Source organism: Aliidiomarina sp. (assembly GCF_022565475.1).
Classification (GTDB): domain Bacteria; phylum Pseudomonadota; class Gammaproteobacteria; order Enterobacterales; family Alteromonadaceae; genus Aliidiomarina.
The window spans coordinates 230,686-288,356 of sequence record NZ_JAIUMR010000001.1 but is presented as its reverse complement, the minus strand read 5'-3'; the positions used below and the strand labels follow the sequence as shown (position 1 = coordinate 288,356).

The window sequence follows — 57,671 nt, the reverse complement described above, 5'->3', positions numbered from 1 at the left end:
TTCGGCCTGCGCTGCCTCAACCAGAGCGCGCGCCGCAACCATGGCTTCTCGAGCTTGTTCACGACTGCGCGCATCAAGCGCAGGTGTAGGCAAGGGCTCGATGTGAAATAAAGGCTGGCCAGCGACAACCATATCTCCGGCATTAATGGTGACGCGACGCAGAAAACCATGAATGGGCACTGCGACATTGTATGTGTCGTGTAAATGCGTGCGTCCTTCTTCTCGAATCGTTTCGGCAAAATGTCCAAACGATACGGTGGACATTTGTACCTGCTCCGCTTTCGGTCTAAGCATCCAGCTGAAGAATAGAATGAGCAACACGATAACCGTTACCAAAGCGACGGGACGTTTGTGCTGGTTGTTGTTTTTAGAAGTCATAATCAATCCTCAATGCAACACCTTATTCGGTTTTGAGCGCTTGAATCATATCGAGTCGCCAGATCTTTCGTAGCATCAACAGCATTGAAAAAGCCGCTGCGAGACATACACCCAGTGCACTCAAAGCAAAACTTTGGCTACTCAGGACGAATGGAATGCGAAATAAATCCATACTTAGGGCTTGGGTGAGTAACCAAGCAAAGGAAACACCAATCGCCCAGCCCACAGGAATGGCTAGTGCGATAAGTAGGGCTAATTCACCTAAGAGAATTTTGGCTACTTCAATTTTGTGAAAACCCAGCACGCGTAATGATGCGAGCTCACGTTGTCGTTCTGCGAACATAATCCGAGCATTATTGTAGATCACCGCAAAGGTCATTGACCCCGCTAAAAGAAACATCACGGTCATGATACCGAGCATCGTACTATCAATATAAAAGCGAATATCGGCTTCGGCGCGACTAATTTGGCCAATCGAAGCGACATAAGGAAGCTGGTGGAGCGCATTAAAGACCTGTTCAGCTTGGCTTTTATCGTATAACACCCAAGCACCGGACAAGGTATCCTGCTCCATTAACAGTCGATTAAGGGCGTCTTTATGCATATACAGACCCAACCCCATTGGTTCCTCGACAATTTGTACAATAGGTAAGCTAAATTGCTGCTGCCGTCCAATGAGTAGGGTCAATTCAATCCTGTCACCGGCTTCGAGTTCGAGATCGGCAGCGAGATACTGCGAAATCGCCACGCCATCGGCTGGCAGTTGCGCGGGGGACTGACTGATTCTGCGCAGTTCACTTGATTCGGGTAGCCCAAGTAATAAAAGTCGCCATGATTTGCGGTTATGTTGCAGTGAAACAGGGACCTGCCGAAATCCTTCGACATAGGTGATACCGGGAATTGCCTTCAGGGTCGATACGCTACGCAGTGGACGGGGTTCGGCGAAGGTAAGTTCCAAATCCATCAAGTGATGATGTCGATACTGTTGGATGAGCATGTGATCAATGGCATTGAATTGATAACTACCGAGCAAGAGCAAACCGCCGCTAAGAGCGATACCCAACACCGAAATAATCGAGCGAAATGGATGCCGGCGAAGATTGCGCAGCATAATGCGCGTGGGTTGCTGCCACCAATTTACAATGCGCGGATGATCGAGAAACGTCCGTTGATAACGGGCGGGGCTCGGTGGCCGCATGGCCTCTGCTGGCGCCATTTTCGCAGCGTTCGAGGCAGCACGAAACGTTGCTAAAACGCCAGCGAGGGCGGTGAATAGAATGGCAACGACCAAGGATTCGAGTTGTAACGCAAAACGAAATTCGGGAAAGCGAAAATAAATGGCATAGAGTTGCGCGAGTGGTTCAGCAACCACAACGCCAAGCAATACACCGGCGATTAAGCCGGCGAGCAAAACCATCGCGGTCATTTGTAGGTAGTGGGTAATAATATACCAACGGCCATAGCCAAAGGCTTTCAAGAGCGCGATCGACTGTTTCTGCGTTTGGATAATGCGTGTTAATAAAACGTTCAATAGGAACGCGGCAACACCAATAAAGATAGTCGGTAGTACAATGGCCATAACCCGCAGTTGGGCGAGTTCTTCACTAATGAAACGATGGGATAAGTGGTCATCACGGGTGTAAGCTCCGCGGCTACCATAGCGGCCGAGTCGGTGATCGAGCTCGGCAATAATGTGTTGGTGGTCAGCGTTTACTTGCAGTGAAAGCGAGACGCTATTGAATGCGCCATCCATGTCAAATGCGGCTGCTAACGCTTGTCGACTCATCCAGAATACGCCAAAACGTTCGTAATCCGGCATAATGGAGCCGGGTCCAAGTTGGTAAATGAACTCAGGTGATAACGCCACGCCGCTAATGCTAAGTGGCTGCATGCGCCCATTCAGTATCGCTGTAACGGTATCGCCGACGTTGAGACCATGCGCCTCGGCAAAGGGGGCACTGACCACGATCTCGTGCCCAGCCCCAGGTGTTGGCGGACCTCCCGCAAGAAAATGTAACCGGTTGAGTAGTTCCGGAGCATAGTCGGGTAACGACAAAATTTCGCCTTGTATCGGATCGGGAAAGTGCTCGAGCTGAAAGCGCGCGCCGGCGCGAATACGCGATTCAGTTATATTCACACCGGGTAATGCGGCAATCGACGGTAAGAGATCGTTCGGCGCTCGGGTGACTTCAGCGAAGACATCCGCAAAGTGGTTTTGCTGATAAAACTCGTGTTGTGACAATAAAATCGATTGTCGAGTGCTGACACTAATTACCAGCACCATTACGCCGGCGGCGATGACAAGAGCAATGGCAAGCAGTTGCCCGGCCATTTGTCGGCATTCGCGCCAAAGTTTACGGTGCAGTGCGGAGACTACCACGAGAGCTCCTGTGGTGATTTACGTTGCTGGTTGTGGTGAATGGAAGCGACTTGCCCATCGGACAGGCGAATGACCCGATCCGCCATATCACCGATCACTTCGTTGTGCGTAATAACTGCCGTTGTCGTTCCCAGTTCTTGATTAATTTTTTGAATAACTTCGAGAACACGCACCCCGGTTTTTGAATCGAGTGCACCGGTCGGCTCGTCGCACATGAGCACAGCTGGTCGTTTGGCAATGGCACGAGCAATCGCCACACGCTGTTGTTCACCGCCGGAGAGTTGCGCCGGGAAATGATCCAGACGTGAGCCTAGACCGACGAGTTCAAGCGCCTCTTCCGGCGTCATTGGGTTGTCCGCTATTTCTGTGACGATCGCTACATTTTCACGGGCAGTTAAACTCGGAATGAGGTTATAAAATTGAAAGACGAAGCCCACATGTTGACGCCGAAAACGCGTCAATTCTCGGTCAGAGATACCGGTCAGATGGGTTGACTGATAACGAACGTCACCGCTACTGGCCGTATCAAGCCCACCGAGAATGTTGAGCAGCGTGGACTTACCAGAGCCTGATGCACCGAGTAAAACCACCAGTTCACCCGCATGCAGATCAAGATCAACGCCACGTAGTGCATGAATCTCAACGTCACCCATTTGATAGGTTTTCGTCAGACCGCGCGCACTGAAGACGATTTTGGCTGGAGAATTTTTGTCGTTCATAAAAAATGCCAGGCTAATAGTTGAGTATTAGTCTGGCACAGTATTGAAAACATTTCTTGTTATTGATCAAGCTCTTTCGCGAATTAAACCTTCCTGCATGGTCGATGCGACAAGAACACCATCACGGTTAAAAATTTGCCCGCGAACTAAGCCACGAGCGCCTTGGGCGGTTGGGCTGTCAATGGCGTAAAGCAACCAGTCGTCCATTCGAAACGGGCGATGAAACCACATGGCGTGGTCATTTGTCGCCATTTGAATTTTCGGGTCTGCAAAGGTTTTCCCGTGCGGCTGCATTGACGTCGGCAAAAAGTTAAAGTCGGACGCATAGGCTAACAAATATTGGTGGACGCGTTGGTCATCAGGCAAGGTGCCATTTGATTTTAGCCAAACATAGCGAACGGGCTCGCAGGGTTCTGGCTTAAACGGGTTATATTCGGTGACAAAACGCATCATGATCGGCTTTTCACTGATAAATTTATTGCGAATCGGCGCTGGAATTAATTCCGCATGTTCGCGATAAATATCCAAATCCGAAACTAAACCTTCCGGCCCTGGTACGACGGGCATTGCACATTGATGTTCAGCGCCTTGCTCGGGGGCATGAAATGACGCCGTCATGTGAAAAATAGGCTTACCAAATTGAATGGCTTTGACTCGGCGCGTTGAAAAACTTTTGCCGTCGCGAATATTTTCAACGTCATAGACAATCGGCTTATGGGCGTCACCAGGGCGGAGAAAGTAACTATGGAACGAATGCACGGCACGATCTTCTGGAATGGTTTGTTTCGCTGCAGAGAGGGCCTGTCCCATGACTTGACCGCCAAACACAGCGGCGAATCCCAAATCTTGGCTTTGACCGCGATAGATTCCCTGTTCGATAGGCTCTAAATGTAACAAATTCAATAGATCGTCGAGCACCTGACTCATCGATAACTCCTAAAAAAATTAATCGTTCACAGCGTGTCGTCAGCTCAGTATTCAGGACGACGGCAAACATTAAACACTAAAACGCGATCGTTTTCCTCCCACAAGGGGAATCTTTTGTCGGTATTCTCTGCGTATATAGTGACTATTCCTTGAATTTTAACAAAAACAGCCCAAGCTTAGAGTAATGAATCATGTATTCGTCTTCCGTCTCGTGCGCGCGTGTTCCAAGCCAATGCTGCACTTCGAGCGGAAGTCTTCACGGTAAAAGGAGTCAAGCATGGCAAGCCAGGATAGTTTACAAACACTGAGCTCACTCAAGGTCAATGGGAAGTCGTATTCGTATTACAGTTTGCCAAAAGCAGCGGCGAAACTGGGCGATATCAGCCGCTTACCCGTCTCATTGAAAGTACTGCTCGAAAATCTTTTGCGTCACGAAGACGGCACCACGGTGAAAGCCGATGATTTTAAAGCCATGGTGGCATGGCTTGAGCAACGAAAGTCGGATAAAGAAATCGAATATCGTCCAGCGCGCGTTCTCATGCAAGATTTTACCGGTGTGCCGGCCGTTGTTGATCTTGCAGCCATGCGCGACGCGGTGGCAAAAGCGGGCTTATCCGCAGATAAAATTAACCCCTTGTCCGCCGTTGATCTGGTCATCGATCACTCGGTGATGGTCGACAAGTTTGCGTCTCCGGAAGCATTTGCCGAGAACGTCAAAATTGAAATGGAGCGTAACAAAGAGCGCTATGAATTTTTACGTTGGGGACAAAAAGCGTTCGACAATTTCCGCGTTGTCCCACCGGGAACTGGCATTTGTCATCAGGTGAATCTCGAGTATTTGGCGAAAGTCGTGTGGACGTCAGAAGAAAATGGCGAAACGTTCGCTTATCCGGATACCTTAGTCGGCACCGACTCGCATACCACTATGATTAATGGTCTTGGCGTCTTGGGCTGGGGCGTTGGCGGTATCGAAGCGGAAGCGGCGATGTTAGGTCAACCGGTTTCCATGCTAATTCCTGAAGTCGTTGGTTTCCGTTTAGAGGGGGCATTACCTGAGGGGGTTACGGCGACAGATTTGGTATTAACCGTGACGCAAATGCTGCGTAAAAAAGGTGTTGTCGGTAAATTTGTCGAGTTCTATGGGCCGGGATTGAAACACCTGCCATTGGCTGATCGTGCAACCATTGCCAACATGGCACCAGAGTATGGTGCGACCTGTGGATTCTTCCCCGTTGATGAAGAAACACTGACCTATTTAAAGCTGTCAGGTCGTGACAGTGAAACCATCGATTTAGTCGAAGCGTATGCGAAAGAGCAAGGCATGTGGCGACATGACGACAGTGAACCGGTATTCACTGATACCCTGCAACTGGATATGAGCACGGTTGAACCGTCGCTAGCAGGACCCAAGCGGCCTCAGGATCGTGTGGCGTTGCCGAAACTGAAAGACAGCTTTGAGTTGTTCCTCGATTCGCTTGGCGTCGCTGAAGATCCAGAAATGGGTGGTCAGGAGTCGATTAGTAAGGCTGAAGTCAACGAGGACACGTTAGTGCCATTGGCTGGAACTGACCATCAACTTCGTCACGGTGATGTGGTGATTGCCGCCATCACGTCGTGTACCAACACGTCGAACCCAAGTGTGATGTTGGCGGCTGGACTGGTGGCGAAAAAAGCCATTGAGAAAGGCTTACAGCGCAAACCATGGGTGAAATCATCGCTGGCACCAGGGTCTAAAGTGGTGACAGACTATCTTGCCGCTGCCGGACTCAATGACTATCTTGACCAACTCGGATTCGATTTAGTCGGCTATGGTTGTACGACCTGTATTGGTAACTCTGGACCATTACCGGATGATGTATCGACGGCCATCGACAAAGGTGATTTAGTCGTGTCGTCAGTACTGTCAGGTAACCGTAACTTTGAAGGACGAATTCATCCGCAAGTGAAAGCGAACTGGTTGGCTTCACCACCTTTAGTGGTTGCCTTTGCTTTGGCGGGGACAACGCGGATTAACCTCGCGGAAGAGCCGCTGGGCAACGACCAAGATGGCAATCCGGTCTACTTGAAAGATATTTGGCCGAGCACTGCGGAAATTAAGCACGAAGTAGAAAAAGTGGTCAGCGACATGTTCCGTCAACAATATGCGCAGGTATTTGATGGTGATGAGCATTGGCAGAATCTTGAAATCCCAGATTCGCTGACTTATGAATGGCGTGAAGAGTCGACCTACGTGGCGAATCCGCCGTTTTTTGCCGGTATTGACCAGCCCGCGCCAGAACCGAAAGATATTCAGGGCGCGCGCGTTTTGGCGGTATTTGGCGACACCATTACGACCGACCATATTTCGCCAGCAGGTGCGATCAAGCCCGATTCGCCCGCCGGAAAATACTTGCAAGAGCAGGGTGTGGCGGTGAAAGATTTCAACTCCTATGGTTCGCGACGTGGTAATCACGAAGTTATGATGCGCGGCACCTTTGCCAATATCCGGATTAAGAACTTAATGGTCAAAGGAAGCGAAGGTGGCGTCACCACGCACATTCCAAGCGGTGAGGAACTTTCGATTTACGATGCGGCCATGCGCTATCAAGAGGAAGGTACGCCACTCGTGGTGCTTGCTGGTAAGGAATACGGCACTGGCTCAAGTCGTGACTGGGCGGCTAAAGGAACGCGTTTGCTGGGTGTGAAAGCTGTGATAGCGGAAAGCTATGAACGGATTCATCGTTCCAACCTTGTGGGCATGGGCGTGTTACCGTTGCAGTTTAAGAACGGCGACAGCGCGCAAAGTTTGGGCTTAACCGGGCAGGAGGAAATTAACCTGCGTGGATTAAGTAAAGAGATTAAGCCGGGACAGTTGGTGCAAGCTGAAGCTGTGAAGGATAATGGTGAGCGCATCAAATTCGAACTGACCTGTCGAATTGACACGCTGAATGAAGTTAGATACTTCCTCAGTGGCGGTATTTTACATCATGTATTACGGCAGCTTGTCGCTGCTTAATGTTTGTAAACAAGAACAAGGCCCCAGCTAGTTTGCTTGGGGCCTTTTTGTTTGGTCTAGCGTCGAGCCGATAGGTCGGTGCGTCGAATGGTGATGACCATGCCATAATGCGGATGATCAAAGTAATGCGTTTGGTGTGAAATCACCCGACGTAGCTGTTTCAATGGGTAAGCGCGTAAAAACTCGAGTTGATGCTGGTCGTCACTGAGAAAGTCGTTGACTTGCTCGTCGTAGTGACGAGCTTCCGCTTCCAGTTGAACGATATCACGTAAGTTAAAATCGAGATCAACATGAAGAAAATTGCCAACTAAATACAGGTGCAGCAGTCCATCGAGTTCCCAGACCTCGTCAGGTAGGCCGCTAGGTATCCGGGTAGGCACAAGTGGTGGCAACGTCTCAGCTGCGGATAACGGCTTAAAGCGGAATGATCCTTGGTCCAGTGCGGCTAAGGTTCGGTTTAGGCGACTAAATTGGTCTTCGTCAAACCTGTCCAATGTAACCGGCTCATACATGAAGGATAATGCTTGCTGTCTCGGTGTCGGTGAGATCGGCTGGCCAAAATAGTCGAATTCAGCGCTAAAATTGCGGCCACCGAAAACGCGCATTTTACGGCCGACATTGCGAGTAAATACAGGTTGTCGCCAGCTGGCATGGACGATGGGTTGCGTGTCACCGCGGCGCTCAAGTTGGCGTCGTAGGGCGTGAAACTCAAATTGTTCTTGATTCACTAGAAACGGAATGTCAGCGCGCAATAATTCAGCACGACTGCCCTCACTAAAACCCGAGAAGAGCAAGGGCGCGCGTTGTGGCAATTGCCCACTGAACTCCGCTTGACCAAGATACCAATTCTCCACTAACGGCAAATGCGGTAAACGTCGGCAGCTAATGCGTTCTGCTGAATAGTTTTGCATTTCAGCACGCAGACTTGCTGGTGTCAGCAAGCGTTGACGTAGCCATGGAACATAACCGAGGGTGTCAGAACAGCGTGGTAGGGCGTTAATAAACCCACGAATATCCGCAACTAAACGCGGCGTGAAAATATCTCGGCTGCCTTCAGTGACAATCGGTTGGACTGGCAAAGGAAATTGTTCTTGTTGTTCATCGTCGGCAGTGAGGTATTTAAAAACTAAAACTTCGACTTCAAACCAGCGATAGCCACGGTCTCTAATGTCCTCGTCAGCAGCATGTGCTGGTGCAGGCTGCATGATCACCGCGACACTGACTAAGGTTAAAAACAACCACAGCTGGACGTTGAAAAGGCCTCGTTTGTTCAATAAAAAAGCTAACGATCTCATTCGGCTATATACTCTCATCGGCATTATTCTGAAGACGCAGCAATAAAGACTGTATCAGTTTTATTCGCTCCTGGGTATCGACCACAGCGCGTTTTATCTTCAATCGTTGCGAGCCGTCCATGCCAAAGGTGTCAGGCTCTTGCTGCAATAATTGAATGATCGTGGTTGGCTCGACCGGTGTCCGGTCGGCAAACTCAAGATGGCCACCATTCGGACCCACTTCAATTTTACGAATGCCTAATGGCTCGGCTATCAATCGCAGCTCGCTGAGGCGGAAAAGATTCTTTGCCGCATCGGGGAGTAAGCCGAAGCGGTCAATCAATTCCACTTGAATGGCGTCGAGTTCAGTGGCGTTAGCTGCACCCGCGATCCGCTTATACATCGACAGTCGCACATTGATGTCGCGTATATAGGCTTCCGGTAGCAATGCTGGAATTCGCAGTTCAATTTCAGTCTGCGCTTTCAGTAACTGATCGAGCGAGGGTTCTCGTCCCTCTCGCAATGCAGTCACTGCTTGCTCGAGCATGTCCATGTACAAACTAAAGCCAATACTTTCAATTTGACCACTTTGTTCGTCACCGAGTAACTCACCGGCACCGCGAATTTCTAAGTCATGTGTTGCCAAAACAAACCCAGCACCAAGATCTTCTAACTGGCTGATAGCTTCAAGCCGCTTTACAGCATCTTTAGTCATGCGTTTGGGATGGGGTGTCAGTAAATAGGCATACGCTTGATGATGGGAACGACCAACACGTCCGCGTAATTGGTGTAATTGCGCAAGACCAAGATGATCCGCACGATCGATAATAATGGTGTTTGCGGAGGGGACGTCAATTCCGGTCTCGATGATGGTGGTACAGACTAAGACATTAAAACGTTGGTGGTAAAAATCGGCCATCACGCGTTCAAGCTCGCGTTCGCCCATTTGACCATGCGCGGTTTGCACGCGTGCCTCGGGAATTAATTCAGCAAGTTCACTGGCGACGCGGTCGATACTCTCAACCGCATTATGTAAAAAGTAGACTTGACCGCCGCGCAGTACTTCCCGCAGAACAGCTTCACGAACCGTTGCTTTGTCGTATTCGCGAACAAAGGTTTTGACGGCCAGCCGCCGCGCTGGTGGTGTTGCAATAATCGAAAGGTCGCGAATGTTATTCATCGCCATATTCAATGTTCGCGGTATCGGCGTGGCGGTTAAGGTCAAAATATCGACGTCGGTGCGCAGCTTTTTGATTTGTTCTTTTTGGCGGACACCAAAGCGATGTTCTTCATCGACAATCAATAATCCCAAATCTTTGAACTTGATGTCGGGTTGCAGCAGTTTATGGGTGCCAATCACAATGTCGACTTTGCCGTTGGCTAAATCATTGAGCGTTTGCTGGGTCTGTTTACCACTGCGAAAACGCGACAAGAGTTCGACGCGTACTGGCCAATCGGCAAAGCGATCACGGAAGTTGTCAAAGTGTTGTTGCGCTAACAAGGTTGTCGGTACTAAAACGGCAACTTGTTTATTGTCGTTCACCGCAGTAAACGCAGCGCGCATGGCGACTTCGGTCTTACCAAAGCCAACGTCACCACAGACGAGTCGGTCCATCGCCCGTGGAAGTTGCATGTCAGCCAGCACCGCAGCAATGGCTTCAAGCTGGTCATCGGTCTCAGTGAATGGAAAACCGGCAGCAAAGCGATCGTGGTCTTCAGCGTTAACGGTAAACGCATAGCCAGGCTTTGCTTCACGTTGGGCATAGACTTCGAGCAACTCGGCGGCGACGTCACGCACTTTTTCTGCAGCTTTGCGTCGGGCTTTTTCCCAGTTGTCACTCCCCAGCTTACTCAAATGCACTTTGTCTTGGTCACCGCCGCTGTAACGACTAATTAAGTGCAGTGAGGATACCGGCACAAATAGCTTGGTATTGTTGGCATATTCGAGCGTTAAGAATTCTGTTTCAATGCCGCCGGCGGCGAGGGTATTCAGGCCTTGATAACGACCGATCCCATGTTCGATGTGAACGACCGGTTGACCCATAGATAGTTCGGCCAAATTTTTAATCAGGGCGTCGGCATTTTGCGCTGCACGTTTATCTTGATAACGCCGTTGCGGCGCGCGATTACCGAACAATTCATTTTCACTGAAGAAACAAAGGGATTGCTGGTCACTGATTTGGGCGAAGAACGAGTGATCGAGCGGACTGATAATAATGGTAAATGGATATTGAGCGGATAAGACCTCAGCAAAACTATGAACTTCCGTGGGGTGCAAATTCACTTTACCAAGCAATTCCAACATGCTTTCACGACGACCGGCTGATTCAACGCCAATGACGACCTGCTGCTGTTTTTGCAATGCCTGATGAATCGCAGCTTGCAACATCGCGAGCGGCTGCTTCTGTTTACCATCAATGATGACGTCGGCGAGACTTTTAGTTTTAAAGTCGACCGGGCCGGGTGAGCGTTCGCCGTCGATTGTGCCAATTCGAATTCGCGGATAAGTCTTGAGGGTGCCTAAAAGCTCTTCGCGGGTTAAAAAAAGCTGCTGTGGCGCTAAAATAGGCTTCTGTTTATCCCAGCGGCGTTCTTCGTAACGGAAGTTAATATCGGTCCAGAGCTTGTCGAGCTGCAGTTGTAATGAGCCGTGCGTCAGCAACATCGTGTTCGCCGGCAGATAATCAAAAAGTGTCGCCATTGCCGAGAAAAACAATGGCTGATAGTACTCAATGCCAGCAGGCATAATGCCTTGGGAAACCTGTTGGTAAACAGATTCTTTCGCGGTTAACGCTGAAAATTGCTCACGAAATTGGCGTCGAAAGCGCTCAATACCGTGTTCATCGGTCGGAAATTCCCGAGCTGGCAGCAGCGCAATCTTGGCGATGGGGTCATCAGACCGTTGTGTTTCCACGTCGAATTGACGAATCGAGTCGACTTCGTCGTCAAAATAATCAATCCGATAGGGTGCATCGCTGCCCATCGGGAAAAGATCGAGAATGGAACCACGCACACTATATTCACCGTGTTCCATGACTTGATTGACATGGCGGTAGCCGGACTTTTCCAGTTGACCGCGCAGTTGGTCGAGCGGAACCACTTGGCCTTGACTGAGGTATAAACTGTGACCGGTGACATATTCAGCAGGCGCAACTCGATGCATTAAGGTATTCAGGGTGACAATCAAAATGCCGCGTTGTTGTTGCGGTAACTGCGCGAGAACGCGTAAACGGTCGGAGATAATGTCCTGATGCGGCGAAAAATTGTCGTAGGCTAAGGTTTCCCAATCAGGCAGTAACTGGATGTCGGCAGACTGTTCGGGTAAGAAAAAGCACAGTTCATCATGAAAGCGATAAGCGCTGGGAGCGTCGGCGGTTACCAGCAGAATAGGAAATTGATTGTCACGGTACAGCTGGCTTACGGCAAGCGCGGCACTACTGCCCTCAAGGTGGCGCCAAGTCATTTCTTTGGCGAGTTTACGCGTATCTTCATGGGTTGGGAAAGGAGGCTGTAATAACGAAATCTGACTCATGGATTGCTTGTTCCTATGACCTGCCGCAGATTGAAAGTGTCTAGTATAACCGAATGCGAGCTGAACGACAGGTTGTCTGTTGGCGCTGATGTCTTTATGCTACGCATTATCCGTTAACCGCTGGAATAAAATTCATTTATGCAAAGGCCATTGCCAATATTTCTGGCGTTGCGATACAGTCGCTCACGTTCACGCTCGACATTTACTCGCTTCATTAGCCATTTCGTTGCCGCAGGTATTACGCTTGGGGTGATGGCTTTGATCATTGTCACGTCGGTCATGAATGGTTTTGAGAATGAGCTGAAAGCTCGCATACTTGGCATCGCTCCGCAAGTAACCATTACTCCCCAGCAGATCAGTACCCAGCGGCCGCAAGCCCTAGCTGAATGGCAGCAATTGAAGCAAGAGGTACGCTGGCCGCAGCAGGTGCAACATGTGAGCCCGTATGTTCAGTCTGAGGGAATCGCGCAGGGCCACTCGCAGTTGCAAGCAGTGCTTTTGCAGGGGGTTTATCCGCATTTAGAACCGAGTCAAAATATCCTGCGTGAAAGTATGCTCAGTGGTCAAATTGAGTCGTTACGAGCGGGCGAATATCGCCTTATCATTGGCCGTCCGCTGGCGGAATTGCTTGACGCGCATGTTGGCGACCGCATTCGGATTACTGCCGCCGCAGGTCAGCAACATACGCCGCTGGGCGTAATGCCAGCGCAGCGACAGTTTCGTATTAGCGGTATTTTTGAAGTTGGCGCCGATATTGACCAGCAATTGGTCTTGATGCATGGCGATGATCTTGCTCGCCTCCTGCGCTACCCACCTGAGCAGGTTTCGGGGTTGCGTTTATGGCTCGACGATGCATTTCAATCAGCGTCAGTGACTCAGGTGGTGCAAGCTCAGCTCACTGACCGTGACTTGGTGGTACAAGATTGGCAACAACGCTTCGGTCAATTGTTTGCAGCGGTACGAATGGAAAAGGGCATGATGATGATCATGCTTGGCTTAATTATCATCGTTGCCGCATTTAATGCCGTATCCGCCTTAATCATGCTCATTCAAGACAAGCGCAGTGACATCGCAATTTTGCAAACGCTCGGCATGGCACCGCAACGGATCTACATAACCCTCGTGTTACAAGGCATGTACAGTGGCGTGGTCGGCGTTGTGTTAGGGACTGTATTGGGGCTAGTGATGAGTGCGTCACTTAATCAATTGTTAAGTCTTTTCGGTATTCATGTCTTTAGTGCGGGCATGGCGTTACCGGTCTTAATTAATTATGTCCAGGTGCTGCAAACCGTTGCTGCAGCCTTGCTGTTGACCCTGTTAGCAACTTTATATCCCGCGTGGCGTGCCGCGCAAATTCAACCGGCTGAGATTTTACGTTATGAATAATGTGCAACCACTGGTTACGGTCAAGAACTTAACCAAAAGCTACCAAGATGGCGAGCGCGAAGTGACCGTGCTAGAAGGTATTAACCTAACGCTTGATGCCGGTGAAATGCTCGCAATTATCGGCGCATCTGGCTCAGGTAAAAGTACCTTATTACATATTCTTGGTGGTTTAGACAGCGCGAATCTTGGCGAGGTGATGATCGCCAACGAGCAACCGTTGCGTCTCAGTCAGAAACGTTTGGCGCAATGGCGCAATGAGCAGATTGGTTTTATCTATCAATTCCATCATTTGTTGAGTGAGTTTTCTGCCTTAGAAAATGTTGCGATGCCGCTGCTTATTGCTGGAAAGTCGATGAAGGAAGCCGAAGCCAAAGCCAAAGCAATTTTAGAACGGGTGGGTTTAGGTCATCGATTAGAGCATCCTCCCGCCAAGTTGTCGGGTGGCGAGCGACAACGCGTTGCTATCGCTCGGGCACTGGTGAATGAGCCGGTGCTGGTCTTAGCTGATGAACCGACAGGGAATCTTGACGAGGACACAGCGCAAGTGATTTACGACTTGATTGTTGAGTTAAATCGCGAGTTCGGGACCGCGTTTGTGGTGGTCACCCATGACACGCAACTCGCAGCAAAATTGCCTCGGCAACTGCAGCTCGATCATGGTCGTCTGGTTGAGGAAAACCAATGAATCTTGCTTTTCTGCTGGCGCAGCGCTTCCGCCGGAGTCGCGAAAAAAGCCGATATTTGAGTTTTATTTCAGCGTCGTCGACCATTGGGATCGGTCTTGGCTGTGCCATTTTAATCATCTTGTTGTCGATCATGAATGGTTTTCAGAAAGCCTTAGAACAAGACTTTTTAGCCTTTGTGCCGCATGTCGAATATACCGCTGTGCGTGGAAGCCTGGACAATTGGCAAGAGCTCGCAGAAGTTGCACGGCAACACCCGCAAGTTGAAGCCGCAGCACCTGCCATTGTCATTAATGTAATGGTGCAACAACCCGGGCGTTTCCGTGGCTTGCAAGTTCGTGCGATTCATCCAGAGCTCGAGACGCAGGTTTCTGATTTGCAAAGGTTTGTCAGTGCGGCTGACTGGCAGCGATTTTTACAACAAGAGCAGGGGATTATTCTCGGTCAGGGGCTGGCTGCGGAATTAAATGCAGCAGTTGGCGATGAACTTGTCATTATGATTCCACAGATTGATAGTGGCCAAAACCTTCGTTCACCTCGGCGCGTTCGCGTTCGGGTCAGTGGCATCTTCTCGATGTCGGGGGAGCGTGACTATCAACAAGCGTTTATTCATCTTGCCATGGGGCAGCAAGCGACAAATTTGGCCGGTGAGGCAAGTTCGGTACGCTTGAAAATCAGCAATGTTTATGCCGCACCTCAGGTTGCCCGCGAAGTGGCACAGCGTGTTCGTGAAAATGCCTACATTCATGATTGGACACGCACTGAGGGGCATCTTTACCGCGACATTCAGTTAGTGCGTACGGTCATGTACTTGGTGCTTATTCTGGTGCTTGCAGTGGCGTCGTTTAATATAGTTTCAACCTTGGTTATGGTTGTACAAGAAAAACGTGCGAGTATCGCAATTCTAAAAACCATGGGGGCGGATCGGCGGCTGCTACTGAAGACGTTTGTCTGGCAAGGCAGTTTGAACGGCGTTCTCGGTGCAGCGGTTGGAACCGCGCTCGGTGCACTCATCAGTGTTACCTTGCCGGCAGCGTTACAGTGGTTGGAGCAATCGTTTGACTTCACCGTGTTACCGGCCGAGTTATACTTTATCAGCAGTATCCCAGCAGATTTGCATCTTCGTGATGTTGTCTTAGTGGCAAGTGTGGCCGTGTTGACCAGTGTTTTGGCCACCTTATACCCAGCTTGGCAAGCCGCGGCTGTCGAACCTGCAGAAGCTTTGCGGGGCAAATAGTTGCTCGCCTAATCGCGTTCCTCAAACATTTTCTGTCGACGCTGCTGGAATTCCTCTTTTAACTGTTGCAGACGTTCTTTGCGTCTGCGCACACGTTCGTCCCATGCATTTTGTACTGCTTGTCGCCATAACTTGCGAACCAGCAAATAAGCCAAACCACTGGCGATTCCGCCAACGACTACAGAACCGAGCAATAATGCCGGAACAATCGTTGTTATACTGGCGTTGAACCAAGCTAAGGAAAGCTCAAATAAAAAGGGTTCGCTCGGTTGTCGCAGAATAAAACTACCCACGCGATAGGAACCATAGAGCATGGGTGGCATAGTGAGTGGATTGCTAATCCAGACTAAGGCGACCGACAGTGGCAGGTTAACGCGGAAGTAAATTGCTGTGGCCGCAGCCGCGATCATTTGAAATGGCATCGGCATAAAGGCAAAGAAAATACCGATAGCAAAGCCACCCGCAGCGGTTTTGCGGTTGAGGTGCCATAAGTTGGTGTTGTGCGCAACAGATCCAAACGGTTTCAGCACACCATACTCATTGAGCTTATGCACATCGGGCATGAAACGTTTCAAAAACTTTCTAGGCATAACGTTTGTTCGATTCCGTCAACGTCGGCAAGTTCCACAACAAGTCGAAGGATCGGCGAGTAGGCAATGACACGAGCAACACCATCTGGCCGAATTGTCAGCTTAAGAGCAGGGATGCACAATCTATGAAGCTTCACATCGATGCAATTGCTTGCGCCGTGATCGCTGCCGTACTGAGCATGGCGTGGATGGAGCCCGACTCGTGGGTCACGCGCCTAGCACCGCTGGCCTTCTTGTCCGTTAGTGTACTGCTTTTTAAACTAAAAATCTGCACAGTAAGTCTATTTTTCTCTGTTTTTGCATTCGCTTGGTGGGGGGCATATGCCTTTATGCTAGCGCAATTGAATTTGCAGCCGGATGCGGATCAGTCTCGCCAACCGCAGTACATTCAAGTACAGGTAACAAGCATTGCCACGCAGCGCGGTGATACGATTCGCTTTACCGGTCGCTGGCAAGTGTTGGGACAGGAGTCTCAGCAACGTATTCTCGTTACTTGGTTTCGCAGTTCAGGAAGCACGCTGCCTGTACCGCAAGTGGGTGAAACCTGGTGGTTGCAAGCGCGCATGCGGCCCATATCTGCGCGCGCAAATCAGGGCGGGTTTGATTATCAGAGCTACCTTGTGCGCAATAAGATCTGGCTGACCGCGTCGGTGAGTCGAGGAGAGCGTCTGCACGTTGCGCAGCGGGTTAGCTATCGTCAGTATTTGTACAACCGCCTGCAGCCGTTACGTGCTAGTGCGGATTCGCCAGCTGGACTGCACTACTTAGATATTGTCCTTGGCTTGACGTTAGGTGAACGACATTGGTTAAGTGCCGAGCGACGGCAGTTATTAGTTACGACCGGTGTTGCCCATGTCATGGCGATTTCCGGGCTGCACGTGAGTCTCGTGTTCGCAGTGAGCTGGTGGTTGGCGAAGGTTGTCTTAGTCTTGCTATGGCGCGGTGACAGCTGGCTATTACGGTTGCGCTGGCGACAGGTCAGTCGGCAACCGGACCTACGTGTTGGCGCTATCATGGTTGCGCTGGTGTGTGCGGGATTATACGCCGCCATGTCGGGATTTGCGGTGTCCACGGTTCGGGCGTTAGTGCTGCTCACTTTGGTAGCCCTGGTGCGCCTTTTTGGACGTCGATTGAGCATGGCGCAAATACTTTTGCGCTGTATCGCAGTCGTTTTAGTTGTTGACCCACTCGCTTGGCTTGACGCTGGCTTTTGGTTGTCGGTATGCGCTGTGGCTGCGATATTTTTTAGCCAATGGTGGCAACCAACGCAGCAAGAAAATCGGCGGCCAACGAGTGTGCTTGCGCGGACGACGCAACTGTGGCGTTTGGAAATCGTACTTACCGTATTAATCGCACCGCTCATGATTCTTTACTTTCACGGGATCTCACTGATTGCACCACTGACGAATCTGCTCGTGATACCAGTTTTTGCTGTGCTTATTCTACCCATGAGTTTCATTGCCTTAGGCTTGCTGGCGCTCCCTCATGCAGTTTTTAACCACGTGGCCGTTTGGCTGTTGACGCAACTTGACCCGGTGTTACATACGGTATTTACCTTTCTAGCGAGCGCTTCAAACTGGCCGCAGGCGTGGTTCAGCACAACGGATGTTCGTTGGGCTTTGCTTGGGATTATGCTGTGGATGGTCGGAAACTGGCAGCAAAGTCGCCAAACTCAATGGTTGATGGTGAGTTTATTGGTGGCGGGGCTGCCATTTATTACTCTACCACAACAAGAGCAGTTTACCGTCCATGTGCTCGATGTCGGTCAGGGCAGTGCAATTGTAATTCAGCGCGGTAACAAAGCATTACTGTACGATGCCGGGCCGGGATTTATCCATGGTAGTCATCTCGCGGACGATGTCATTTTACCGTTTTTACGGTTTCGACGCTTACAGCCTGAGTGGCTGGTGATCTCGCACGAACATTTAGACCATACGGGTGCAGCGGCAGCACTGCAACAGCGATTTCCCGCGCTAAAGACGCTGCGTTCACGTTTTGCTTTCGATGCGACAAGTGATTGGGGTTGGCAGCCAGAAGCTTTCCCCGAACACATTACCCGTCACTCGCAGCCTTGTAGTTGGGGGCAAAACTGGCTCTGGCAGGGGGTGCAAATCCGCGCGTTAGCACCCTTGCCGGGTCCTTCGTTTGGTCCGAATAATGATAGCTGTGTTTTACAACTGTCGTATGCAGGTCAAGTTGTGCTATTGACTGGGGACATCCAGCGCCACACCGAGCTGCGTATGGTCGGGCGATACGCGCACAAACTGCGGGCTAATGTCATGGTGATTCCGCATCATGGCTCGCAAACTTCCAGTCAAATTGACTTTATCGCTGCGGTACAGCCGGATATCGCTGTCGTTAGCCGGGGCTTCATGAATCAATTTCGGATGCCGCATGAGGATGTGTTAGAGCGTTATCAATCGCGTCAAATACCGCTGTATGACACCGGACGCGATGGGCAAGTGTCACTCAGCTGGGAGGAGGCGCGTTGGTGGCGCGGTGAAAAGGAAGGTCGCTGGCGTGTCCGCAGCTACTATCAGTTTTGGCGCAATCGTTGGTATGCTAGGCGCTTGCCCGAATGGCAACGCTAGTAAAGGCGCACAACTTCCGGTTACAATGGCTCGGTCTTTTCAACATGATGGTTGCCAATGGATTCTCAGTTAAAACGAAAACAACATTTTCGCCGCTTGCTTAGCTATATCAAGCCTTATCGCTTTGCTTTTGCCTTTGCTGTCTTCGGCATGATTGGTTATGCCGGCATCGACACCTTCTTTTTTGCCAATATTGAAACACTGATTGATGACGGCCTCGGTGCCGGTAACCCACAAATTTTGGTGTATGCAGCGATCTTTGTTCCGGCCATCTTTGTCTTGCGCGGGCTGTTTAATTTTATCTCTACGTATTTTTTAAGTTATGTGGGGTTCAATATCGTTACCAAAATGCGTCAAGAGTTATTCGAACACTTGATGCGTTTACCAGTGCCTTATCATGACAAAGTGTCTACGGGCGACCTAATTTCGAAAATTACCTATGACACCCAGCAGCTTGCCGAGGCCACCAGCCGTGCAGTGCTCACCCTCATTAAGGAGGGCGCCTTTGTCATTGGCCTATTGGGGTTAATGTTCTATCACAGTTGGCAATTGTCGTTGGTATTCCTCGTTATCGGCCCAGTGATCGGTAAAGTGGTTTCCATTGTTTCGCGGAAATTCCGTGAAGTCAGTAGTAAAATTCAGACGGCGATGGGCAATGTCACCACGACCGCAGAACAAATGATCAATGGCCATCAAGTGGTGGTTATGTTTGAGGGGCAGGAACACGAAGCCGAGCGCTTTGGCCAGGTGAATAAAACCACCCGTCAACAGAACATGAAACTGGTGAACATTCGCACCGTCAGCACCTCGGTCATTCAGTTTATCGCGTCATTAAGTCTGGCCGCAGTGCTATTGATTGCGAGCTTCCCCAGTATGATCGAACAGCTTACGCCGGGTGCATTTACAACCATGCTGACAGCGATGATTATGTTGTTGCGCCCCTTAAAACAGCTCACCAACGTAAACGCTGATTTCCAACGTGGTCTTGCCGCAGCAGCAAGTATTTTTGCCGTGCTCGATGAAGAACAAGAAAAAGACACGGGACATCATCAAGCGACTCGCGTGAAAGGTGAAGTTACGGTCAAAAACTTAACCTTCCGTTATGCGCGCAAAGATAACCCAGCGTTAGACAATGTCAGTTTTACTGTCCCCGCAGGCAAAACATTGGCACTCGTTGGCCGTTCAGGGAGTGGGAAGTCGACCATTTCGAACTTACTGACGCGCTTTTATGATTTTGAGACCGGCGCAATTGAACTAGACGGCGTCGATATTCGCGAATATGAGTTGAAGTCGCTACGTCGACAATTTGCTGTCGTTTCGCAAAATGTCACCTTGTTTAATGACACCATAGCGAACAACATTGCTTATGGGTCGCAAGAGAAAGTCTCGCGCGAAGCCATTGAGCGTGCGATTAAACTCGCTTACGCCGATGAGTTCATTGATGAATTGCCGCTTGGCTTAGAAACCATCGTTGGCGAAAACGGTGTGATGCTCAGCGGTGGTCAGCGTCAACGAATTGCAATTGCTCGTGCATTGCTGCGAGACGCTCCCTTACTGATTCTGGACGAAGCAACCTCGGCATTAGATACCGAATCCGAGCGACACATTCAACTGGCGCTGGAAAACCTACAACAGAATCGAACTTCGATTGTGATAGCGCATCGTTTATCGACGATCGAAAAGGCCGATGAAATTCTGGTTCTTGATCACGGTCGAATTATCGAACGTGGTGCGCATCAGCAGTTGCTTGATCAAGGTGGTGCATACGCACAGCTCCATAACCTTCAGGTTGGTGGTGAGAATGGCGCAGCGAAGTAACGACCATCCGTCGAGCTTGCGTCCGATGTTAGGAAACAATTGTGAACCCGAATAAAAATAACAGTCGCCGCGCCAGTCTCGGTCGCAGTCAAGAAAGTATCAAATCATCGCCACCCAAGTTGGTGCAGTGGTGGTATCAACGGCGGTTGGTTTTGCCTTTGTGGCCGTTGTTACCCTTGACCTTCCTGTTTACACTCGTTGCCAGTTTGCGCCGCTTGGCGTTCCGTATGGGTCTGATGAAAACCCATCGTTATGCCGTGCCGGTGATTATTGTTGGCAACGTAACGGTTGGCGGTACCGGTAAAACACCACTGGTTCTGGCGTTAGTTGAACACCTTCACGAGCAAGGTTGGCGCCCTGGGATCGTCAGTCGTGGCTATGGTGGTGAAGGCCCATTTCCGCAGTTTGTTGACCGTCAGAGCCAGCCGCAACAAGTCGGCGACGAACCGCTGATGCTTGCTCAGTTAGCAGAAGTACCGGTTGCTGTCGCACCCAAGCGTCACCAAGCGGTGGATTTATTATTAGCCGAACATAATGTCGATATCATTATTAGTGACGATGGCCTGCAGCATTATGCCCTCGGACGCACTGTTGAAATCGCCGTGATCGATGGCGAGCGCGGGCTCGGCAATGGTTGGCGCTTGCCGGTTGGGCCACTGCGCGAAAGTCGCCGACGTTTGCGTAGTGTCGACTGGGTTGTGATTAACGGTGCGATAGAGAGTGAACTCGGCGATTATCGTCAGCGTTTGGGCTTAGCTGCACATTCGGATAAATTGCTCGCCATGCAGCTTGAACCTACTGGTTGGCTGCGTGTTACGGATGGTAAGTCGATCGATGTACCGGATGGTGAAAGTGCCCTTGCGATAGCCGGGATCGGTAACCCCGAGCGATTTTTTAACCTGCTCAAAGCGCAACACATCGACTTACAAGAAACCCGAGTCTATCCTGATCACTATCAATATAAAGCGCAAGACTTCTATCATGTCAGCAATGAAGTACCTGTTCTAATGACGGAAAAGGACGCGGTTAAATGTCGCTCGTTCGCTCGCCCGCATTGGTACTTTTTGCAAGTTAAAGCTCAGTTTAGTGGTGACTTTTTGCGTCAATTGACGGCGCAGATACAACCATCAAACGAACAGGAGTAAGAAAATGACGTTAGGTGCAAATATGTTAGCTATTCTGGCTTGCCCATCGTGCAAAGGTAAGTTGATTTGGAACCAAGACAAGACCGAGTTGGTCTGTTGCGGTGAACAATTAGCCTATCCGGTTGAGAATGGTATTCCTGCATTGCTCGCTAGCTCAGCACGTGAAGTTTCAGTGGATGAATTGGAGCAGATTAAGTCATGAGTTTCACGGTCGTTATTCCAGCGCGCTATGCGTCGACTCGTCTACCGGGAAAACCGCTTGCTGATATCGGCGGTAAATCCATGATTCAGCACGTCTATGAGCGCGCAATTCGCAGCGGTGCGGCGGAAGTTATTGTGGCAACCGATGATGATCGTATTTTAGCCGCCGTAAAGGCGTTCGGTGGCCGCGCGATGCGCACGTCTGCAGAGCATCAGTCGGGCACCGAGCGTTTGGCTGAGGTGGTCGATCGTTTAGCCTTGGCGGACGATCAAGTGGTGGTCAATGTGCAAGGCGACGAGCCGTTTATCCCACCGGAAATCATTTGCCAAGTTGCAGAAAACCTGGCCAGTCAAAGGCTCGCGCCAATGGCGACCTTGGCTGTCACGCTGAAAAATTCAGACGACCTATTTAACCCGAATGTGGTCAAGGTTGTCTCTGATGCACAAAATTACGCGTTGTATTTTAGCCGCGCAGCCATTCCATGGGATCGGGAGCGATTCAATCAAGCGCGTGACAAAGCTGAATTAGAAAGCGGCATGTATCGACGCCACATCGGTTTGTATGCGTATCGCGCAGGATTTATTGAGCGTTACGCGGAATGGAAGCCGAGCCCGCTGGAGAAATTAGAGTCACTCGAACAATTGCGTGTGCTTTGGTACGGTGAGCGAATTCATGTTGCCGAAGCGCTGATTGAACCTTTAGGTGGCATCGACACACCGGACGACCTAGCTTATGCGCGTGAGCGTGTCACCAAGAAGTGATTGCCGCTAATTTGAGCATCCCAGCAGGATCGACCTGCTGGGATTTTTTACCGTTTAAATTTGGCTAAACACAGGTTGCGCGGCGCCATTCACAGTAAATCGAGTTGTTGCTGATCGGCTTCAGCCTCTTGCTCTTGTTGTTGCCGCAAGAATGCTTCACGCCGTTTTTGCCGCTGCCCGAGCAATTTTAAAATACGCGCCTGTTCCGCCGCGGGCTTCAAGTGCCATTGGAAGCGTTCATCGCGGGAGCGTAAGCAGCCGCGGCAATAGCCGCGCGGACCCGACTCACAAACGCCAATGCAGGGGTTGGGTAGCTCAAACATTTCCAGCTGATCGGCCGCAACCTTAGGATTGAGCGTGTCGTTTAAATCAAGCTGACTCATCACGCATCCTCCGCATAGTGTTGTCGATATAGTTGTGGCGCTAAGCCGGTTATTTTCTTAAATAAACGAGAAAAATAGTAGGGGTCTTCAAAACCAAACGCAAGGGCGACTTGGCGAACGCTCGCATTACTTTCCGTCAGCATGGTTTCGGCGCTGCGGATTTTCATTTCATTAAAATATCGCAATGGTGGAACACCCGTCAGTTCACGAAATTTTTTACTGAAGTAATAGCGCGACAATCCAGTAAATGCAGCTAAATCATCAAGCTCCAAGGTTCGGTGACTGTTATCGCGCATAAAGCGGTCCAATGCATTGAGGTTAAAGCCGCCTTCATGGCGTATGCTATCTTTGCTTAACAGCGGCAAGTCCGTGATTAGTTTGCGTAGTAACGAGGTTGCTAAAACGGCGCGTTCAAAGGTTAAACGTTGATGCTGAAGGTTGAGCAGCGCATTAACGTCTGGCAAGAGTGATTGCCAGCGTTGCAAGGACAAGACCGGTGGTCGTTCCGTGGTTGTCGAAATCCCAATATAATCCATGAATTGGTTGGCGTGTTTGCCCGAAAAATGCGCCCAGTAGATACTCCAAGGATGCTCACGATCACTATGATAACTATGAGCAACGCCTTGTTTTAGAAACAGAACTTGGCCCGCGGAAATCTGACCCTGGTGGTTTTCCGTGCGAAAAAAGCCGCGGCCGGCATGGCAAAATATGAGCAAATGATCGGTATGCACGGTTCGCCGAACTCGATGGTCAAGTGCTTCTAAGTAATGGCCATAAGCAACGGGATACAAATCCGCGGTGAGCGGATGTTGCGCGAGTTGTTCGATTAAACTCGGCGGTAGCAGTAAACGCGAACTACCAGCGAGTAGGGGCCAGTCAGAGGGTTGACTCATAAAGTGAGCATCTCATCGAAAATGACAATATTGTCCATCATACAGGCAATTTTATCGATTCTAAAGTCCGGGTGCATTTGCTCTAATGCACAACACGCAAAACTACAATTTATTTACATCCGTAATGTATGTAGCAAGAGGTCAATATGGCGAGCAACAGCAAGAAAGTGAAGTTATTTATCGATGGTGAGTTTGTAGATTCACAAGCCACTCAATATATTCCGGTGACCAACCCTGCAACACAGGAAGTCATTGCCGAAGTGCCTTGCGCTACGCAAGCAGAAGTAGAGCAAGCCATTGCCAGCGCTAAAGCTGCATTTAAAACATGGCGTGAAGTGCCTGTGTCAGAGCGTGCGCGGGTGATGATGCGTTATCAAGCGCTACTGAAAGAGCACCATGATGAAATCGCCGAAATCTTAGCGTTAGAAACAGGTAAAACCTTTGACGACGCAAAGGGCGACGTTTGGCGTGGTATTGAAGTGGTTGAACAAGCCGCCAACATCCCAGCGCTGATGATGGGCGAAACCGCTGAAAACGTTGCACGCGGTATTGACACCTATAGCTATATTCAGCCACTTGGCGTTTGCGCGGGTATTACGCCATTTAACTTCCCGGCAATGATTCCGTTGTGGATGTTCCCAATGGCAATCGCATGCGGTAACACCTTTATTTTGAAGCCGTCTGAGCAAGATCCCCTAACGCCAACGCGTTTGGTTGAATTGTTCGAGCAAGCCGGTGCGCCGAAGGGTGTACTGCAAGTCGTGCACGGCGGTAAAGAGCAAGTTGATATCTTGCTCAAAGACAAAGAAGTGAAAGCCTTGTCATTTGTTGGCTCGGTGCCGGTTGCTGAGTATATCTACCGAACCGGTACTGAACACTTGAAACGCGTTCAGGCATTTGCTGGTGCGAAGAACCACAGTGTGATTATGCCAGACGCGAACAAGCAAACCGTGATTAACAACTTGGTAGGTGCCTCTGTTGGTGCTGCTGGCCAACGTTGTATGGCGATTTCAGTTGCCGTGTTTGTTGGTAAGTCGAAAGAGTGGATTCCAGAGCTTGCTGAGCAGTTAGCCAAAGTTCAGCCGGGCGCATGGGACAACAAAGACGCAGCCTATGGCCCATTGATTAGCCCGCAAGCCAAGCAACGGGTGATTTCCTTGATTGAGCAAGGTAAAAAAGAAGGTGCTGAGTGCTTAGTTGATGGCACCAACTGTGTCGTTGAAGGTTATCCTGATGGTAACTGGGTTGGCCCAACCTTCTTTAGTAAAGTGACGCCAGAAATGACCATTTACCAACAAGAAATTTTTGGTCCAGTTCTTTGTGCCGTCGAAGTTGATACACTGGAAGAAGCCATTGCACTCGTAAACGCTAATCCATTTGGTAACGGCACGTCGATTTTCACCGCAAACGGTGCGTCGGCGCGTAAATACCAGCACGAGATTGAAGTCGGTCAAGTGGGTATTAATATTCCAATTCCGGTGCCTTTACCCTTCTTCTCATTTACCGGTTGGAAGAATTCGTTCTTTGGTGACCTGCATGCGTACGGTAAACAAGCGATTCGTTTCTACACCGAAACCAAGACCATTACTGCACGTTGGCCAGAAAGCGAAATCGATAATGGCCCGAACATGACGATTAAATTGCAATAAATCGGGAGTCACGTTGTGAATTTTAATTTAACCGAAGATCAACAAGCCTATGTTGATACCGCGCGCGCCTTTGCTGAGAAGGAAATGGCGCCGTATGCTGGCCAATGGGATGCTGAGCATCATTTCCCGATTGAAGTGTTTCGCAAAGCCGGCGAAATGGGCTTTATGGGCATGTATACGCCAGAAAGTGCTGGCGGTTTTGGGATGTCGCGGCTGGACGCAGCGTTAATTTTCGAACAACTCGCTATGGGTTGCACGGCAACGACTGCGATGATGACTATTCATAACATGGTGAGCTGGATGATTGGCTCATTTGCCAAGCCAGAAGTTGCAGAGCACTGGTGTAGTCAGTTAGTCACCGGCGAAAAGCTTGGTTCGTACTGCTTGACTGAGCCAGGCGCAGGTTCTGACGCTGCTAGCTTGCGCACAACCGCCAAGAAAGACGGCGACAGCTATGTGATTAACGGCTCGAAAATGTTTATTTCCGGTGCGGGCTCTACCGATGTCTTAGTGGTGATGGCGCGCACCGGCGGTGAAGGCGCTAAAGGCGTTTCCGCCTTTGTTGTTCCAGCGGACGCAGCCGGCATTCACTATGGCAAAGCCGAAGAGAAAATGGGCTGGAACGCGCAACCAACTCGCTTGGTGACGTTTGAAGACGTGCGTATTCCTGCTGAGAATTTACTTGGTGAAGAAGGCGAAGGTTTTAAATTTGCCATGATGGGGCTCGATGGCGGTCGCATTAACATTGCGGTCTGTTCGGTCGGTACCGCACAAGCGGCGCTGAACACTGCGCGTGACTACATGAACGAGCGCAGCCAGTTTGGTAAGCCAATTGCTGCCTTCCAAGCCTTGCAGTTTAAGCTCGCAGACATGGCGACTGAGCTGGTTGCGGCGCGGCAAATGGTGCGCTTAGCCGCGTTTAAAGTCGACAGCAACGATGCGGATAAAACTGCTTATTGTGCGATGGCGAAACGGTTTGCTACCGACATTGGCTTCCAAGTTTGTAACGAAGCGCTGCAAATTCACGGCGGTTATGGCTACATTAAAGAATACCCGTTGGAGCGTCATGTCCGCGATGTTCGTGTGCATCAGATTTTGGAAGGTACCAATGAGATCATGCGTCTGATTATCGCTCGACGGTTATTGGCGGATGGCGCAGCAGAGCTACTTTAAGTAGCTCTTTTGCTTTCTGCGACTCAATCCCGCAAGGAGATAAGTGAGCATGTTAGAGAACTACACGATTGAAAACCCAGAAGCAGTCGTTTTTGAAGAAATAGCGACGGTTTCTGGTAAAAAAATTGGTTTAGCCCGACTCAACGTCGAGAAGTCATTGAATGCCTTAAGTCTCGATATGATTCTCTTGTTAATGCCGAAGTTACAGGCATGGCAAGACGATGCAGATATTGCCTGCGTTTGGCTTGAAGGTGCCGGTGAAAAAGCATTTTGTGCCGGTGGTGATATTGTTGCCATGTATCATGCGATGGCGGAAATGCCAGATGAGCCAGTCGACGAAGTGGTGGATTTCTTTCACGCCGAATATCGTCTGGATTACTTGATTCAAACCTACAAAAAGCCGCTTTTAGTCTGGGCGGATGGTTTTGTCATGGGCGGAGGCATGGGCCTCATGAATGGTGCCAGCCATCGCGTTGTGACCGAACGATCGCGACTGGCGATGCCAGAAATTAGTATCGGCTTGTACCCTGATGTCGGTGCGACGTATTTTCTCAGTAAGTTGCCCGATAACATGGGCTTGTTCTTAGGTTTAACTGCCGCACAAGTCAATGCCGCTGATGCTTTATATATCGGGCTAGCGGATTTCGCGATTGCCAGCGATATGCGTGACAACACCCTGCAGGCGCTGACGAATGCAAGTTGGAGTGACGATATTGAGCTTAATCTGGCGACACTCAGTGATACGCTCTTGCAACGTAAGCTTGCGGACGAGCAGATGCCCACCGCTGAGTTGTACGAACGCCGTGACGTCATTCGTTCGCTGATGACGGGTGATGATATTCAACAGGTTAGTGCGCAGTTTTTGGCTTATGAGACTGACGATAAGCTGTTATCGCGGGCGCAAGCGACACTAAAAGCGGGCTGTCCGCTGACTGCCCACATTGTTTGGCAGCAGCTGCAGTTCGGCGGGGAATTAAGTTTAGCCGACGCGTTTCGATTGGAACTCACCTTGTCGGTGAACTGTGCCGCGCGAGGCGACTTCCGCGAAGGCGTGCGGGCATTATTAATCGACAAAGATCGGCAGCCGAAGTGGAGTCACAATGACATTAGTGACGTTTACGCGGATGACCTTGACGCGATGTTCAGTGCGCCATGGGGCGAAAGTGAGCATCCTCTTCACGATTTAGCATAAGGGGCAGATCATGGCTCAAGTTGGTTTTATTGGTTTAGGTAATATGGGTGGCCCGATGGCCACCAATCTCGTCAAAGCTGGCGTTAGCGTCAGTGTCTTTGACCTCTCAGCAGAGGCGTTAGCACGATTACAAGACGCTGGTGCGAGTGTCGCCGCTACCGCCGCAGATGCGGTGCGTAACGCTGACGTTGTCGTGTCTATGCTACCCGCAGATAAACATGTGATGGGTTTGTATTTTGGCGAGCACGGTATTTTAGACGCGATTCCAGCGGGTGCGTTAGTGATTGACTCCAGCACCATTTCAGCGGAATCGGCGCGGGAGCTGGCTGCAGGAATTACCGCAGCCGGTCGGCGCTTTATTGATGCGCCGGTATCGGGCGGCGTCGGTGGCGCCAAGGCGGGCACGTTAACCTTTATTTGTGGTGGCGACTCCGCGGACATCGATGAAGCCCGGCCGATTTTAGAAAAAATGGGTAAAAACGTTTTCACCGCCGGTGGACATGGTGCTGGTCAGGTAGCCAAAATTTGCAATAACATGTTACTTGCAGTCCTTATGGCTGGTACTTCCGAAGCGCTGCAGCTGGGTCGTGCCCATGGTCTTGATCCGAAAGTCCTGTCGGATATCATGTTGCAAAGCTCAGGTCGTAACTGGACTTTAGAAGTGTATAATCCCTGTCCAGGCGTGATGCCAAACGTGCCATCGAGCAATGACTATAACGGTGGCTTTTTAGTCGATTTAATGTTGAAAGATCTCGGTTTAGCTGCGAAAACTGCGGAAACGACCGGCTCGGCTACGCCTATGGGGCAACTTGCCGCCGAGTTATTCCGTCAGCACAGTGAAGCGGGTTGGGGCAGCAAAGACTTCTCTAGTCTCTTTCAATCGTTTGAACCGCAAGGGAAATAATTGATTATGCAAATCAAAGACTCGGTAATTGTTGTAACCGGTGGTGCGCAAGGTTTGGGCCGTTCGATGGCGGAAGATTTCGCCAGCCAAGGGGCAAAACTTGCGTTGTTGGATATGAATGCGGATATGCTCGCCGACGCCGCTGCTGCATGCGAAAAATTAGGTGCCGCAGATGTACAAACCTATGCCGTGAATGTAACGGACGAAGCCGCTGTTGAAGCGACTTTTGCTGCTATTGATAGCCATTTTGATGGTCTTGATGTGTTGGTCAACAATGCGGGTATTTTACGCGACGGTATGTTGATTAAGTGCAAAGACGGCGAAATCACCCACAAAATGCCGTTACAACAGTGGCAGTCGGTGATTGATGTGAATCTTACGGGGACTTTCTTGTGCGGCCGCGAAGCGTCAGCCGTGATGGCCAAACGTGGCAAGAAAGGTGTCATTATTAATATTTCATCGGTCGCTCGTGCTGGCAATATCGGTCAAACCAACTACGCGGCAACCAAAGCGGGTGTAGTCGCGATGACCGTAACCTGGGCGCGTGAACTTGGTCGTTTTGGCATTCGTTGTGCGGCAATTGCGCCTGGTTTTATTGAAACGCCGATGACGGCACAAATGAAACCAGAAGCCGTTGAACGGGCTTTATCCATGGTACCACTGCGTCGGTGGGGTCAGCCTGCTGAAATTGCGCATTCAGCGCGTTATATCATTGAAAATGACTTCTTTAGCGGTCGCGTGATTGAAATTGACGGTGGCGTTCGACTCTAACGTCACACTAAGTTGCGCCAATCGTAGAGACGGTTGGCGTTTTTTCACATGCGTGGAGTGATTTATGGAATTTTGGACGGACTTCTTCGCAAGCTTCGAGATTTCGCGCTCCACGGCACGGTTGATCGCCAGTTCGGTTGTTTTAATTGCGGGCGTTTCTATTCTCCGCTTCTTGCTTGGTCGTTTTATTCGTAAAAGCGTCAACTCGTCCGAGCTACGCCAACGATGGTTGGTGCAGTCACGCAACGGGCTGTTGTTGATTTTGTTGCTTGGCCTAATGATGATCTGGGCAACTGAGTTACGCACGTTTGCCTTGTCGATTGTCGCGATTGCCGTGGCTTTTGTGGTGGCTACGAAAGAGCTGATTCTCTGCTTGACCGGCTCGATTGTGAAGTCAGCTGGAAGCTCCTTTAATATTGGTGATCGCATTCAAGTGAAAGACTTTCGTGGCGATGTGGTTGACCAAAACTTACTGACGACGACGCTGCTCGAAGTCGGCCCGGGTAAACTGTCACATCAGCGCACAGGGCGCATGACGGTTATCCCTAATGCGTTGTTTGTGTCGGAAGCGGTGATCAATGAAAGTTACACCCACGATTGGGTTTTACATGTCTTCACCGTGCCTTTTAAGCGCGAAGAGAACTGGAAGTTAGCCAAACAAGCTATTCTTGATACCGCAAACCAATACTGCGCACCCTATCTAGAAGATGTGCGTCGTTATATGAAAAAGAAAAGCGAGCAGCGCGGACTTGAATCACCGTCGGTTGATCCACGTGTGACCTTGCAAGTTGCTACTGCAGGAGAGATTCACTTGGTGGTTAGGATACCAGTCAAGGCAGGGCAGCGAAGTTTTATCGAACAGTCGATTTTAACCGATGTCTTCGTCAATTATAACTTCGCACCAGCGCCAGCAGTGGTGGCTCCGAAAACCCAGGAACCGGACTCGAGCAAAGAAGATTAAGTGGACAGTTCTGGACACGTTGCAATACTTTGTTCAGTATCGCGCAGGCTGCGCCGAAAGCCAACCTTCCATTCAGATCTCCTACCATTTATTGTTCCAAATCAACCTTATGTTTTTTAGGGTTAATCAAGCCTTTCATTTAAATTAGAAACACCTAATATGCACTCAGTTTCAATCAGGCTACGAACTTCGGAGCCGTTTGTTGAGGGGTGCATGATGCAACGGAAATTCACAAAAACTACCTTCCTTCGCCACCTGTGTGGTGGTCTTTTACTGCTTTCATTTTCGACCACGGCCTCTGTCGCAATGACGGGTGATCCCGAGATTGGCAAGGCTTTAGCCGCACGCGGTGATGGCTCGGGGGCGCCATGTATGGCGTGCCACGCAATCGATGGCACCGGCAATGCCTTTGCTGGCTTTCCTAGTCTAGCGGGTCTTGACGCTGGCTATTTGTTGAAGCAAATGCGTGATTACAACTCGGGTGCTCGCGTTAGTGCCGTCATGCAACCTAATGTCGACGGCTATAGTGATGAAGAGCTCGTCCACTTGGCTGCATATTTCGCGAGTCTGCCGCCAGCACCACCGGCGTCGCCAACGGTTAGTGAAGACGTATTGGCGCTGGGCAAGAAGCTAGCTGAACGAGGCGCTTGGGACCAATACATTCCGCCGTGTTCGTCGTGTCACGGTCCTGATAATCAAGGGGTTGGCACAGACTTCCCAGCCATCGCAGGTCAACACGCTAATTACATTGCCCAAGAGATTCGTGCATGGCGGGACGGGAAGCGCAGCAATGACACAGTACAGCTAATGACAGGTATTAGTGAGCGATTGACGGACGAGCAAATTGATGCGGTCGCAGCGTATCTAAGTACGTTACCGATGCGTGCAGAGTAAGGAGAAAAGCCATGCATAAAATCTCGATGATGACACTTTTCGTGGCAGCGGGTCTGACAGTACCGGCGGTTTCATTGGCGCTAATCGGCAATGACGCTCGGGTACCTATTAATCTGCCGGAACTGCAAGCCGATCGCTACGTGCACACAGCGCCGACGGTTGACGAATTAATGGCCGATGAGTCAGTACACCCGGAATTGCGCAAGGTGATACTGAAAGGCCGTGATATTTTTATGAATACACAACAGTATCGTGGCACCTATGTGTTTAACGACATGACTTGCGCGTCTTGCCATACCGGCGAAGGTGGCATGAACTGGGGCGGCCCGGTATGGCCCGCAGCGACCACACTACCCAATTATCGGCCGAAAAATGATCACGTGAATTCCTTGGAAGAGCGCATCGCTGGCTGTTTCTCGTATTCGATGAACGGGATTTCACCAGAATATGGTAGTGATGATATGTTGGCTTTGGTCGCCTATCATCAGTGGCTCGCCACGGGGGCTCCTGTTTACGAACACCGAATTGCTGGGCGCGGGTTCAATAATTTAGGTACACAAATTCCTGAAGACGTTGACTATCATCGTGGTGAGCAGGTTTATCAGGACAACTGTGCGGTATGCCATGGTACCAATGGTGAAGGCAAGCGCCAAAATGGAGAAGTGGTATTTCCTGCAGTTTGGGGGGATAACTCGTACAACTGGGGCGCTGGCATTGCGCGTATTTTCACCGCTGCGTCGTTTATTCATATGAATATGCCACTCGGTAAACCGGGCTCATTAACGGAGCAAGAGGCATGGGATGTGGCGGTGTATATCAACAGCCACGAACGGCCGCAAGATCCACGTTATACCGGTGATGTGCGTGAGACACGTGAGAAATACTTAGGCTTTCATCGTCACAGTTACTATGGCCTAGAAAAAAATGGTGTGTTGTTGGGCGACCATGAGAATACGGGTGAAAAGCCAGTTCTAAAGCCAGATATTCTGCGTGCTCGCACCTTCGGTGCTGATGAATAAGGTTGCAACCGCTCAATGACAGTGAGTGACGTTGGAGGGGGCATTTGCCCCCTCTTTTTTATGGTTTGCGTAACCAGCGATCGTTGACTTTTACGTATTGGCCGGGCGGGGTGCGCTCAATGGCGCGTTGACCCGCAAGTGCTTCGACTTCAGCCACGGCAATATTGTTTTGGCTGGCAATCCGAGCGTATTCGCTGCGACGAGCATCGTTGATTAACTTAACGATTTGTTCTGCTCGGTCGTCACTGCCGTTGTTAACGACATCCAGGTAGCCTGTTTCGGTTTCGCCGACAAGGCCCTCGGCTTTCGCACCGCTGAGTGCGCTCATGGCTTGTTGCAAGGTCATCTCATTTGCTTGCGCGATGGGGGACTGGGCGGCGGTTACTGCAACCACGCCGGTTAACATCACTAAGCTGACGAAAGCAGCGCGCAGAAAGTGCATCAGGTTCATGGTGTTCTCCTTAGAATAAACCGCTAGATTCGCTAAAGAGCTCGTCGAGCTCACGGGCCACGCGAATATAAATTTCATGCTCAATTTTGACATTGAGGTTAATGGTGATTGGCTCTTGTGGTGCAGCAACTTGCACAGTCGGTGTGCAGGCTGAAACCATGAGCGTTCCTGTTACCAGAATTGCCAGCATGGCTAAGTTGGTCGTCACGCGGCGCATAAGCGGCTCCTTGTCGAGTGAAATACTAGCGTTGTCGCAATAATCGTTGCTGCAGACGCTCTTCTATGACCTTATTGACTTGGTTGGTCAGTTGCAAACTAGTCAGTAGCGCCGGTAAATTTTCCTGCACCACAAGGTTTAAACGAACTGGCCGACCATTTTCTAACTCTTGGTTTTGACCTTGTAAGCTTAACTGAAGTTCCAAGGTGCCGTCATCATAGTAATTGATTGCACCGGATAATAAATCATAGTGGAAGTTTTCCAGCACAGACATGAGTGTTCGCATACTCACATTGCTCGCTGCATAACCGGCCAACGCTTCGCTGGAATAGCGCAGTTGTCCTCCTGGCGGAAGTGCTTGAATAGTACCGTTATCGACAAAAATACCGGTTTTGCCGAGGCGAATAGGAATTACCCCTGACAATAATCCGCTCCCTGTGAAGTCACTGACGGGATACTGCGTAAGCAACGCGGCAAGATTCAACGCGTCGAACTCGACCGGAAGGAGTAATTGCTCGGCACTGAAGTCATAGACCTGATTGCGTAGATTGACGCGACCATCAAATAGCTGAACTTGGTTATGGTGTAGCTCTAATTTCCCAGTCAGCGGATCGGCAACGTCCGCTTGATAGCGAAATCCAGCTTCGATAGGCCCGATTAAAAAACCTTGTTGCAGGGACAGCAAGCGCAGCTGCTCAGTACTTACGACGAGCTGTTCGGCGTTCATCGTTGCGTCAAATTCAGCATTTAATCCGCGAAAAGCGCTGACATCATAAATGCCGACGAGATCGCCTAGTCGCAGCGTTGCTGTAATCTGAAGCGGCGAATCAGGTGCTGAGCTCGCGTATGAGAGTTGCCCTTGTGCTTGGATTCGACCGCGTTCTAGGGTCAGCAGTTCAGGCCAGTCGACAAGGGTGTGGGCAAGGGGATTTCCCGCAATCAGAAAGATATCCTCAAGCTGCCAATCGAAGGCAAACGTTGCGGCTGGTTCACGCAACATCTCGTCCAGTGCCAGCAACGTGGAATATCGCGCTAATAGTCCAGCTTGGTTCTCTATGTCGCCGACAAGGTGATGAGTACCTGCTTGGTCAAGCTGTGGCTGTATCGCTAAATTGCCACTCCAGGCTTGTGGTAACAAGCTGGGATGCGTGATTTCCCTGATTTTTACAGCGACATTGGCGCTCATTTGACTCTTTAGTGGTGCGCTGCGGTCGAGTTGAAATTGACGAACTTGGCTGCTGAGCTGCACGTGCTGCAGCTGGGTTTCATCGTCGATTGTCCAGCGCTCAAGGTCGATATTGAACTCAGTTGGTGCGGGTAATGCGATGTTCAGTTCCGCTTCGTTGTCGAGCAGTTGCACGAGCGGCAAGCGCAACTGCGTCTGACCACGCACTCGGCTCGCGCCAAACTCTTGATGTTGAAACGGGAAGTCGTTGAGTTCTAGTTGCACATCGAGAAACGCTTGGGTGAATAGTGCGGCTACGTCGTCGCCGGAGGTGTCCGTTACCAGCGAATGAATGAAAGCAATAAAATCAAATTCACTCGCCGCGCGTAACTGCAGTTGTAATGGCGTCGTTGTCTGCAGTGATAGCAGCATGTCTGCATGGTCTGGACGCTGCTGGCTTATCGTATCGCGCAGCGCGTGAAGGGTCTCGGGCTCTGCTTCTAACACAAGGTTGATCAGCGCTGACTCATGGGTCAGTGCAAGGGTACTTTGTAGCAGGCTGTTGGGGCCAAGTGGCATGCGCAGCTGACTGTCTACATGAAGTTGAGCGTCGTTCTCGGCAACGATCGTTGGCCACGGTAGACGACCACTGAATTCGGTGTTGAGTTGACTGCTCAGTATCGCCGTTTGCAAGGGTTGTAGTGGCAGTTGTGCAATCAGCTGCTGAGCAAGTTGCGCTTGCATGTCGCTGATTCTGCCTTGCAGTGATTCCAGCGCCGTTGGCGAGAACGCTGCGAGATGCCAACGTTCAAGGACTTGCAGCAAGGGCTGTCGACTTGGCGACGCATGAAGGTCAGCCAACCAGTCCTTGAGTTCTAGCCTAAGTTGACCGGCAAACTCAATGGAGTCTGATTGCAGCGCTACGGTGAATGGCGCATTGAATAATTCGGGTTGCCGCCAATCGATAGCGATGGTTTTGTTTTGCTCGTCAAGTTTGATGGCTAAACGAAGTTGCGATTGCGGGTTTACCAAGTCATTCGGTGCAAGCATGACGGCTAGTGACGCTTGCTGTGCATGGTGATAATTGGCATTGATCTGTGCGTTAAGCGTACAAATTTCATCGTTAACATCAGTACAGGGAAAAGCGAGCGTGAGGTCTTCGAGGTCGATCTGCCACTGCTCGGCAAGCCAATGAAAGGTGCTTAATTCATGTGCAATTCGCTCGAGCGATAACGCCTGCTGCAGTGTCGGTGGCTCTTGGGGCTCGGTGGCATCGCTGCCGACCCGCGTAGACGGTGGGAGTTGCGCCAGTATTTGATGAGGCAGCTGGTTGAGCGTGACCTCTACACCAGACATGCTCATCTGCTCGAGTACGGGTAGGCTACGCCACGTTGCACCTTGCCAATGAAAGTTCAGGCGCAGCGAATGAATGTGAACGGCAAGCGTATTCTCGTCTTTAGGATCGTCTTTAGCATCGTCGTTGTTCAGACGATAGCGAAATTGAATGTCATTAAGCCGCACCTGTTGATGGCTGAGCGCGGTGACCGTCCAGCTTGCATCGGTAATGCCGAGTGTTCGAAATTGCTCTTGAATGAGCTGATGGACAAAGAGACTCGCGAGTAAAAATGTAGCCAATAGAAATGCGCAAACAGCGGCAGTGAGCCAACCGAATCCACGCAGTAAACGGTATCGCAGCGTTATCCCTGTGTGAGGCGTTGTTTTAGCTGTCGTCATCGTTCAATCCCAAAACCGCAGAGTCTCCTTACCATGGTGAGATTTTCTAACTAAGGCAATTACTTAGGCTGTGATTAAAGTAAACGGTTCCGCGCGTTGGGGCAATATAATTTACCTGTTGGCGCATCACCCACGAGGGAAAAAATGCTATGCTAATCGCAGACTTTGGGTAGAAGGTTGCAGCCATGCAGAAAAACACCGCGAATGACGTCATCGCCCGCACGGCAACTTGGGTGAACGATGTAATCGTCAAATATAATTTTTGTCCATTTGCCCGTGTCGAAGTAGAGCGGCAGCGGATTCGTTACGTCGTTTGCTCACAGGCGACGCTTGATGCGGCATTGTTAGCCTGCGCGGCTGAATGCGAATGGCTTGATGCGCATCCACAAACGGAAACAACGCTATTGATTTTCGACCATGGATTTGCTGATTTTCAGGATTTTCTTGAACTTGTCGACTACGCCAATGAGTTACTCGAAGTACAGGGATATGAAGGTATCTATCAATTGGCGACCTTCCATCCTGACTATCAGTTTGCCGATAGCGAGCAACAGGATGCAGCTAATTTCACCAACCGGGCTCCGTATCCGGTGCTGCATTTTTTGCGTGAAGCGTCGCTTGCAAGCGTGTTAGCTGAATACCAAAACCCCGAAGCAATCCCAGAGCGCAATATTGAATTTGCTCGGCGCAAAGGTGCGGAATTTTTCATCTCGATTTTGCAGCGGATTATGCAATCCCCTAAGGACAACACATGACTGAACCATCGCAACCTACTTTGCATCTCTATGAAGAAATTATGCTGCTCGCCTTGTGCGAGGAAAAGGGCACGATAAGTGGCAGCTATGTGGGCTATGCGGTGGCGGCAGCCGTCATCGCCGAGCTCATGTTACAGAATCGTATCCGTATTGCTGAGGGGCGGCGCAAATACGTTGAAGTCATCGATGATAGCGCTAGCGATGATGCGTTACTGAATGAATGTATTGAGAAAATTAAAACGTCAAAGCGTCCGAAAGTTTTGCGTACTTGGGTGAATCAGTTAGCACACTTGAAAGACATTCAGCATAAGGTGGCGCGCAACCTTGCCGAGCATGGTGTCGTCAGTGCCGATGAAGAAAAAGTTATGTGGCTCTTTACCCGTCGTGTCTATCCTGAAATCAATCCGCAACCTGAGCAGGAGCTGCGTGAGCGCATGCGTGCGGCGGTACTAGAAGAGCAGGAGAGCAGAGCCATTGACGCTCGCACAGTTATTATCATTGCCCTGTGTCAGGGTGCTCGACTTTTAAATCAGGTGTTTTCAGCGCGCGAACTGCGCCAGCATCGTGACCGAATTAAACAGCTCGTGAAAGGGAACGTACTCGGTGACGCGGCACGCGAAGCGGTGCAAGCGGTTGAGGCAGCGATTATGGTTGCGGTCATGATTCCGGCAATTACCGTCGCTACAACATGAATATGATTCATGTTACTTGGCTATAAAAGTGAATAAGATTCATGAAAGGGTGATGTCATGCATAAATTAGTTGGACTCGCTGCATTTGCGTTGTTCTTGTCGGCCTGTGGCGGCCAGCCACCGCTCACCGAGGCAGAGCAAGTGACGCGCTATATCGAGCAAGAGGTAAAACGTAATAATCGAGGACTTAACGCCTTAGTTGCCGCCGCTGAGGAAACTGAATTTGATTCACTTACCTGGCGTCACGGTGAACGAATTCAATTACGCGTGCGTGAAGCGGGCGAATTCCGCACTGTTGAAGACGGTGATGCCGGTGGCGTGATTGCTGCGGCGGTTGCCAATAATGTTCCCAGTTTCAGTATTGTGCGCTACGAGGACAACTGGCTCGTAGTGTTTCGTAATTATCTCAGCGACCATTGCCAAGCGGTCTATGCGTACGCCATGTTTGGCCCAACCGATGACTTAGCCTTGTGTACACCGGAGTTTGTTGCCGAGCAGCCGAACGGACAGTGCTACTCGCCAATTGAGGGGCAGTGGTCGGTGTTTAAAGAGTGGTTTTTCGCCGAGGCCTTTGTAGATGCAGGTAACCCGGTTTGTATTGAAAAAGCTGACTTAGGATGGCGAGCTGAAGCAATTCGCTCAAACTAATTTTCCACACTGGAAAATAATATATTGACAGAGTGGAAAGTAATCGCTATTGTTTTATTACTTTCCGATGTGGAAAGTTAAATGGCGAAACTTAGTTGGAGAAACCCACATGAATCAGCAATCGAATCAGCAGAATGAGCGCAACGCCACAGATCAATCTGACTCAGCGACGACGAACAGCAGCAGTGATCTGCAGGCACAGCGCGAAGCCGCAGTTGCGGCGCTAAACCTAGTAAAAGAAAAAAAGAAAAGTATTGTTAAACATTTACATGTGCCGTGGTGGCAAGACCCTGTGATCGGGCTATTGATGGCTATTCTCGTTATTCACCATGCAGCGCCTATGCCGTATGACATTATTATCGTTGCGGTCGGCTGTATTGGTATGGCGCTGGTCTTGCGTCATTACACCAATCAAGCGCTGTGGGTTTCCGGCTGGCGTCGCGGTAAAACCCGCAAGTTGTCTTATGCGTTCTTTGTGATTTACCTTATTCATCTGTTCGGGAGTATGTGGCTGAACAGTCAAGGCCATCAATGGATCATTCCGGTCAGCGCTGTATCGATCTTTGTGATTGCGCAGATCTATGGACGCGTGTGGATGTCAACTTGGCGCAAGGAGATGGAGGCTGAAGATGTCGGCTGAACTTGATCCGGTGATTCATCCGGTGCATCGATTACAAATCTGTGCGTTATTAGCCAATGCCGATGAAATGGAATTTGCCTTGCTACGGGACGAACTGGGTGTTTCCGACTCGGTATTGTCGAAGCAATTGAAGTATTTAGATGATGCCGGCTATTTGACCATTCGCAAAGTCCCGAGCACAGGACGCCCACGGAGTTGGTATAGCTTGAGTAAAGACGGGCAACGCGCCTTTCAAAAGCATCTTGACGCGTTACGTGTCATTGCGGCTCTGGCGACTTAACAGAGGAACGGATTAACAGTATGCGTAAATTACCACCGTTAAATGCATTACGCTCATTTGAGGCAGCTGCTCGGCATTTGAGCTTTACTAAAGCCGCCGAAGAGTTGTTCGTCACCCAAGCAGCCGTCAGTCATCAAGTGAAGGCTTTGGAAGACTATCTTGGCATCGCATTGTTTTTGCGGCGTAATCGAGCGTTATTGTTAACCGAGGCAGGGCAGAACTACTACCTTGAAATTCGGCAGATGTTTGAACAACTGACCTTAGCAACGTCGAAGATTATGCTAGCCAGTGAGCAGGGTTCCTTAACAGTGTGTGTACCGCCGGGGTTCGCGATTCTTTGGCTTGTTCCGCGTCTGAGTCGTTTTCATGAACAACATCCTGAAGTTGATGTTCGTCTCAAAGCCGTCGACGAAATTACCGGGTCCTTGACTGACTATGTGGATATCGCCATTTATTATGGCCGCGGTAGTTGGCCAGGGGTAAAAGCCTATCGTTTACATAAAGAGTTTTTAATTCCGGTTTGCTCACCGTTATTATTGCAAGGTCCAAAACCGTTAACGACACCTGCTGACCTCAAACAACATACGCTCCTGCATGACGAAACCCGCAATGCGTGGCGCGAATGGTTTGAGTTAGTCCATGAGGAGCCACCGGCGAAAAAATCAGGTCCGGTGTTTTCACATTCTGCTTTGGCGTTGAAAGCCGCTGTGCACGGTCAAGGCATAGCCTTAGCGAATAGTGTTTTAGCCAAGCCGGAGCTTGACAGTGGTCATTTAGTTCGAGTTTTCCCGCAAGCGTTACCCACCAATGACGCCTTTTTTATGGTCTGTCGTGAGTCACAAGCGGACGTGGGTAAAGTGGCACGTTTTCGTGATTGGCTGCTCTCGGAAGTCGAACTCGACGAAGCAGAGACCCGGGCACAGGGAACTTACTTGTCATGATTCGTATTGTCTTTGCTCATGGGGCTGGTGCAGGCCCCGAGAGTGACTTCATGCAGTCCGTTGCGGCTAAATTAGGCGAAAAAGGTTACAAAGTGCACACTTTTGCCTTTCCGTACTGGCAAAAAGTGCTCGAGAGTGGTACAAAGCGCCCTCCCGATCGCGCGGTAAAGTTGGATCAAGCGATGCTGGACCAGGTGCAAGCGTTACGTGAGCAGTTTCCACAGGATAAATTTGTCTTGCTTGGAAAGTCGATGGGCTCGCGGGTTGCTTTTCGGACGGCTGATGCCGCCAATGCGCGTGCAGCAATTGCACTTGGTTTTCCGTTTCATCCACCGAAGCAGCCGGACAAGGATCGTTTCGCTGATCTGGTCAATACGCGAGCGGCGAATTTAATTATTCAAGGAACAGCGGATCCGTTTGGTCGACCGGACTTTGTTAACGGTCATGGTTTACCTCACAATGTGGCTATCCAATGGCTTGCTGATGGAAATCATGATTTAGTTGCAGCAAAACGCAGCGGGCTGACGCAAAACCAATCATGGCAACAGGTCGCCGATTGGGTCGATGAATTTATTCAACAATGTTGTTAACAACGCTTGGCGTTGAACAACCACGAAGGTTAAAAAGTTATGGCTGTTTTATTATATTGTCGTGCAGGTTTTGAGGCTGAATGCGCTGCTGAAATCCAAGAGCGTGCTGCAGCGTTAGGCGTGTATGGCTATTGTAAAGCGCAGCCAGACTCTGCGCTGGTTACATTCGAGTGCAAACCGGAAGAGGGCGATCATTTGGCTCGCAAGTTGCCAGTCAGTTCGCTGATTTTTGCGCGGCAACTGTTTGTACGCGTGGCGGATCTCAATGACTTGCCCGTCGACGATCGTGTCGCTCCGATTGTCACCGCGCTCGCAGGCACACAGTTATGTGGACGTTTGTGGATTGAGACCAGTGACACCAATGACGGGCGGTCACTATCGGGCCTGTGTAAAAAGATTAGTAAACCATTGACGGTCGCACTGCGTGAATCTGGAATACTCGCCGACAAAGAGATCACCAATCGACCGGTTTTACACGTCATGTTTCGTAGCACGCACTCGGCCGTTGTCGGCTATTCCTATTCCTACAACCATTCGCCGTTCCCGATGGGGATTCCACGCATTCGAACACCCAAAGGTGCACCTAGTCGCTCGGCTGCGAAGCTCGCAGAGGGCTTTAAAGTCATGATCCCAGAAGCCGAGTATGAAGCTCGCGTCAGTTCTGGCATGAATGCCGTCGACCTCGGCGCTTGTCCTGGCGGGTGGACGTCGGTATTGGTCTACTATGGCATGATGGTCAGCGCGGTTGACAATGGTGCGATGGATGAAGGACTGATGGAAACCGGACAAGTGAAACATTTCCGTGAGGACGGTTTTACCTTTCTACCGAAAAAACGCAACATCCGTTGGTTAGTCTGTGACATGGTGGAAAAGCCGGTTCGGGTGGCGCATTTAATGGCGGACTGGTTCATTGGCGAATGGTGCCACGACGCCATGTTTAACCTGAAATTACCAATGAAGAAGCGCTACGCAGCGGTACAACAGTACCTTGAAGCGATCCACAATCGCTTGGCCGAAGAAGAAGTTCGTGGCTATGAACTCTCTGCGAAACATTTGTACCATGATCGCGAAGAGATTACGGTGTACTTGCGCAAAAAACTGAAATCATAAACGTCGCCTTTTAGGCGTCGTTCAGTGAAATTGCCGACACCCAAGCGGGACTGGCCCGGGTCAAAATCGAAGTTATTCCCTAACGTATACGTTGCAACACTTTTTCACTTGACGCAATTCAGTTTCTCACAAATACTCCTGCACAATGCGCTTTTCACTTCGGATTATCAGCGCAGAACTTCCATTTTTAAGGGATTTGTATGCAGCAATTACTACGCGTTATTTGTGTAAGCTTATTTTTCTTGAGTGTTAGCCCTTCCGCAACCGCCGAGCCGATTCTCGAAAGTACCAGTGTCGAGGCTATGTTGGAACTCATGAAATCGGAAGGTTATGCCGTATCGATTGACGACGATGGCGACATTTTATGGAAAATTGAGGGATATAATACCTACATCATCGTTGCAAAAAACAATGAGATGGCGCAATTTTTCACGGTGTTTACTGAGTCTAACGGCGATATCCAAACCCGTGTCAACGACTGGAACCGTAGCAAAAGCTACTCTCGCTCCTATTGGACGACAGAAGGCCACCCGGTCTTGGAACTTGACTTAGACTTCGCTGGCGGTATCACCGAGCGTCGAGTGAAAGACTTTTTAATGACGGCGCGCTATTCATTTTTGGCGTGGTTGAATGATGTCGTGATGTAAGCAGAAACGCCCCTCGGGGCGTTTTTTCATGAGTCTTTACTTTGTCGATTTTCCTGCTGAATGAGTTTTTCGACACCCAAGTCATTGCGAAAATGCACGTCAATTTGGTTAAAGGCAATTTCAATTCCGGCAGCGCGGAAGCGCTTGTCGATTTCCCGATTCACCGCGTCAATGGTTGGATTGCGGTCGGAAAGGCCACCCACATGCATGCGTAGCTCGTGATCTAAAGTACTTTCGCCAAAGGATAAAAACAGAACTTGAGGCGCTGGCTCTTTCAGTACACGTTCTTCTTGATCGGCAATTTCGAGTAGAATTTGCCGTGTTTTCTCGAGATCAGAGCCATAAGCAACACCAACTTTGACGGTGATCCGGGTGATGGTATTGCTCAATGACCAATTGACGAATTGACCCGTTATAAAGCTGCGATTAGGTACGACAATGTCACGGCGGTCGAAGTCGGTGATCACAGTCGCGCGAATTTTGATCTTTGAAACGCGTCCCGATAAGTTATTCAGCGTGACAATGTCACCGACACGAACGGGGCGTTCGAAGAACAAGATCAGTCCGCTGATGAAGTTACCGAAAATTTCCTGCAAACCAAACCCTAAACCGACCGTTAGACCAGCAGCGAGCCATTGCAGTTGCTCCCATTTTACACCTAAGACGGCAAACACCGAGACAATCGCGATGCTGATCAGGACATAATTGGTTAATGAGGTGACCGCGTACGAGGTGCCCATTTCTAGTTTAAGACGTGAGAGGAACATCACTTCAAGCAAGCCGGGTAAATTGCGAATCAGGACGATACTGACGACGATAATAAAGAATGCCGTCATCAGTGCACCAATGCTGACAGGTATAAACTGAATGCCTTGTTCGTTATCCCAAATATATTGGCTATCGAGATAATGCAAGGCACTGAGAGCGTCTGACCAAACGGTGAACAAGATAAAAGTGAAAAGAACCAACAGGAAAAAACGACCGAGGCGCAGCGATTGCGCTTCTGCTTGTTCGATGTCAGCGTAGTCTTTGACCGGAGTCACGACTGGGGCAGCATTTTCAATGTCTTGATCAGCGATCGATTGCTCGTCTGTGACCAATGCAAGCTCAGCGTCCCGCTCCCGCTTCAATGTCTCGCTGGAAAGCTGAATCGCTCGGCGAATACTGGCCTCAAGAATGACCCAAATGGTCATTACATAGAAGGTGGCGAGGTAGTAGCCACTCAGTCGCAGTGCGGTGTAGTAGTAACCGGTCGCGACCATCCAGACTAAGCTAAGTGGCAAGAAGATAACGGCCGCTGCTATTAATCGATGGACGAATAAGGAGTTATACAAGGTCGGTAAACGGGAAAATAACCAAGTACTGATGCCAGCAAGATAAAGGCCAGCGAGCACAAGGCTGAGTGAACCGACCATATCTTGCGCATAGAGACTGGTTTGCTGGCTTGCAAAAGCGAGAATGACCGTCAGCGGTAACAACGCAAGCGCAAATAATTCGATGTAACGCTTGAGCATGGCACAGTTTGCGCTTGGCCATTGGAAAAATGCTTCCGCGAAACCTGCGGGTTTAAGAACTTTGCGTAGGAAACTAATCATGAAGAGCGCCAGCGCCAAGGCGGTAAAGACCTTGTGCGGTTGCAGGTGCTCTGTGGTTTCATCACTACCAATGAATTGGCCAACAAGCAGCAGCGCCAGCGATAGCGGTGCGACATAGAGAATAACTTTGGCCAGTGCTCGGGCAATCAGCCATGGTGAAGGTGGCTGTTCGCTGTTGTTCATGAGCCCTTGCTGGTCAGTGAGCAGCGCTTGAATACGTCGATGCTGCCAAATGAGGACTAAAAGCAAGATGAGTAGTCCGATGGCAGTTAACGTCGGACGAAATTCGCTATGACGCAGCATCGTCGTTACCGATTGCTGCATGCGTTGTCCTTGGCGTTGCAGTTGCGCCGGGAAGTTCATAAACCAATCTGCGTTAAGGCGTGGGTTACTTGGTGTCCAAAAAAGGAACTCTTCCAATTCCAAGGCAAAAGCTTGGACTTCGAGTTGCAGCTCTTGCTGTAGGCGCATATAAGTAACACGTTGATCGATGCGTTGTTGCAGCAAGTGTTGTTGCTCGACAAGTAGGGGTTGTGACGCTGCAGTTGCGGTACGAATTTCGCGTTGTAAATAGAACAAATCGAGCCTTAATTGAGCGAGCTGGTCGTTAACGTCGCGGCGATTGACGCTGGGTAATGCCGCACGTTGCTCTTGCAAGACGCGGTGCAAAAGCTGACTTCCGGATAACACCGCATACTGCGCGGTTAAATCGGCGCGATTCTCACGGACTTCTTCAAGCTGGTATTGCAGGCGGGCAATCTCTGCACTGAGATTTTGTTCGAGGGCAACGGATTCATGAGTAGATTCTTGGGCAGCGGCTCGCTGCGTCGACACGCCAAATATAAAAACGGCCAACAGACCGACGGTAAAACACAGTAATAAGCCCCTGAGGCGGGAAGTGTGTTGCATAGAAATCAACTCGTTATCGGTTCGATAAAATCAGCTAAAAGCTTACTTTGATTTCGGCGTGAATGCTAGCGTTTGCTTGGTCATACGCTGGTGTGAACTGCTGCAATCGAGGTATTGCGGAAAGAGATAAGCCACAGCAAGTCGCTGTGGCTTATCGAGGTTGAACCACGCAGTTCTTATAGGCGGTCTAAAATAGCTTGCGTGAAATCCATCGTGCCATGGCTGCCACCTAGGTCGCGGGTCGTGCGGTCACCCGATTCAATGACATCGCGCAGCGCCGCTAAGATGTTCTTCGCTTGCTCGTGCATGCCAAGGTGCTCGAGCATTTGAATTGACGCTAAAATTACTGAGCTCGGGTTCGCGAGATTTTGGCCGGCGATATCCGGTGCTGAACCGTGTACGGCTTCAAAAATGGCACAGTCAGGGCCAATGTTTGCACCCGGAGCCATCCCTAAACCACCCACCAAACCAGCACATAGATCGGACAGGATGTCACCAAACAGGTTGGTGGTCACAATCACGTCGAAGATTTCTGGCGTCATAACTAGCTTCATACAGGTGGCGTCGACGATCATTTCTTCAAACTGAATGTCGGCGTAGTCTTTCGCGACTTCACGCGCGACGGCGAGGAACATACCTGAAGTCGTTTTCAAAATGTTGGCTTTATGCACCGCGGTCACTTTTTTGCGATTTTCACGGCGGGCAAGTTCAAATGCAAAACGAACAATGCGCTCACAGCCAGTGCGGGTGACTCGGCTCATCGCTTCAGCTTCGCTACCATCTTCTTTGGTGGTTTGCCCCAAGCCCGAGTACATGCCTTCGGTGTTTTCCCGCACGGTAATGATGTCGATGTCTTCGTAGCGCGCTTTTGTGCCTTTGAAGCTGTTGACCGGACGCACGTTGGCGTATAGGCCAAACTGCTTGCGTAGGGTTACGTTAATGGAGGTAAAGCCACCACCGACTGGCGTCGTCAGGGGACCTTTCAAGGTGATACCGTTGCGTTTAATCGCATCGAGGGTTGTTGCTGGTAATAGTTCACCGTGTTTCTCGAGCGCAACTAAGCCTGCATCGGCGTATTCGTAAATGAAATCACAACCGGCCTTATCCATGATTTTTACGGCTGACTCGATAATATCCGGACCGATTCCATCGCCCGGGATGACGGTAATTGTTCTGCTCATGCGTTGACCCTTCTGATACTGCTGATATAAATGGATAGTGCTGACCGCGATATCATGAATAGCCGCCATCAGCATAAAATCTTAGCCGCACTTTATACCATTTTTCCGCCCATCCGACTAGCAGGCTTGCTACGACTATAGTCGGTATCACGGTAAAAAATGGGGGTTAACAGAATGTTAAGTAACTGAATAGCGGTTGCCGTTGACTATTTCAACGGACCAAATTCGGCTTCGTAGGCAGCTTCGCCCCACGCGAACAACAAATTGTCAGTGAACAATAACGGAGTTGTTTCATCGCGGGTGGTAATGCCGTCCGATTTTACATGATGGGTACGGTAGAACAGGATCAACACGTTGCGACCATCGGAGGCTGCGCGCGCTTCACTGATATCCGGTGGCCCGAGCAAGCGCAAGACTTCATCACGAGTGGTACCGATTTTTAAGCGGCCAATATACTTGCGATTAAAAATCTCGCGCTCACGCCAGGTCATGGTTTCTGGGTTTGCAGTGTAGAAATGAAGGATGCCACCTGCAACAACGGCGTAAATGACAAACCCTATGAATGCAATCAGAAACCCTTTTTTCACAAATTAACCTTTAATGACTTGGTAACACGGTTGGTATTTTGTACCACCTGGGAGTTTCATGCGATCCTGCTCAACGAAAGATTGCAGCAGTTCGTCGAGTTCTGCCATGAATTGTGGCTCGCCCGAGATTTTATACGGTCCGTGCTTGCGAATTTCGCGCAATCCTGGCTCTTTGACGTTACCCGCCACAATTGCGGAGAAAGCGCGACGCAAATCGGCCGCCAGTTGTTCTTTCGGCTGATCGAGATGCAAGTTGAGCTTGGCTACATTCTCATGAGTTGGTTCGAACGGTTGTTGGAACGGCTCTTCAATGTGCAAGGTCCAGTTGAAGTGATAGGCGTCGCCGCTGTCCTGCCGATAGCGCTTCACGGCAGCCATCCCAGTTTGAATATGCTGAGCGACCGCTTGCGGATCGTTAATGATGATTTTGTAATACTGCGTGGCCGATTCACCAAGTGTCTTCGCAATAAACTGATCCAAATGCTCAAAATAAGGGCGCGCACTTTCTGGGCCAGTGAGCACGACAGGTAGTTCTTGATCTTTATTGTTCGGATGCATCAGAATTCCGAGCAGGTAAAGCAATTCTTCCGCAGTACCGGCGCCACCGGGGAAAATAATAATGGCATGGGCAACGCGGACAAAGGCTTCCAAGCGCTTTTCGATATCCGGCATGATGACGAGTTCGTTAACGATTGGGTTTGGCGGCTCGGCAGCAATAATTCCCGGTTCAGTAAGACCGAAATACCGCGCGTCTTTAATCCGTTGCTTGGCATGACCGATGGTCGCGCCCTTCATTGGGCCTTTCATTGCCCCCGGCCCGCACCCGGTACACACATTAAATGCGCGTAAACCGAGTTCATAGCCGACCACTTTGGTGTACTTATATTCGTTCTCAGATATGGAGTGACCGCCCCAGCAAACGACCATGTCCGGCTCTTGAATCGGTTTGACCACTCCGGCGTTACGGAGAATGTCAAACGTGACATGGGTGAGATGGCGGGTACTCATGTTGACCAGCACATCATGGGGATAACGTTCACCGACGAATAAAATGTCGCGTAACACCGCTTCAACGTGTTCGCGGATACCGACGATCAGCTCGCCATCGACAAACGCTGACGAAGGTGGGTTAATGAGCTCGAGCTTAACGCCACGCTCGCGGCGTAGAACATTAACTTCAAAGTCTTCATACTGGTCAAAAATCTCGGCGCTATTGTCAGTATGGCTGCCAACGTTTAAGACGGCTAAGACACAATTGCGAAATAATTTATATAAAGGACTGTCCGTGCTTTGTTGCAGACGATCGATTTCAATTTGTGAGAGCAACGACATGCTGCCCTGTGGGGATAATGATATACGCATAAGTTTTCTTTACTCCTAGCCACTTGGCTTTTGCGTGGCTTTCTTCCTCATCCAATCTAATCTATTTTTATTAAATTTTTGCGAACACGTAAGAGTACGCGCCTTTCGCCAAAAGAATCAACTTTATTTGCCGTCGGTTATGGCCACAAACTATTGCCGCGCAAGGCGAGCACGCTGCAATTTCGGGTCAAGTAACTCGGGGGCACTGGCGCGCATCGGGTTAATATCTAGACCGCCACGACGGGTATAACGGGCAAGTACCGTTAGTTGTGAAAATTCACCGTAACGTTGCAAGTCGGTATAAATCCGTTCAACGCATTGTTCATGAAACTCATTATGGTTGCGAAATGAGACTAAATAGGCCAGCAACGCCGCCCGATTAATCTGTCGGCCTTGATATTGAATCAGTACAGAGCCCCAGTCGGGTTGGTTGGTAATCAAACAGTTCGACTTTAATAGGTGGCTGTGCAGCGATTCCTTAACGTGCTGCGCATCTGCGTTGACCAATTCTTGCAAGATCGCAGGCTGATAATCATAGCTGTGAATGTCGACAGGTTCGTGATCGATACAATCGCCGGGAAGCTCGCTGATACCCAATTGACTATATTCGTGCAGTGAATACAAACGAACCGCAACGGTGCTGTTTGCACACCCACTTAAATCGGTTTGCAGCTGCTTCGCGACCACCTCTGTGGAAGCGAAGATACTCTGATTGTAGCCATTTAAATACAGTTTAAATGACTTCGATTCAATCAAGTTTGGACTGTCGGCGGGCACCTCAACCTCGGCAATGACAACCGCCGGCACGCCGTTGGGTTGTAGCCACGAGAGTTCGTAACAGGTCCATAAGTCACGGCCCACGAACGGCAGGTTGTCGGCATGAATGTTTAGGCTGTCGCGATTCATCTGGCGCGGCACGGCTTGCAGCAGAGTCGCATCAAATTGAGTAGGGTAGTCGGTGGCTTGTCCAAGCTTTAGATGGGCAAGCGTGTCTTGGTTCGGCGTTGGCATTTCCGGAGTCCTCTGCGTAGAATGCGTCTATTGTATGAATTTCTGAGGGAAGAGACCAGATGCAGTCGATTTATCAAGCAATGCAAACGCTTCATCAACGCTATCAGCAAGCCTACGAAGCGGCCGGAACATTGCCGCGCACAGAGTATCTTTCCAATTGGGATGCGCCGTGTTACCGCGGTAAACCGAAATCCGGTGAAATTGCCTGGCAAGCGGTCGAACAAACACCGGCACTAGACTTTAGTGGCGTTGAAAAAGGTTTGGAAATGCCAATTCAAGCCTCGGTTCAGGGTTTTTTTAACTCGTTTTATGCGGGTGACCTCATGGTTCGCTTTCGTGACCAATTTCTGGTTTTGCTGCAGGTTATGCATCCTGAAGATGGAGAGCGCTTGCAACAAAATCTCATTGGCCACGTGCTGATGAAACAGCGACTACGGCAACCCATTACGTTATTTATTGGCTTAACGGATGAAGATGATCTTCTTCTTACGGTCAATAATGAGACGGGAGCGGTCGGTCTTGAGTACGTTGGCAAGGAGCAACATGCCATTTTAGCTGGGGATATGGAGATGTTTTTAGAGCGGCTTGAGCCGATTGTGGATCAAGGCGAGTGAGCGAAAGCCACACAAAATTGTTAATGCATTGTTATCGACAAGCCGTTGGCATTTGTTTTAAAGTGACCACTGGTTCCCCGATTTTGAGACGATTACATGCAAGCCGCCGAACGCGAATTAGAAAGTAACTTGGTGTACTTGAGTGACAATGACTTAGCGCCTGCAGCGTCCCTGTTGCTCAAAGCTTACCTCGATGATCCGACCTTTCAAGTGATCTTTAAAGCCGATAAAGAAGGGTATGAGCAACGTCTACGCGCTGCGATTCGTGAGGAGCTCAATGCCTTTTATCAGCATCAACAGCCGATGATTGGTTTGTTTGCCGGTGACACGCTTGAAGGGGTCGTCTGTATTACCCGTCAAGGTCAGGCGTTTACGCCTGAGCGCTTCTGGCATTGGCGACTGCGGATGTTACTCACCGCGGGTTTTGTTAGCACGCGGCAAATGCTGGAGAAGGAACGGCTCATCGACGACGCCATGCCCGTGTCGAATTACCACATGTTGACGTTTATTGCAGTCCATGAGCGCTATCGTCAGCAAGGGTTAGGTGATTTGTTGATTCATGCAGCGCGAGATGTGCTCAGTCAGGATCGCGAATCGACAGGTATCGCGGTGTTGGCGACTCGCCCTGAGTATGCTCGTTTCTTCGCTCAACGTGGTTTCCATTTTTTACGTGACGTGACGGTCGGTGAAATTACCGGGCAACTGATGTTCTTAGCGCGCGACGACGAAGCCTTACACGACGATTAATTGCGGGTTGTGTTGACTTTTGGCGCAAATTTAGGTCAAATCTGCGCTCTTTCGCTAACACGTTAGCGAAATACCAGAAGAGGTGCATTACCCAGGTAGAAGAGCGGAGTGTCCCGTTGACACCAAGAAGCTATTTGAGGGGGAGTAATGCCGAGGTTATTGTGCAGCACGGGAACACAATAATCGGTCATGGGGGCTGAATCCCTCAGGCTGTCACCAGATAGTGAATATACTATCGTTGTTTATGGTGGAGAGCTTCTGGAGCGAAATTTAACTCGCCAAATGGTAGGGTATCCTCGTTCCTAAGCTCTGCGAACAAATCTAAGGTTCGGAGCGCATGCAATTACATTCTAATTTCCCCATCATCGTCGCCAAATTTGGTGGCACGTCGGTCGCGAATTTTGAGGCGCTGCAACGCTGTGCTGATATTATTCAAGAAAACCCTTCCATTCGTTTAGTTGTCGTGAGTGCTGCCGCTGGGGTCACCAATCGTCTTGCCGAGCTTGCTGCCGGAGTTGTCGATGAAAGTGCACGAGCGCAGTTGCTCAGCGAGATTATGCAAATTCAGCATGCGATACAGGCGAAGCTTGAACCGGCACCTGAAGTGGCAGCTCAGGTTCGTGACTACCTCGTTAACATGGCTCAATTAAGTCAACAATTAGCTGAACAGCAAACCGAAGCGCAGCAAGATGAGTTGTTGGCACTGGGTGAACGCTGCTCGTCGTTGTTGTTAGCAGAAGTGCTACGTCAACGTGGTTGCACAGCGCGGGACTTTAACGCGTGTGACGTCATTCGAACGGATAGCCATTTCGGTCATGCAGAGCCGCGGCCAAAACGGATTGGTATGCTGGTTAATGAGCACCTAAGTGATTTACTGAATAACTATTGTGTCGTCACCCAAGGCTTTATCGGTGCTGATGCAGCTGGTCGAACGACGACGCTGGGGCGTGGTGGCTCGGATTATAGCGCCGCGCTATTTGCTGAAGCGCTCGACGCCCATGCGTTGCAGATTTGGACCGATGTGGATGGAATCTACACCTGTGACCCGCGGCAAGTTCCAACGGCGCGACCGATTACCGAAATTACGTTCGCTGAAGCCGCGGAAATGGCAACGTTTGGCGCTAAAATTTTGCATCCAGCAACGCTATTGCCAGCGCAACGCGCGCAGATTCCAGTGTTTGTTGGTTGCAGTCGGGAACCCGAGAAAGCAGGTACTTGGATTCGCCATCAAACCACGGAACGGCCCGTTTGCCGAGCGCTCAGCGTGCGCCGTGGACAGGTTCTCTTGACGGTGCGCAGCTTGAATATGCTGCATGCTCGCGGCTTTTTAGCCGAACTTTTTGCCATCCTTGCTCGGCACCGTATCTCGGTCGATTTGATTACCACCTCAGAAGTTTCGGTTGCCTTAACGCTCGACTCTACCGGTTCACATTCTTCTGGCAAGCGATTGGTAACGCCTGCGTTAATGGGTGAGTTAGAAGCTTTGTGCGAAGTAACAGTGGAAGACAATTTAGCCTTGATTGCTGTCATTGGCCATCAGCTATCAAATACGCCGAAAGTTGCCAGTCGTATTTTTTCCTGCATTGCCGACAGTAATATTCGCATGATCAGTCAAGGCGCAAGTCCAAATAACTTATGTTTTTTGGTGCGCGAAGCCGATGCGGCCGGCGTTCTACAAACCTTACATCAAGGTTTTCTAGAGTAACAACGCGGCCGTTGCGCTGTGCTATTCAGGCGCTACTGCAGCGGAAAGTCGTCAGGAAAAATAGCGTCGACCACATCGTCAAGTTCATCGTGTCGATGCGTGGCGTGAGTCGGCGCTGGCACTTGGTGAGCAGAACTTCTTTGTTTCACTCGCGCGGTTGCATCACCATAGCTGACATTGTAGTTACTGGCCGTCGATTTTGGTTCGGGTTCAGACGTCGTCGCTGGCTCGCTAGCAGCAGTGGCGACGGGTTCCGCTTCGACGATGTCATTGTCAACTTCTGCGTGAAAACGAAACGGTGGTAACAACGCTTGTTTTAAATAAAGGTTAATGAGCACGATTTCACCTTCATAGCGAGACTTGCTATCGCTACTAAAGCCGAAGGTAAAGCGAGCCTGCCAGCCAAGCTTAGGTTTTAAAGCCAAACGGCCACTGCTGCGGGCAATATCAAGAAATTGAACATTGTTTTTCTCGCAGACTTGCTCGGCGTGACGGCGTGCTTGCTCTTCCTGTAATCGCCACTGCCAAAATAAATAGCCAAGCAGAAATAAGCCAAGTAAGGCTAAGGCATCGAGCAGACCGGCGCTCATGCTTGGCTCCGCGTACGATTCGCGAGTTGCTGAAAGGCCAGTTGTAGTTCTGGAGCCAAATTCGGTTGACGGAACAAATTGAGTATCAGCCCGCGTAATTCAGGCAACATTACTAAGTCGCGAAAAATACCGACAAAGACAGCTTCGGACTCCGCCGCTAACGCGGTGAAATAAGCGTTTATGTTTGCCGTATTGGCCAATGCAGACCAGCAGCGCGCGCCTAAAGCGAGAAGAATATCCTGACGATCGGGCTCTTGATTCGGCAGTTTTTGCAGTAACTGCTGAACGACTTTTTGTGTCGTGTCCTGATGACTGAACGACGATAACAAACGCAAGCGACTGAGAATTACGTCGGTGTTCAGCTTGTTCGACTGCAGATGTGAGGCGAGTTCGTCGCGCCAGTGTTGTGCCAAAGCCTCAGGAATTTGTTGATGTTCAATGGCCTCGACGACGGCGTTTTGCAACGGTTCTGGCCAATCTTTGAAATCGTGCTTTAGGGTGTTGATGATGGCAGGGGAGTTCAAACGTCGGCAACTGACATCGTGAATGCCTTGGATACCAATATTTTGCCAAGCTTTTTCGCTATTGTTATGACGCCCTTGTTCACTTAACCAGGCCTCAGCATCTTCAAAATAAATCGAGGGTGGGTGGTTTAAGTCACGACTCACTTGCGCATGAAATGCAGCCCGACGCGCTTCGTCAGGTGTAAAGATATAGGGGTTCTGGGCGAGAATTTTTTCCTGTTCTTGAGCACTGTGCTGGCTTGTTTCGCTTTCGAGGGCGGCGACTACGATACTCAGAAAGTGCTGTCTTGCCGCATGTTGAAAGAGACCGCGTTCGTCGAGCGGTAAACGAATAAACCAAATGTACGGGTCATCTGCGCGCGTTGTATTCCAAAAGACCACACCAAGAAATGCTTGTTGTTGCCGCGGGTAGGGAAACGGGGTTTCGCCACGTTCAATGCGAGCGAATTCGTGCCTGTCGATCGGCTGTACGCGTCGACTCAAATCGTAAACTCGATAGCCAGTCGTCGCCGCATGACCGGAGCCGGCGACGGTAAGAAAATCACTGAGGGTGTCGATTGACTGCATGGTTTTCCGTTATAGTATGGTCTTTAATTCTTTGCGGTTATCATACCGCCCTCGGCATTTAGGTACAATCAAAGCAATGACAAAACCGCTAAGTATCGCTCAGCAAACACTGACCATTCTCGACGCGCTTGAGAACGAATTGAAATCACTGCAACTTTGGCAAAGTGAACCGCCGGCGCCGAGCGCGCTGCAGAGCAGCCAACCGTTTGCCAGTGACACCCTTGATTTTCACCAATGGTTGCAGTTTGTGCTGATTCCAACGTTGCAGACAATGATCGAACAACGCCAAGCGCTGCCGAATGCAATTGCCATAAGCCCGATGGCGATTGAAGTGTGGCGCGGAAGTTTACGCGATTATCGGCAAGTGATTCTGCAGTTAAAAGCGCTCGACGAATTGTTGGATGGTCATCATGCTCGACACTAAAGGTTTGATGCTCACGCAACAGTGGGTCGACCCGGTCAACGGACAAGAACGACCTGAATTAAATATCGTTTATCAAGACGATGCGATCGTTGTGATTGATAAGCCAGCGGGATTGCTGGTGCACAGAACCGCGTTAGCGCGCCGGGAAAAGTGGTTCGCCATGCAGCTGCTGCGCGACCAAATTGGCCAGCACGTTTTCCCCGTTCATCGCTTAGATCGACCGACATCGGGACTCATGGTATTCGCTTTAAGTGCCGAAATTGCAACTTTGATGGGTGACTTATTCACCGCAAAAAAAGTGAATAAGGTCTACCATGCGGTCGTTCGTGGTTATGTGCAAGGGCATGGTCGCATAGACTATCCGCTGAAAGAAGAGCTCGATAAAATTGCCGACAAACTCGCAGATCCAGATAAGGCTGCGCAGGAAGCGATCACCGATTACCTCTGTTTGGATCAGATTGAGTTGCCGTTTGCAGTCAGCAAAAAACATGCGACAAGCCGCTATTCATTGCTACAGTTATCTCCGAAAACCGGTCGTAAACATCAGCTGCGTCGACATCTAGCACATTTACGCCATCCGATTATTGGTGACACCAATCATGGCGATGGTCGCCAGAATAAATTCTTTCGCGAGCATTTTGGTATTCGTCGGCTTTTGTTGGCGGCAACACACCTCAGCTTCCCTCACCCTTTGAATAACGAACAGGTTTCGCTTGAGGTTCCGGTGCCTGAGTGTTTTAAGTGGCCGTTTCAGCAGAACGACGTTTAGCAACAAAAAAAGCCAGCAGGGTTGCTGGCTTTTTAGGCAATGCAAAGGCGTTATTCAGCGCTACGAAGCAGTTCGTTAATGCCAACTTTCGCCCGTGTTTTGGCGTCCACTTTTTTCACGATAATGGCCGCATAGAGTGAATGTGTACCGTCTTTTGCTGGTAATGAACCTGGCACAACGACCGAACCTGCCGGTACTCGACCATAATGGACTTCGCCGCTTTCCCGATCGAAAATACGCGTGCTTTGACCGATATAGACGCCCATTGAAATAACCGCGCCTTCTTCAACAATCACGCCTTCAACGATTTCAGAACGGGCGCCGATAAAACAATTATCTTCAATGATGGTTGGGTTCGCTTGCAGTGGCTCGAGAACACCGCCAATGCCGACGCCACCGGATAAATGCACGTTTTTACCAATCTGCGCACAAGAACCAACAGTCGCCCAGGTGTCGATCATGGAACCGCTGTCAACAAAGGCACCAATGTTCACGTAGGACGGCATCACGACGACATTTTTGCCAACAAATGCGCCGCGACGCACCATGGCTGGTGGCACAATACGCACGCCATCGCGAGCGAAATCGGCAGCACTATAGTCGGCATATTTACTTGGGACCTTGTCATAAAAATTGGTTTCACCGCCGGCCATCAAGACGTTGTCATTGAGACGAAACGATAACAGAACGGCTTTTTTCACCCATTCATGCACAACCCAAGCGCCATCAATTTTCTCGGCGACGCGGAGACTGCCGTTGTCTAAGCGCGCAAGCACTTCAGCGACCGCCGCACGAACGTCAGTCGGTGCCGAACTCGGACTTAGTTCTTGACGGTTTTCAAAAGCTTGCTCAATAACCTGTTGTAGTGCACTCATGTTGGACCTTCCAGTTTCTATCTATTCAATTTTGTTCAAGAGCGGCAATAATAGCCTTTTTTAACGTGTTGCGCTCGAATTCTGTCAAGGCTTGTTGTTGATTCGACGCAACGATAAAAAGATCTTCAGCTTGTTCGCCAACGGTGGTTATTTTTGCGGCAACAAGATTAATGTTCAGCTCTTGGAAAACATGCGCAATGCGCGCAATGAGTCCCGGCCGATCAAGTGCAATTAACTCGAACGTGGTGCGTCGCGCATTCTTCAAATTGATAAATTTCACGCTTGTCCGCACATCGAAGTTACGCAGGCGGCGAGACAAAGTGCGCTGCGTGCTGGGCACTTTTCTTCGTTTTCGAAGCACGTCGTGCAGGTGTTGATGGAGCTCTTCAATCCGGCGTGCTTCCGACAAAGGCAAACCATCACGCTGCAATACGATGAAGGTGTCCATGACGTAACCATCGCGCGTATTCAGAATCTGCGCATCATGAATACTCAGTTGCTCACTATCAAGGACGGCAGCAACTTTTGCGAAGAGGTGGCTCTCTTCGTGATGATAAATAAAGAGTTCAGTCGTTCCCGTGTTGTTTTCATCGCCAATCAAAACCAACGGCAGCTGATGCTCTTGCACGTGCATGATGTTTTGTGAGTGCCAAGCGATTTGCTCGGGCGTATGGCGGAAAAAGTAGTCGGCGGTGAAACGACCCCATAATTGGTTTATATCGGCGACACTGAAGCCAGCACTTAGGAGTAACCCCATCGCGAGCTGACGGTTGTTTTGCACACGCTGACGCACATCAAAGGTCTTCTGATCTTTTTGTTGGAGTAACTCAGTGGTCGCTCGATAGAGTTCCTCTAAAAGCGTGCCTTTCCAATTATTCCAAAGGTTGGAATTTGTCGCGCGAATATCTGCGACGGTTAAGCAATACAGGTAATCGAGTCGTTCTTGGCTGGCACAGGCCTTGGCAAACGTTGCAATCACTTCAGGGTCATAGATATCTCGTTTTTGCGCGGTAACCGACATCAAGAGATGTTGTTCGACTAGCCATGCAATCAAATCGGTGGCGTGATCATTTAACTGATGTTGCTGGCCAAACTGGCGAGCGTCTTCGGCACCAAGTTGCGAGTGGTCGCCGCCACGACCTTTGGCGATATCATGGAAGATACCAGCTAGATAGAGCCATTCCGGATGTTCCATGGCGTCAATTAAGCTGCTTGCTAAAGGAAACTCTTCACTATCTTGATGACTTAATTTGTACAAGTTACGCACCAATCGAAAGGTGTGTTCATCGACGGTGTATGCGTGAAACAAATCAAATTGCATTTGTCCGACGATCTGATCCCAAGCAGGAAGATAACGGGCCATGATGCCGTAACGATGCATCAGCTCAAAGGCGTAGGCAAAACTATTTGGATGTTCGATCAACTGCATAAAGCGTTGCCGGCAGTGCTCATGTTCAATGAGATAGCCGTCGAGTTCCCGCCGTGCGTTGCGTAACAATCGAATGGTATGCGAATGAACACTGGTAATTTGCGGATGTTCGGCAATGAGCAAGAAAAAGTCGAGTATGCGCTGGGGCTGTTGAAAAGCATCGTCATGGCGAGCAACGATTTGCCAGCGTACTGATGACGAATCGTGTGTCTTCGATTCAAGCGGCAAATAAGCAAAGTCGGCACTGAGTGCGGTCGGTTGCGCGAGCGTCATCGGCCCTAATATGGCTTGCTCAAAGAACTGTAAGAGCATTCGGTTGAGTTCGCCAACGCGCAAAACCACTTTGAAGAAGTCTTTCATCATGCGTTCGACGGCATGTTTTACGGAAAAATTCTCACCTTGTTCGTTATGCGCGTAGCCGAGCATTTGTGCGACATCCGGCTGAAAATCAAAAA

At 50.1% G+C, this 57,671-nt stretch carries 52 protein-coding genes and 1 riboswitch (2 of these 53 only partly in view); of the genes, 31 read left to right on the top strand and 21 right to left on the bottom strand.

The annotated features are described in order from the left end of the window. From LAT77_RS01260 to tesB, 4 genes are all read right to left on the bottom strand, one after another. Positions 1-378, bottom strand: partial view of an efflux RND transporter periplasmic adaptor subunit gene (locus tag LAT77_RS01260; RefSeq protein ID WP_290562720.1) — the beginning only. Its footprint begins 834 nt before the window's first position; the window shows 378 of its 1,212 coding nt (coding positions 1-378); the start codon lies at positions 376-378; its stop codon lies beyond the left edge, outside the window. 22 nt (positions 379-400) lie between these two features. Continuing rightward, on the bottom strand, positions 401-2,758 hold the full coding sequence (locus tag LAT77_RS01255) for an FtsX-like permease family protein (protein ID WP_290562719.1): 2,358 nt from the start codon (positions 2,756-2,758) through the stop codon (positions 401-403). Then, entirely contained in the window at positions 2,752-3,477 is a 726-nt protein-coding gene (locus LAT77_RS01250; RefSeq protein ID WP_290562718.1) for an ABC transporter ATP-binding protein, read from the bottom strand. The genes LAT77_RS01255 and LAT77_RS01250 overlap by 7 nt, the downstream gene beginning before the upstream one ends. Before the next feature lie 66 nt (positions 3,478-3,543). Continuing rightward, positions 3,544-4,404: an acyl-CoA thioesterase II gene (tesB, locus tag LAT77_RS01245; RefSeq protein ID WP_290562717.1), complete on the bottom strand. Its 861-nt coding sequence runs from the start codon at positions 4,402-4,404 to the stop codon at positions 3,544-3,546. Between the two features lie 277 nt (positions 4,405-4,681). Between tesB and acnA the strand changes: the two genes are divergently transcribed. Continuing rightward, the gene (gene acnA, locus LAT77_RS01240; protein ID WP_290562716.1) at positions 4,682-7,399 is read left to right on the top strand and encodes an aconitate hydratase AcnA; all 2,718 of its coding nucleotides are present in this window, start codon (positions 4,682-4,684) and stop codon (positions 7,397-7,399) included. A 56-nt stretch (positions 7,400-7,455) separates the two neighbouring features. Here the strand turns inward: acnA and LAT77_RS01235 are convergent, their stop codons facing one another. Together LAT77_RS01235 and mfd are read right to left on the bottom strand one after the other, a co-directional pair. Continuing rightward, positions 7,456-8,694, bottom strand: a complete 1,239-nt coding sequence (locus tag LAT77_RS01235) for a CsiV family protein (RefSeq protein WP_290562715.1) — start codon at positions 8,692-8,694, stop codon at positions 7,456-7,458. Between the two features lie 4 nt (positions 8,695-8,698). Further along, complete coding sequence (gene mfd / locus LAT77_RS01230) at positions 8,699-12,136, bottom strand: transcription-repair coupling factor (protein ID WP_290562835.1); 3,438 nt, start codon at positions 12,134-12,136, stop codon at positions 8,699-8,701. A gap of 207 nt (positions 12,137-12,343) precedes the next feature. Here mfd and LAT77_RS01225 point away from each other — a divergent pair, with 207 nt between their 5' ends. From LAT77_RS01225 to LAT77_RS01215, 3 genes are read left to right on the top strand one after another with little or no spacing between them, the layout of a single operon-like run. Then, entirely contained in the window at positions 12,344-13,591 is a 1,248-nt protein-coding gene (locus LAT77_RS01225; RefSeq protein WP_290562714.1) for a lipoprotein-releasing ABC transporter permease subunit, read from the top strand. Then, the gene (gene lolD, locus LAT77_RS01220; protein WP_290562713.1) at positions 13,584-14,276 is read left to right on the top strand and encodes a lipoprotein-releasing ABC transporter ATP-binding protein LolD; all 693 of its coding nucleotides are present in this window, start codon (positions 13,584-13,586) and stop codon (positions 14,274-14,276) included. The genes LAT77_RS01225 and lolD overlap by 8 nt, the downstream gene beginning before the upstream one ends. Next, positions 14,273-15,511 carry a lipoprotein-releasing ABC transporter permease subunit gene (locus tag LAT77_RS01215; RefSeq protein ID WP_290562712.1) on the top strand — a complete coding sequence of 413 codons (1,239 nt, stop codon included), beginning with the start codon at positions 14,273-14,275 and terminating at the stop codon, positions 15,509-15,511. The genes lolD and LAT77_RS01215 overlap by 4 nt, the downstream gene beginning before the upstream one ends. An 8-nt stretch (positions 15,512-15,519) precedes the next feature. On the opposite strand, the gene LAT77_RS01210 is transcribed toward LAT77_RS01215, so the two are convergent. Further along, the gene (locus tag LAT77_RS01210; RefSeq protein WP_290562711.1) at positions 15,520-16,101 is read right to left on the bottom strand and encodes a DUF2062 domain-containing protein; all 582 of its coding nucleotides are present in this window, start codon (positions 16,099-16,101) and stop codon (positions 15,520-15,522) included. Between the two features lie 125 nt (positions 16,102-16,226). Here LAT77_RS01210 and LAT77_RS01205 point away from each other — a divergent pair, with 125 nt between their 5' ends. From LAT77_RS01205 to kdsB, 5 genes are read left to right on the top strand one after another with little or no spacing between them, the layout of a single operon-like run. Continuing rightward, positions 16,227-18,692 (top strand): DNA internalization-related competence protein ComEC/Rec2, encoded by a 2,466-nt coding sequence (locus tag LAT77_RS01205; RefSeq protein ID WP_290562710.1) that lies wholly within the window; start codon positions 16,227-16,229, stop codon positions 18,690-18,692. 57 nt (positions 18,693-18,749) lie between these two features. Next, positions 18,750-20,510: a lipid A export permease/ATP-binding protein MsbA gene (msbA, locus tag LAT77_RS01200; protein WP_290562709.1), complete on the top strand. Its 1,761-nt coding sequence runs from the start codon at positions 18,750-18,752 to the stop codon at positions 20,508-20,510. Between the two features lie 41 nt (positions 20,511-20,551). Then, positions 20,552-21,655 (top strand): tetraacyldisaccharide 4'-kinase, encoded by a 1,104-nt coding sequence (gene lpxK / locus LAT77_RS01195; protein ID WP_290562708.1) that lies wholly within the window; start codon positions 20,552-20,554, stop codon positions 21,653-21,655. A 4-nt stretch (positions 21,656-21,659) separates the two neighbouring features. Then, positions 21,660-21,857 carry a Trm112 family protein gene (locus tag LAT77_RS01190; RefSeq protein WP_290562707.1) on the top strand — a complete coding sequence of 66 codons (198 nt, stop codon included), beginning with the start codon at positions 21,660-21,662 and terminating at the stop codon, positions 21,855-21,857. Then, on the top strand, positions 21,854-22,618 hold the full coding sequence (gene kdsB, locus LAT77_RS01185) for a 3-deoxy-manno-octulosonate cytidylyltransferase (RefSeq protein WP_290562706.1): 765 nt from the start codon (positions 21,854-21,856) through the stop codon (positions 22,616-22,618). Before LAT77_RS01190 ends, kdsB begins: the two co-directional genes overlap by 4 nt. An 89-nt stretch (positions 22,619-22,707) precedes the next feature. Here the strand turns inward: kdsB and LAT77_RS01180 are convergent, their stop codons facing one another. Then, positions 22,708-23,001, bottom strand: coding sequence for a DUF1289 domain-containing protein (locus LAT77_RS01180; RefSeq protein WP_290562705.1), 294 nt, complete (start codon positions 22,999-23,001; stop codon positions 22,708-22,710). Next, on the bottom strand, positions 23,001-23,894 hold the full coding sequence (locus LAT77_RS01175) for an AraC family transcriptional regulator (protein WP_290562704.1): 894 nt from the start codon (positions 23,892-23,894) through the stop codon (positions 23,001-23,003). Before LAT77_RS01175 ends, LAT77_RS01180 begins: the two co-directional genes overlap by 1 nt. Before the next feature lie 146 nt (positions 23,895-24,040). On the opposite strand from LAT77_RS01175, the gene LAT77_RS01170 reads away from it, so the two are divergent. The 8 genes from LAT77_RS01170 (at position 24,041) to LAT77_RS01135 (ending at position 32,457) form a co-directional block, all read left to right on the top strand. Continuing rightward, entirely contained in the window at positions 24,041-25,543 is a 1,503-nt protein-coding gene (locus LAT77_RS01170; protein ID WP_290562703.1) for a CoA-acylating methylmalonate-semialdehyde dehydrogenase, read from the top strand. A gap of 15 nt (positions 25,544-25,558) precedes the next feature. Further along, entirely contained in the window at positions 25,559-26,716 is a 1,158-nt protein-coding gene (locus LAT77_RS01165) for an acyl-CoA dehydrogenase family protein (RefSeq protein ID WP_290562702.1), read from the top strand. A gap of 49 nt (positions 26,717-26,765) precedes the next feature. Beyond that, entirely contained in the window at positions 26,766-27,908 is a 1,143-nt protein-coding gene (locus LAT77_RS01160; RefSeq protein WP_290562701.1) for an enoyl-CoA hydratase/isomerase family protein, read from the top strand. Between the two features lie 10 nt (positions 27,909-27,918). After that, positions 27,919-28,812, top strand: coding sequence for a 3-hydroxyisobutyrate dehydrogenase (gene mmsB / locus LAT77_RS01155; protein ID WP_290562700.1), 894 nt, complete (start codon positions 27,919-27,921; stop codon positions 28,810-28,812). Between the two features lie 6 nt (positions 28,813-28,818). Then, complete coding sequence (locus tag LAT77_RS01150; protein ID WP_290562699.1) at positions 28,819-29,583, top strand: SDR family oxidoreductase; 765 nt, start codon at positions 28,819-28,821, stop codon at positions 29,581-29,583. Positions 29,584-29,647: 64 nt separating this feature from the next. Then, a complete protein-coding gene (locus LAT77_RS01145) occupies positions 29,648-30,544 on the top strand; it encodes a mechanosensitive ion channel domain-containing protein (RefSeq protein WP_290562698.1) in 897 nt (298 codons plus the stop codon). Between the two features lie 216 nt (positions 30,545-30,760). Then, positions 30,761-31,438, top strand: a complete 678-nt coding sequence (locus LAT77_RS01140; RefSeq protein WP_290562697.1) for a c-type cytochrome — start codon at positions 30,761-30,763, stop codon at positions 31,436-31,438. Positions 31,439-31,449: 11 nt separating this feature from the next. Further along, entirely contained in the window at positions 31,450-32,457 is a 1,008-nt protein-coding gene (locus tag LAT77_RS01135) for a c-type cytochrome (protein ID WP_290562696.1), read from the top strand. A 58-nt stretch (positions 32,458-32,515) separates the two neighbouring features. Here LAT77_RS01135 and LAT77_RS01130 read toward each other — a convergent pair whose 3' ends face one another. The 3 genes from LAT77_RS01130 to LAT77_RS01120 are packed head-to-tail and all read right to left on the bottom strand — an operon-like array spanning position 32,516 to position 36,024. Beyond that, positions 32,516-32,908, bottom strand: a complete 393-nt coding sequence (locus LAT77_RS01130) for a YdbL family protein (RefSeq protein ID WP_290562695.1) — start codon at positions 32,906-32,908, stop codon at positions 32,516-32,518. Positions 32,909-32,918: 10 nt separating this feature from the next. Continuing rightward, the gene (locus LAT77_RS01125) at positions 32,919-33,098 is read right to left on the bottom strand and encodes a YnbE family lipoprotein (protein WP_367118123.1); all 180 of its coding nucleotides are present in this window, start codon (positions 33,096-33,098) and stop codon (positions 32,919-32,921) included. Positions 33,099-33,150: 52 nt separating this feature from the next. Further along, positions 33,151-36,024, bottom strand: a complete 2,874-nt coding sequence (locus LAT77_RS01120; RefSeq protein WP_290562693.1) for a YdbH domain-containing protein — start codon at positions 36,022-36,024, stop codon at positions 33,151-33,153. A 185-nt stretch (positions 36,025-36,209) separates the two neighbouring features. Here LAT77_RS01120 and LAT77_RS01115 point away from each other — a divergent pair, with 185 nt between their 5' ends. The 9 genes from LAT77_RS01115 to LAT77_RS01075 all read left to right on the top strand — a co-directional run bounded on the left by LAT77_RS01115 (position 36,210) and on the right by LAT77_RS01075 (position 42,327). Further along, the gene (locus tag LAT77_RS01115; RefSeq protein WP_290562692.1) at positions 36,210-36,779 is read left to right on the top strand and encodes a DUF1415 domain-containing protein; all 570 of its coding nucleotides are present in this window, start codon (positions 36,210-36,212) and stop codon (positions 36,777-36,779) included. Beyond that, positions 36,776-37,471, top strand: coding sequence for a GPP34 family phosphoprotein (locus LAT77_RS01110; RefSeq protein ID WP_290562691.1), 696 nt, complete (start codon positions 36,776-36,778; stop codon positions 37,469-37,471). Before LAT77_RS01115 ends, LAT77_RS01110 begins: the two co-directional genes overlap by 4 nt. A 57-nt stretch (positions 37,472-37,528) precedes the next feature. Beyond that, the gene (locus tag LAT77_RS01105) at positions 37,529-38,119 is read left to right on the top strand and encodes a hypothetical protein (protein WP_290562690.1); all 591 of its coding nucleotides are present in this window, start codon (positions 37,529-37,531) and stop codon (positions 38,117-38,119) included. A gap of 109 nt (positions 38,120-38,228) precedes the next feature. Beyond that, positions 38,229-38,759, top strand: a complete 531-nt coding sequence (locus LAT77_RS01100; RefSeq protein ID WP_290562689.1) for a hypothetical protein — start codon at positions 38,229-38,231, stop codon at positions 38,757-38,759. Beyond that, positions 38,749-39,039, top strand: coding sequence for a transcriptional regulator (locus tag LAT77_RS01095; RefSeq protein WP_290562688.1), 291 nt, complete (start codon positions 38,749-38,751; stop codon positions 39,037-39,039). Before LAT77_RS01100 ends, LAT77_RS01095 begins: the two co-directional genes overlap by 11 nt. 20 nt (positions 39,040-39,059) lie before the next feature. Then, on the top strand, positions 39,060-39,980 hold the full coding sequence (locus tag LAT77_RS01090) for a transcriptional regulator GcvA (RefSeq protein WP_290562687.1): 921 nt from the start codon (positions 39,060-39,062) through the stop codon (positions 39,978-39,980). Next, positions 39,977-40,570 (top strand): alpha/beta fold hydrolase, encoded by a 594-nt coding sequence (locus LAT77_RS01085; protein WP_290562686.1) that lies wholly within the window; start codon positions 39,977-39,979, stop codon positions 40,568-40,570. Before LAT77_RS01090 ends, LAT77_RS01085 begins: the two co-directional genes overlap by 4 nt. A gap of 39 nt (positions 40,571-40,609) precedes the next feature. Beyond that, positions 40,610-41,680 carry a 23S rRNA (cytidine(2498)-2'-O)-methyltransferase RlmM gene (gene rlmM / locus LAT77_RS01080; RefSeq protein ID WP_290562685.1) on the top strand — a complete coding sequence of 357 codons (1,071 nt, stop codon included), beginning with the start codon at positions 40,610-40,612 and terminating at the stop codon, positions 41,678-41,680. A gap of 200 nt (positions 41,681-41,880) precedes the next feature. Then, positions 41,881-42,327 (top strand): YbjN domain-containing protein, encoded by a 447-nt coding sequence (locus LAT77_RS01075; protein ID WP_290562684.1) that lies wholly within the window; start codon positions 41,881-41,883, stop codon positions 42,325-42,327. A gap of 26 nt (positions 42,328-42,353) precedes the next feature. On the opposite strand, the gene LAT77_RS01070 is transcribed toward LAT77_RS01075, so the two are convergent. The 5 genes from LAT77_RS01070 to queF form a co-directional block, all read right to left on the bottom strand. After that, positions 42,354-44,831, bottom strand: coding sequence for a mechanosensitive ion channel domain-containing protein (locus LAT77_RS01070; protein WP_290562683.1), 2,478 nt, complete (start codon positions 44,829-44,831; stop codon positions 42,354-42,356). Between the two features lie 176 nt (positions 44,832-45,007). After that, a complete protein-coding gene (locus LAT77_RS01065) occupies positions 45,008-46,012 on the bottom strand; it encodes an isocitrate dehydrogenase (RefSeq protein WP_290562682.1) in 1,005 nt (334 codons plus the stop codon). 206 nt (positions 46,013-46,218) lie between these two features. After that, positions 46,219-46,599: a DUF3192 domain-containing protein gene (locus LAT77_RS01060; RefSeq protein ID WP_290562681.1), complete on the bottom strand. Its 381-nt coding sequence runs from the start codon at positions 46,597-46,599 to the stop codon at positions 46,219-46,221. Positions 46,600-46,602: 3 nt separating this feature from the next. Beyond that, positions 46,603-47,961: a nucleotide 5'-monophosphate nucleosidase PpnN gene (gene ppnN / locus LAT77_RS01055; RefSeq protein WP_290562680.1), complete on the bottom strand. Its 1,359-nt coding sequence runs from the start codon at positions 47,959-47,961 to the stop codon at positions 46,603-46,605. A 150-nt stretch (positions 47,962-48,111) separates the two neighbouring features. Then, positions 48,112-48,972 (bottom strand): NADPH-dependent 7-cyano-7-deazaguanine reductase QueF, encoded by an 861-nt coding sequence (queF, locus tag LAT77_RS01050; RefSeq protein WP_290562679.1) that lies wholly within the window; start codon positions 48,970-48,972, stop codon positions 48,112-48,114. A gap of 59 nt (positions 48,973-49,031) precedes the next feature. On the opposite strand from queF, the gene syd reads away from it, so the two are divergent. From syd to lysC, 3 genes are all read left to right on the top strand, one after another. Beyond that, positions 49,032-49,586, top strand: a complete 555-nt coding sequence (gene syd, locus LAT77_RS01045; RefSeq protein WP_290562678.1) for a SecY-interacting protein — start codon at positions 49,032-49,034, stop codon at positions 49,584-49,586. A gap of 96 nt (positions 49,587-49,682) precedes the next feature. After that, entirely contained in the window at positions 49,683-50,333 is a 651-nt protein-coding gene (locus LAT77_RS01040) for a GNAT family N-acetyltransferase (protein WP_290562677.1), read from the top strand. 69 nt (positions 50,334-50,402) lie between these two features. Next, positions 50,403-50,599: riboswitch (Lysine riboswitch) on the top strand. A gap of 71 nt (positions 50,600-50,670) precedes the next feature. After that, complete coding sequence (lysC, locus tag LAT77_RS01035; protein WP_290562676.1) at positions 50,671-52,038, top strand: lysine-sensitive aspartokinase 3; 1,368 nt, start codon at positions 50,671-50,673, stop codon at positions 52,036-52,038. A gap of 32 nt (positions 52,039-52,070) precedes the next feature. Here the strand turns inward: lysC and LAT77_RS01030 are convergent, their stop codons facing one another. Together LAT77_RS01030 and LAT77_RS01025 are read right to left on the bottom strand one after the other, a co-directional pair. After that, on the bottom strand, positions 52,071-52,628 hold the full coding sequence (locus LAT77_RS01030) for a DUF3301 domain-containing protein (RefSeq protein ID WP_290562675.1): 558 nt from the start codon (positions 52,626-52,628) through the stop codon (positions 52,071-52,073). Then, on the bottom strand, positions 52,625-53,719 hold the full coding sequence (locus LAT77_RS01025) for a DUF3549 family protein (RefSeq protein ID WP_290562674.1): 1,095 nt from the start codon (positions 53,717-53,719) through the stop codon (positions 52,625-52,627). The genes LAT77_RS01030 and LAT77_RS01025 overlap by 4 nt, the downstream gene beginning before the upstream one ends. Before the next feature lie 76 nt (positions 53,720-53,795). Between LAT77_RS01025 and LAT77_RS01020 the strand changes: the two genes are divergently transcribed. Both LAT77_RS01020 and truC read left to right on the top strand, forming a co-directional pair. Further along, a complete protein-coding gene (locus LAT77_RS01020) occupies positions 53,796-54,143 on the top strand; it encodes a YqcC family protein (protein WP_290562673.1) in 348 nt (115 codons plus the stop codon). 7 nt (positions 54,144-54,150) lie between these two features. After that, positions 54,151-54,912 carry a tRNA pseudouridine(65) synthase TruC gene (truC, locus tag LAT77_RS01015; RefSeq protein WP_290562834.1) on the top strand — a complete coding sequence of 254 codons (762 nt, stop codon included), beginning with the start codon at positions 54,151-54,153 and terminating at the stop codon, positions 54,910-54,912. A gap of 50 nt (positions 54,913-54,962) precedes the next feature. On the opposite strand, the gene dapD is transcribed toward truC, so the two are convergent. Both dapD and glnD read right to left on the bottom strand, forming a co-directional pair. Then, positions 54,963-55,787, bottom strand: a complete 825-nt coding sequence (dapD, locus tag LAT77_RS01010) for a 2,3,4,5-tetrahydropyridine-2,6-dicarboxylate N-succinyltransferase (protein WP_290562672.1) — start codon at positions 55,785-55,787, stop codon at positions 54,963-54,965. Between the two features lie 25 nt (positions 55,788-55,812). After that, positions 55,813-57,671, bottom strand: partial view of a [protein-PII] uridylyltransferase gene (gene glnD, locus LAT77_RS01005; RefSeq protein ID WP_290562671.1) — the 3' portion only. 799 nt of this gene lie beyond the right edge of the window; the window shows 1,859 of its 2,658 coding nt (coding positions 800-2,658); the start codon falls outside the window, past its right edge; the stop codon is at positions 55,813-55,815.

Coding starts and splice junctions, on each gene's coding strand:
- LAT77_RS01250 (WP_290562718.1), bottom strand. CDS start 3,477: ATGAACGACAAAAATTCTCCAGCCAAAATCGTCTTCAGTGCGCGCGGT.
- tesB (WP_290562717.1), bottom strand. CDS start 4,404: ATGAGTCAGGTGCTCGACGATCTATTGAATTTGTTACATTTAGAGCCT.
- acnA (WP_290562716.1), top strand. CDS start 4,682: ATGGCAAGCCAGGATAGTTTACAAACACTGAGCTCACTCAAGGTCAAT.
- LAT77_RS01235 (WP_290562715.1), bottom strand. CDS start 8,694: ATGAGATCGTTAGCTTTTTTATTGAACAAACGAGGCCTTTTCAACGTC.
- mfd (WP_290562835.1), bottom strand. CDS start 12,136: ATGACTTGGCGCCACCTTGAGGGCAGTAGTGCCGCGCTTGCCGTAAGC.
- LAT77_RS01225 (WP_290562714.1), top strand. CDS start 12,344: ATGCAAAGGCCATTGCCAATATTTCTGGCGTTGCGATACAGTCGCTCA.
- lolD (WP_290562713.1), top strand. CDS start 13,584: ATGAATAATGTGCAACCACTGGTTACGGTCAAGAACTTAACCAAAAGC.
- LAT77_RS01215 (WP_290562712.1), top strand. CDS start 14,273: ATGAATCTTGCTTTTCTGCTGGCGCAGCGCTTCCGCCGGAGTCGCGAA.
- LAT77_RS01210 (WP_290562711.1), bottom strand. CDS start 16,101: ATGCCTAGAAAGTTTTTGAAACGTTTCATGCCCGATGTGCATAAGCTC.
- LAT77_RS01205 (WP_290562710.1), top strand. CDS start 16,227: ATGAAGCTTCACATCGATGCAATTGCTTGCGCCGTGATCGCTGCCGTA.
- msbA (WP_290562709.1), top strand. CDS start 18,750: ATGGATTCTCAGTTAAAACGAAAACAACATTTTCGCCGCTTGCTTAGC.
- LAT77_RS01190 (WP_290562707.1), top strand. CDS start 21,660: ATGACGTTAGGTGCAAATATGTTAGCTATTCTGGCTTGCCCATCGTGC.
- kdsB (WP_290562706.1), top strand. CDS start 21,854: ATGAGTTTCACGGTCGTTATTCCAGCGCGCTATGCGTCGACTCGTCTA.
- LAT77_RS01180 (WP_290562705.1), bottom strand. CDS start 23,001: ATGAGTCAGCTTGATTTAAACGACACGCTCAATCCTAAGGTTGCGGCC.
- LAT77_RS01175 (WP_290562704.1), bottom strand. CDS start 23,894: ATGAGTCAACCCTCTGACTGGCCCCTACTCGCTGGTAGTTCGCGTTTA.
- LAT77_RS01170 (WP_290562703.1), top strand. CDS start 24,041: ATGGCGAGCAACAGCAAGAAAGTGAAGTTATTTATCGATGGTGAGTTT.
- LAT77_RS01160 (WP_290562701.1), top strand. CDS start 26,766: ATGTTAGAGAACTACACGATTGAAAACCCAGAAGCAGTCGTTTTTGAA.
- mmsB (WP_290562700.1), top strand. CDS start 27,919: ATGGCTCAAGTTGGTTTTATTGGTTTAGGTAATATGGGTGGCCCGATG.
- LAT77_RS01150 (WP_290562699.1), top strand. CDS start 28,819: ATGCAAATCAAAGACTCGGTAATTGTTGTAACCGGTGGTGCGCAAGGT.
- LAT77_RS01145 (WP_290562698.1), top strand. CDS start 29,648: ATGGAATTTTGGACGGACTTCTTCGCAAGCTTCGAGATTTCGCGCTCC.
- LAT77_RS01140 (WP_290562697.1), top strand. CDS start 30,761: ATGCAACGGAAATTCACAAAAACTACCTTCCTTCGCCACCTGTGTGGT.
- LAT77_RS01135 (WP_290562696.1), top strand. CDS start 31,450: ATGCATAAAATCTCGATGATGACACTTTTCGTGGCAGCGGGTCTGACA.
- LAT77_RS01130 (WP_290562695.1), bottom strand. CDS start 32,908: ATGAACCTGATGCACTTTCTGCGCGCTGCTTTCGTCAGCTTAGTGATG.
- LAT77_RS01125 (WP_367118123.1), bottom strand. CDS start 33,098: ATGCTGGCAATTCTGGTAACAGGAACGCTCATGGTTTCAGCCTGCACA.
- LAT77_RS01120 (WP_290562693.1), bottom strand. CDS start 36,024: ATGACGACAGCTAAAACAACGCCTCACACAGGGATAACGCTGCGATAC.
- LAT77_RS01115 (WP_290562692.1), top strand. CDS start 36,210: ATGCAGAAAAACACCGCGAATGACGTCATCGCCCGCACGGCAACTTGG.
- LAT77_RS01110 (WP_290562691.1), top strand. CDS start 36,776: ATGACTGAACCATCGCAACCTACTTTGCATCTCTATGAAGAAATTATG.
- LAT77_RS01105 (WP_290562690.1), top strand. CDS start 37,529: ATGCATAAATTAGTTGGACTCGCTGCATTTGCGTTGTTCTTGTCGGCC.
- LAT77_RS01100 (WP_290562689.1), top strand. CDS start 38,229: ATGAATCAGCAATCGAATCAGCAGAATGAGCGCAACGCCACAGATCAA.
- LAT77_RS01095 (WP_290562688.1), top strand. CDS start 38,749: ATGTCGGCTGAACTTGATCCGGTGATTCATCCGGTGCATCGATTACAA.
- LAT77_RS01090 (WP_290562687.1), top strand. CDS start 39,060: ATGCGTAAATTACCACCGTTAAATGCATTACGCTCATTTGAGGCAGCT.
- LAT77_RS01085 (WP_290562686.1), top strand. CDS start 39,977: ATGATTCGTATTGTCTTTGCTCATGGGGCTGGTGCAGGCCCCGAGAGT.
- rlmM (WP_290562685.1), top strand. CDS start 40,610: ATGGCTGTTTTATTATATTGTCGTGCAGGTTTTGAGGCTGAATGCGCT.
- LAT77_RS01075 (WP_290562684.1), top strand. CDS start 41,881: ATGCAGCAATTACTACGCGTTATTTGTGTAAGCTTATTTTTCTTGAGT.
- LAT77_RS01070 (WP_290562683.1), bottom strand. CDS start 44,831: ATGCAACACACTTCCCGCCTCAGGGGCTTATTACTGTGTTTTACCGTC.
- LAT77_RS01065 (WP_290562682.1), bottom strand. CDS start 46,012: ATGAGCAGAACAATTACCGTCATCCCGGGCGATGGAATCGGTCCGGAT.
- ppnN (WP_290562680.1), bottom strand. CDS start 47,961: ATGCGTATATCATTATCCCCACAGGGCAGCATGTCGTTGCTCTCACAA.
- queF (WP_290562679.1), bottom strand. CDS start 48,972: ATGCCAACGCCGAACCAAGACACGCTTGCCCATCTAAAGCTTGGACAA.
- syd (WP_290562678.1), top strand. CDS start 49,032: ATGCAGTCGATTTATCAAGCAATGCAAACGCTTCATCAACGCTATCAG.
- LAT77_RS01040 (WP_290562677.1), top strand. CDS start 49,683: ATGCAAGCCGCCGAACGCGAATTAGAAAGTAACTTGGTGTACTTGAGT.
- lysC (WP_290562676.1), top strand. CDS start 50,671: ATGCAATTACATTCTAATTTCCCCATCATCGTCGCCAAATTTGGTGGC.
- LAT77_RS01030 (WP_290562675.1), bottom strand. CDS start 52,628: ATGAGCGCCGGTCTGCTCGATGCCTTAGCCTTACTTGGCTTATTTCTG.
- LAT77_RS01025 (WP_290562674.1), bottom strand. CDS start 53,719: ATGCAGTCAATCGACACCCTCAGTGATTTTCTTACCGTCGCCGGCTCC.
- LAT77_RS01020 (WP_290562673.1), top strand. CDS start 53,796: ATGACAAAACCGCTAAGTATCGCTCAGCAAACACTGACCATTCTCGAC.
- truC (WP_290562834.1), top strand. CDS start 54,151: ATGCTCACGCAACAGTGGGTCGACCCGGTCAACGGACAAGAACGACCT.
- dapD (WP_290562672.1), bottom strand. CDS start 55,787: ATGAGTGCACTACAACAGGTTATTGAGCAAGCTTTTGAAAACCGTCAA.